Here is a 40,542-nt window from a genome sequence, read left to right as displayed (position 1 = left end):
CCAGCGCGCCTGTTTGTGCCGGCACACCGGCAACAGTAACTGCTACACCAACACCCGCAGGGACATACACTTATGCATGGACAGTCCCATCGGGAGCAACCAATCCCGGAAATGTAGCAACATTCACCACAACTACGGCGGGAGTTTACAGCGTTATCATTACCAATACCACTACAACCTGTCCAAGTTTACCGGGACAAACTACTGTAGTTATCAATCCCACACCAACAGTAGCTGTAACCAGCGCGCCTGTTTGTGCAGGCACACCAGCCACAGTAACTGCCACACCAACACCGGCAGGAACATACACTTATGCATGGACAGTCCCATCGGGAGCAACGAATCCCGGAAATGTGGCTACATTCACAACAACTACGGCAGGAGTTTATAGTGTTATCATTACCAATACCACTACAAGCTGTCCAAGCCAACCGGGACAAACCACATTGGTTATCAATCCTTTAGCAGATGCTGGAAATGATGGAACATTGAATATCTGTTCTAATCAAAATTCAGTAGATTTATTTAATTCATTATCGGGAACACCACAAACAGGAGGAACGTGGTCGCCAGCTTTAACAAGTGGGACAGGTACATTTAACCCTGCAGTAGATGCTTCGGGAGTTTATACTTATACAATTACAGGCACTGCACCTTGTGTTGATGATACTGCCACCGTAACAGTTGTAGTTACTCCGGGTCCAGAAGCAGGGACTGATAATACATTAGTGATTTGTGTTAATAATCCACCCCAGGATTTATTTTTATTATTAGGTCCAAATGCACAAACTGGAGGAACATGGGTACCAGCAATGGCGAGTGGAACAGGGGTTTTTGACCCGGCAGTTGATCCACAAGGAAATTATACCTATACTTTGTCAGGAACCGCACCTTGTTCAAATGACTCTGCTACAATTTCGGTAACAGTAAATCCAATTCCTGATGCCGGAACAGATGGAACTAAAACATTTTGTTCGAATGGAGCTCCAACGGATTTGTTTCTTTCACTTGGAGGAACGCCACAAGCTGGAGGAATTTGGTCACCTGCTTTAACAAGCGGAACAGGCGTTTTTGACCCAGCTGTTGATACTGCAGGAATTTATACTTACACAGTTGGTAGTACCTGTATTACACCTTCAACCGCAACGGTAACAGTTTCTATAACTCAAGCGCCAAATTCAGGTGGCATTGGACAAACTTTGAATTCTTGTCCGAATATAACTTCTCTTGATTTATTTACTGGATTAGATGGAACTCAAGATGCCGGAAACTGGAGCGATGATGATGCTACCGGCGCATTGGTAAACAATATTTTCAATCCATCAACCGTTGGAGTTGGAACCTATCATTTTACATATACAGTAGTAGGAACTTCTCCTTGTGCTAATGGAACTTCAACCGTAACAGTGATTGTAAATCCTTTGCCAAATGCCGGTAATGCAGTTACGATTGCCCCAGTTTGTACTTCGGTTGGAACAATAGATTTGAATACTCTATTAACCGGCCAAGATGCTGGCGGTACATGGTCAGTAACTACACCTGTTGATATTAGTGCTTTTGCTGCAGGTACATATACTTATACTTATTCGATAACAAATTCATGTGGCACAGATACACAAGATGTACAGTTTACAGTGCTTCCAAATCCAATAGTAGCTTCTTCAAATATTAGTATTTCTCCGACTTGTATTGGTTTAGATGTACCGGTTAGTTTATCCGGAATGGTAGATGGAACCTATACATTAAATTATGATTTAAGCGGAAGCAATACACTTACGAATCAAAATGTAGCGGTAGTGATTTCAGGAAGTAACGGAAGCTTTACTATTCCAACTGCTAGCGTTCCTAATGTTGGTACAACAACTATTACTTTCAATACTATTCAGGATACAACGACTACTTGTCAGGTTACTTTGAACAATGTTAGCGGAACAATTGTTATTAATCCGATAGTTCAAATTGATAATACAAATATTGCTGTTTCTACCATTTGCCTTGGAAGTGTAGCAACCGTTGTTATTTCAAATGCAACAAATCTTCCGGATGGTGTTTATCAATTTAATTACAGTATTCCGACAGGAACTCCAACAACTGGAAATTCCGGAGATGTTACAATAACCGGAGGTAGCGGTCAGTTCACTGTTCCGGCTTCTGTTTTTGCAACAGTTGGAAGTTATACGATTACCATTAACAGTATTACTACCACAACAGGCTGTTCTAATACAACAGAAGATGCAAATGCAACTTTTGCTGTCGTTGCCCCTTTATCAGCAGGAACATTTACAGGTCTGACTTCGGTTTGTCCATCAACAGGTATAATGGATTTAGCAGGACTTTTAACAGGTGAAAGTGCTGGTGGAGTTTGGACAGATAATACTTCGCAAGTCGTAACATCTCCAATAAATATTACCGGTTTCTCCGCCGCAACTTATAGTTATACTTATACTGTAACAAACACCTGTGGCACAGATACTGAAGTGGTGCAATTTACAGTGTATGCCAATCCACAATTAACAACACTGAACATTTCGACATCTCCAACATGTATTGGAACCAATGCCGTAGTGAATCTTAACGGAATGGTTGATGGAACCTATACATTAAATTATGATTTAAGCGGAAGCAACACTTTACCCGCTCAATCCGTTGTGGTTATAATTGCTGCAACTATTGGAAGTTTTACCATTCCAACAGCCTCGATTCCTAATGTTGGAACAACTGTAATTACATTTACCAGCATTGTAAATAATACAACAACTTGCGCTAGTACATTAACAAATGTTGCTGCACAACTAATCATAAGGCCTTTGGCAGATATTGATAATGCAAATTTAAGCATTGCCAATGTTTGTTTTGGAAGTAATGTAGCTGTAAATATTGCCGGTGCCGTAAATCTACCGGACGGAGTTTGTCAATTTAATTATTCTATTCCAGGCGCTACTCCGGTAGCAGGAAATTCAGGAAATGTAACTATAACTTCAGGAGTTGGGCAATTTACCATTCCGTCAACATCATTCACTACTGCTGCGAATTATACATTGACAATTACCGGAATAATTGCGGCGACAGGTTGTACGAATACAAGTGAAAATGCTACAGCAACTTTCACAATTAATCCAATTCCGAATACGACCGGAGCTACTGTTTTGGCGGAAGCCACTTGTATCAATATAGGTAGTTTGGTAACGATTTCAGGAGCTAACAGTTTAGCTGATGGTACATATTCTATAACGTATCAATTATCGGGAGCTAATAGTGGAACGGCAACTATTTCTGCGACTTTTGCGTCAGGTGTTGCAACGTTCACAATTCTTGGAACAGATATAGTAAATAATGGAGACACTACAATAACAATTACAAACCTGATTTCCACAGCGACAACTTGTGGAATTACAGGAACTGTTTTCCCTACAACAACTTTCAACGTGGCATCATTAGCTGAACCAGTATTAACTGACCAAGGAAACCTTTTCTGCGGATTAGATGTGCCGGCACCAACAATTGCCGATTTATCTGCGAATATTGTTGGGACTCCAAATATGATTTGGTATAATGCTTCAACAGGAGGAATTGCATACAGTGCAACCGATTTATTAGTTGATGCGACAACTTATTATGGAGCTGTTGTTTCTGCTAACGGTTGTGAGAGTTCCCGTCTTCAGGTTACGGTTGACTTAACCTTCTGTGATGTCGTAATACCTGATGGATTCTCTCCAAACAACGACGGAATCAATGACACATTTGAAATTCCGGACCTTGCTATACATTATCCTAATTTTAAATTAGAAATATACAATCGTTACGGAAGTTTAGTTTATACCGGAAACAGGAACAAAGAAAATTGGGGTGGAACAACAACGGAAAGTGGACTGAAGTTAGGTGACAAGTTACTTCCAACCGGAGTTTATTTCTACATACTGAATTTCAACGACGGAACAAGAAAAGCTATTCAAGGTAGAGTATATCTAAACAGATAAAGGACAAATGAGTGCAACTATGAAACATAAAATTATTAAATATCTCCTAGTACTACTTGTTGTTTTTTTGACATCAAAATTACACGCGCAACAAGATCCGCAGTTTACTCATTATATGTATAATATGAGTGTGATAAATCCGGCTTACGCAACAGACAATGCTGATGTGATAAACTTTGGCGGATTGTATCGTGCACAATGGGTCGGAATAGAAGGCGCACCAACAACACAAACATTTTTCGCACACAAGCCGGTATCCAAAAGAGTGGAAGTTGGACTTTCTGTTGTTCATGATGAAATAGGCGATGTGGTTAAAGAGAATAATATTTTTGCTGACTTTGCGTATGTTCTACCATTAAACGAAACTACCAAATTATCATTTGGACTAAAAGCTGGAGTTACCTTATTTGACACTAATTTCAATGGCTTTGTGCTTACCGATCCTGCTCCGGATCCTGCATTTCAGAATAATATCAGCCAGACGTTTCCTAATTTTGGAGCAGGAACTTATTTGTTTGGATCCAATTATTATCTTGGTTTGTCAGCGCCAAATTTAATGACTTCAAGACATATAGAAACCATAAACGGACATGCCGGAAGTGGTGTAGAATCCATCCACTTTTTTATGACGGGTGGTTATGTCTTTACTTTTAACGGAAACGATAACTTCAAACTAAAACCTGCCTTTATGGCTAAAGGAGTCGAAGGTGCACCAGTTTCATTGGATTTGACAACCAATGTTTTAATCAACAATAAATTTGAAGCCGGAGTTGGTTACCGCATGGGCGATTCGGTGAGCGGTTTAGCGAGTTTTTATATTACACCGGAACTTCGAATAGGGTATTCTTACGATTATACGCTTTCCAATTTGAGGGATTTCAACTCAGGTTCGCACGAGGTATTTTTACTATGGGATTTGGATTTAGGTAAACTTTCAGGTAAAGGATATGATAAATCACCCCGATTCTTTTAAAATGAAAATGATGAAAAAATTCTACTACATACTTTTTGTTTTTTGCAGTATCACCACTCTTTTTGCCCAAAAAAAAGTCAGTGTTAACCAAGCCAACACTTTGTTTGCAAGTAAGTCATATGTCAAAGCTGCTGAAGCTTATGAACAAGTAATTCAGACAAAACAATCAAAACAAGTGTTGCAAAATTTGGGAGATTGTTACTATTACAATTTCCAGATGGCCAATGCAGTACGTGCTTACGGACAATTATTTTTCACTTATAAAGACAGTGTGAAAAAAGAAGTGCTTTTCAGATACGCTAACGCATTGAAAGGAACAAAGGATTTTGATAAAGGCGACGCCATAATGTCGGAGTATATAGGTTTTGACCAAAATACCCCAAAATTCATGAAGAACATTACCCGAAACACGCCCAATAGTTTTAAATTGCAAATCATGTCAAAAAACAAAACCAATGGCGATTTTGGAATTTCTTTCTATGGCGATAAAGTAACTTTTTCCTCCACCCGAAATGCCGAAAAAAAAGCCTATGGTTGGAACGACAAACCTTATCTCGACTTGTTTTTTGCGTCGGTTGACAAAGACGGTCAATTGATAAGTGTCGAGCCATTTCCTCCTATTATTAATACCAAAAAACACGAAAGTTCTGCCACATTCAGCGCCGATGGAAAAACAATGTATTTTAACAGAAGCAGTGAGAAAAGGGTTAAAATTGGCGAAGAAAAAGTGGCAATGATTAAAATCTATAAAGCAGAATTTGTAGATGGCAAATGGACAAATATAACAATGTTGCCTTTCTCCAGCGATTCGTATTCGGTTGAACATCCGTTCCTGACGAAAGACGGAAAGAAACTTTATTTCGCGAGTGATATGCCGGGCACATTAGGCTCAATGGATATTTTTGTAGTTGATGTAAATGATGATGGAACCTACAGCCAGCCAAGAAATTTGGGAGAAACAATTAACACAATTCACAGGGAACAATTTCCTTTTTTAACCGAAGACGGAACACTTTATTTCGCTTCTGACGGACATCAGGGTAATGGGAATTTAGATGTTTTCATGAGTTTGAAACTTAGCGACACCGAATTTGACAAACCACTCAATTTGGGTTCAAGTATTAACAGCGAAATGGATGACTTCAATTTCATTTTGGATGAGAAAAACAATAAAGGCTATTTTGCTTCTAACAGAACAGGAGATGATAATTTATACACTTTCATTCAGGAAGATAATAAATTGCAATACCTTGTTGAAGGTGAAGTTAGAGATATAAAATCAACGGAACTTTTGCCTGGTGCAACAGTAAAATTATATGATGACAAGGGCAATCTTCTCGAAGAAATATTGGTAGGTAAAGATGGTACTTTCACTTTCAATACGGAGCCAAACAAGAAATACAAAATCATGGCTTTTAAAGATTTTTATATTCCGGCTGAAGCCGAATTTGACACCAGCCAAAAAGGAAAAGTATACATAGACCTGCAAATGAAAGTCGAGTCGTATTATGATGCGGAAGATATTATCAATAAAAAAGATGACGGAACTGTTCTTATTGAATTGGAAAACATTTATTTCGATTTGGATAAATGGGATATTAAACCGCAGGCGGCGCAAGTTCTCGATGTGTTGGTTGGACTGTTGAAAAAATATCCATACATGGAAATTCTAATCGGTTCGCACACCGATTCACGTGCATCGACAGTATATAATTTGAGGCTGTCAAATAAACGTGCCGCTTCTGCATTGGGATATTTGGTACAAAACGGAATAATGAGAAACAGGCTTCGTTCCATAGGCTATGGCGAAACCAAACCATTAATTATTTGCCCTAAAAATGATTGTACCGAAGCAGAGCATGCCACAAATCGTAGATGTACGTTTATGATTTTAAAATTATGAGTAAAAAGTTTCTTCCTTTTGTATGCTTATTCGTTATTGCAAATCTGACAGCACAGCAACGACCAAAACTTGTAGTTGGTATTGTTGTCGACCAAATGAAGATGGAATACCTCTATCGTTTTCAAAATGATTTTTCCGAAAACGGTTTTAAACGATTGATGAATAAAGGTTATACGTTTTACAACATGCATTATAACTATATGCCAACGTATACCGCGCCTGGTCACGCTTCAATTTATACAGGAACTACACCGGCAATGCACGGAATTGTGAGTAATGAATGGTACAGCAGAAGTGCAGGAAAAGAAGTATATTGTACAGACGATGCTTCGGTAAAAACGCTTGGAGACGGCACCAAAGAAGAAGGTGAAATGTCTCCCAAAAATTTGCAGACTACAACAATTACAGATGAACTCCGCTTGTCAACTAACTTTAAAGGAAAGGTAATAGGCATTAGTATGAAAGACAGGGGCGCAATTCTTCCTGCCGGGCATTTTGCCAATTGGGCATTTTGGTATAGCAAAACGGGAAGCTTTATTTCGAGTACTTTTTATGGTGAAAAACTACCAGATTGGGTAACCGATTTCAATGCACAAAAAGGCTATATGAAATATATTAATCAAGGCTGGAACTTATTAAAACCAATCGCAACTTATGATGAAAGTCTGGCGGATGATAATCCATACGAAGGCAAACTATACAAAGTAGATAAACCTGTTTTTCCGTATGATTTAAAAGCAATGCTCGAAAAAAACAATCCAAGCATTTTGAGGGCAACGCCTTTTGGAAATGATTATGTTGCCGACTTTGCCAAGGCTGCCATCGAAAAGGAAGCTTTAGGAAAAGACGATGTTACCGATTTTCTTGCCGTTAGTTTTTCCTCTACGGATTATGTTGGACATATTCTTGGACCGCGTTCTATGGAGTTACAGGACACGTATTTGCGTCTGGATTTGACTATTGCGGATTTCCTTATTTATTTGGATAAAACAGTTGGAAAAGGAAATTATTTGGTTTTCCTGACAGCTGACCATGCCGGAGCAGAAAACGCCCGTTTTTTAAACGATAACAAATACGATGTAACTAATATTGATATTAAGGAAGCAACCAAAAATCTGAAGAAATTCTCTACTGATACTTTTGGGGACGATTTGGTCTTGAACTATGATAGTTTTAATTTGTTTTTTGATAAGAATAAAATTAAAACCAAAGGGTTGGATTTAGTTAAGGTAAAACAAGCGTTTAAAGACTTTTTAATGACGCAAAACTATGTAAAAAGGGTTTATACCGAAGAAGAAATTTTAGCCAATTCAGGAGCTGATTATCATTTAAATTGCATTGCTAAAGGCTATGACGCAACCCAAAACGGAGATATGGTTGTTCTTGATAAGCCGGGCTATATTGAATACGGGCCAACAGGAACTTCTCACGGAACGACTTATAGTTATGATACGAATGTGCCGTTATTGTTTTATGGCTGGAAAATTCCAAAAGGAGAATCTCACGAGAAAAAAGTAATCACCCAAATTGCACCAACTTTATCCCAAAAACTAAAAATTACACTTCCTAACGGAACGGAATCAGAAGTATTGAGCGAGATTTTGGATAAATAAAAGACGCTTGGATGTATCTTTTCAATAATTTCTCCTTCAGTATTCTTATGGCTTAAGTAGTTTTCAAAGCACGTTTCTCAATAAGATGCCAGGAGAAATAACCAAGAAACATGGTAATTAATAAACTGGTGAGCATTAACTCATAAGTTCCTAAATCGAAAAAGTAAAGTAATGTCTGCTGAACCAAAAAGCCATAAATATAAACGCCATAGGAGATATCACCTATCTTTTGACCAATACTTTTTATATATAAAGTCTTTAAAAGTCCGAAACCCAATATGATTAAAGGAAGAAGTAAGTACCCAAAAAATTGAAACCGTCCCATTTTTGTGGCAACTATCAAAAGAATTATGCCCAATAACAATAAGGGCTTTTTGTGTTTGAATTTTTCAAAATTAATCGAAGCCAAAAATGAGCCTGCAATAAAATAACAACCCAAGTCATATAAATCTTGTGAATCAAGATAGAACTTTGAAATGATTTCATCAAGAAAATGCTGCGCAAAATTGGCTAAAGAAAAGAGTATAATAAATGCTGCTGCCAACAATAAAATCTGGGGTAATTTTCTTTTAAAGTAAAAAAAGAGCAATAATGATAAATACATAGTGAACTCATAGCTTATCGTCCACAAACTGCCATTTATTGCTCGTGGATATGGATTTTTTTCAAACACTCCACCAACGAAAAATTTTACATGGTACAAACCTAAATTTCTATAAAGATACCGCCAGAAATCATCATGGTTTAAGATGTTTCCTTCGCCAGTGTAAAGTAACGCCATGAGCAATAGTGTAAGCAATAAAGCCACCATTAATGCAGGGAAAATACGGATCATTCTTTTCCAGATATATTCCCGCAAATTTTCACTTCGCTTTAGGCTTGAAAATACCAAGTAGCCGCTTATTATAAAAAAACATTTTACGGAAAACGTCCCCAAGGAAATCTGATTGTCGGTAATTACGAGGAAAATTTCCTTGTTGTTATTGTTGGTAAGTGCAAATGAATGGGAAACAATAACCAATGTTGAAAAGAGCAACCTTAAAAAATCGAAATTATTTTCTTTATTAATCATTTTATTTGGAAGTTATAAATCAACCATAATCTGATTCTGAAGTAAATCATTAAAGGTTTCGCGTTCGCGTATCAAATGCCCTTTGCCATTTTTCCATAAAACTTCGGCGGGCTTAAAGCGCGAATTATAGTTGGATGCCATCGAAAAGCAATACGCTCCCGCATTCCTGAAACATAGCGTGTCGCCTTCATGAATTTCAGCAATCCTGCGGTTGTTGGCAAACGTATCGGTTTCGCATATGTAACCTACAACAGTGTAAAAACGCTCTTTGCCTTTTGGATGGGAAATATTTTCAATGCTGTGCTGCGAGCCATAAAACATCGGACGAATCAAGTGGTTAAAACCACTATCAATACCTGCAAAAACGGTTGATGTTGTTTGTTTTACCACATTTACTTTTGCCAAAAAATAACCTGCTTCACTTACCAGGAATTTTCCAGGTTCAAAAGCCAACGTCAATTCGCGGCCATATTCTTTTTCAAAAGCCAGAAATCGTTTGGTTAGTTTTTTACCCAATTCTTCTATGTCGGTTTCGATATCATCTTTTTTATAAGGCACTTTAAATCCGGAACCAAAATCAAGAAATTCCAAATCCTTAAATTGTTTGGCCGTATCAAAAAGGATTTCTGATGCATACAAAAACACTTCAATATCCAGAATGTCGGAACCCGTATGCATGTGAATTCCGTTGATGTTCATTTTGGTATTTTCAACAATACGCAACACATGTGGAATCTGATAAATTGAAATGCCAAACTTACTATCAATATGCCCTACGGAAATGTTCTCATTGCCACCTGCCATAACATGCGGATTGATACGGATACAAACCGGAACTTTGGGATATTTGGCACCAAAATGCTCTAAAATTGAAAGGTTGTCAATATTGATTTGGACACCCATTTTTGCAACTTCTTCAATCTCTTCAAAGGAAACTCCGTTTGGGGTAAAAATAATCCTGTCCGGAGTGAAACCTGCATGTAAGCCAAGCTGTACTTCCTGAATTGAAACTGTATCCAATCCCGAACCCATATTTTTCAGCAATTTTAGGATAGAAATATTCGACAAGGCTTTCATCGCATAGTTGATTCGTAACTTTTCTACTTTGGCGAAAGCCGTAGTTAAGCGCTTATATTGTGACGCAATTTTTTCGGCATCATAGACATATAAAGGACTTCCGAATGTTTCGGTTAAGTCAAGTAGTTCTTTGGGCTGCATGATAATATTTTTTGCAAAGATAATCAACAATTGCGGAATTGCCATCATTAGTACTTTTGAAGGTCTCCGAAGTGAGCCTGAAGTCGTCCGCAATGTGGTTGAAGACGTCAGAAGTCCCGTTGAAGGATTCAGAAATAGTATTGAAGGTCTCCGAAGAGAAAATGAATTCCTCAGAAGCATCTATGAAGGATTCCGAAGCGCTGTTGAATGAGTCCGAAGCCTCGTTGAAGGTTGCAAGGGCTTGGAAATGCTGGAAAGTTGGTTTTTGGGGTTTACAGTTGAAAGGTTTTAGAATCTGTCAGGTGTACTATTGAAAGTTTCTAATACAAACTCGGAAACTTATCCGGTTTTGCCTCGTGCATTATGGCATATACTTTTTCAAAAACATTTTCAACAGAAGGTTTTGAGAAATAATCTCCATCGGTTCCATAGGCGGGACGGTGCGCTTTAGAAGTCAGCGTTTGCGGCGCACTGTCTAAATGGTTGTATGCTTTTTGTTCGTCAATGATTTGCTGTAAAATAAAAGCACTAGCTCCACCGGGAACATCTTCATCTATAACCAACAAACGGTTTGTTTTCATAACCGATTTTACACAATCCTGATTGATATCAAATGGCAATAACGATTGTGCATCAATGATTTCTACATCAATGCCGGCTTCCAATAATTCTTTTGCGGCTTGCTCTATAATACGAAGTGTTGAACCATAGGAAACAATCGTAATATCACTTCCTGTTTTTATGGTTTCCACAACGCCAATCGGTGTTTTGAATTCGCCTAAATTGGTTGGCATTTTTTCTTTCAGACGATAGCCGTTCAAACATTCAATCACCAATGCCGGCTCATCTGTTTCTAACAACGTATTGTAAAAACCAGCCGCTTTCGTCATGTTTCTAGGCACTAAAACGTGAATCCCACGAATAGCGTTGATAATCATTCCCATTGGCGAACCCGAATGCCAGATTCCTTCCAATCTATGTCCACGCGTTCTGATAATCAAAGGCGCTTTTTGCCTGCCTTGTGTTCTGTATTGTAAAGTCGCCAAATCATCGCTCATGATCTGAATGGCATATAATAAATAATCTAAATACTGAATTTCGGCAATTGGTCGCAGGCCACGCATTGCCATTCCAATTCCTTGTCCGAGAATGGTTGCTTCACGGATTCCGACATCAGCTACGCGAAGTTCACCATATTTCTCCTGCATACCTTCTAAACCTTGGTTCACATCACCAATATTTCCGGCATCTTCCCCAAAAACCAACGCCTCAGGATATTTATTGAATATCGCGTCAAAATTGTCACGCAATACCAAACGAGCGTCAACTTCCTCGGCTGAATCATCGTAAGTGGCCGCAGTTTCAGTAGCTTTCAATACATTTTTATCCGATTGCGAAAATAAATGCGAACTAAATTTCGGCTGGATTTTATTTATGTAATCTGTTATCCAATTAGCCAATTCTTGTCTGCAATTTTCATTGACAACCATTCGAAGTACTTTTCGGGCAATCGTTAAAATTTCTTTGCGGATTGGTTCTTTTATAGAAGCTAAATCAGTGGCTTCTTTCTCGATAAAAATTTTGTTAGCGCTTAATGTGGCAATTGAATTCAATACCGAAACCAATTCCTGCTGCTCCTCTTTCATTGGGGAAACAAAGGCTGTCCAGGCAGCTTTCTTGCCTTCTAGAACTTCTTTTTTAGAGTTGGTCTCGATGGTTTCTAATTCATCGGCTGTAGCCAAATCATTTTGAAGTAACCATGTTCTCATTTGGGTCACACAATCAAACTCAGTTTCCCAGGCTAAACGGTCTGCATTTTTATAGCGTTCGTGTGAACCCGAAGTAGAATGGCCTTGTGGCTGCGTTAATTCCTGTACGTGAATTAAAATCGGGACATGTTCTTCTCGGGCAATTTCGGCAGCTTTTTCATATGTCGCTACTAAAGTCGGATAATCCCAACCTTTAACGGTTAAGATTTCGTAGCCATTGGCATTATCATCACGCTGAAAACCCTTAAGGATTTCAGAGATGCTTTCTTTTGTTGTCTGATGTTTGGCATGCACGGAAATTCCGTATTCGTCATCCCAAACACTGATAATCATTGGTACTTGTAAAACACCGGCGGCATTGATGGTTTCAAAAAACAATCCTTCTGAAGTAGAAGCGTTACCAATGGTTCCCCATGCTATCTCATTTCCGTTGTTTGAGAAATTGGTAAAATTTTCCAATCCGCGTACGTTTCTGTATATTTTTGATGCTTGCGCCAATCCCAATAATCGCGGCATTTGACCGGCGGTTGGAGAAATATCAGCACTTGAATTTTTTTGTTGCGTCAGGTTATTCCAATTGCCATTTTCATCAATGGAATGTGTTGTAAAATGCCCGCCCATTTGTCTTCCGGCGCTCATTGGATCGTGCGCTAAATCGGAATGACCATATAAACCCGCAAAAAATTGTTGGATTGATAAAGCACCAATTGCCATCATAAACGTTTGGTCACGATAATAACCCGAACGAAAATCACCGTTTTGGAATGCTTTAGCCATAGCCAATTGAGGCACTTCTTTTCCGTCACCAAAAATTCCGAATTTTGCCTTTCCGGTTAGTACTTCCTTTCGTCCCAGCAGACTACATTCTCTGCTGATAGTGGCAATTTTATAATCATTTAAAACTTCTTGTTTGAAGTCTTCAAATGTGATTTCGGTTTTGGATGTTGCTTCGGACATAGACGGGAAATATTTTGAAATAACAAATTTAAATAAAAAGAAGTAACAAATTATATTCTGAGCCGAAAATATAATTTAACTATCTGTAATTTATTTGTCTTAAAAAGGAATTGTACTGATGAATATTCAATAAAAGCTAGAATATTCAGTAAAATATTTAAAATAAGGAAGTTTTAAGTTCGTTTTAAAACCATTTTCTGGTGAAAAGATTGATCAGGGTTTCGGGTTTAAATGTCATTATAAATCGAATTTTTTCACGGTAGTTTTTATCTCCAATTTCCCAACCATTATTAGAGTAAACGGGAAAAAACAACTCAAAATAATCAGTAACTAAGTTCAATCGAATTCCGCTATCATAAACAAATTTTGGGTTGATGTCTTTGTTTTTTATAAAACCAATATCACCATAACCTTCAATCCAACTCCAAATACTATAACTGGCATTAATGGTCGCCATCCAACGATTGGCGGTTCGTGTTTCTAATTTTGATTTAAAAAAACCATCGGTAACAATAGATTGCTGGCTGAACAATCCTGTGGTTTCAGAACGACCTAAATAATCGCTTTCAAAAAGATAATCGGATGGTCTGTCGAGGCCAAAATCAAAATAGCTTGAAGTTGTTTTATTGTGCAGAAAGGTTCCTGCAAACAGGCGGAGATTTAGAGATCGGTTGTTGTCAAAAAGTTTTCGATATTGTATTTCGGTAGCCAGTTTGCCAAAAACATTTGAATATTGAAAATCTCCCAAAAACGAAAAATGATTCGTTACTTCGGTTTTGGTGTTAAAATATTTGGCATTAAAAATTTGATAGTTTTCGCTGCTTTCACTAGCCGTAAATGCAGTTTTTTGTTTATCAACAATAATTTCTTTCACGATTATTGTTTGTTTTCGGTTGTCCCTAAAATCATCAGGCCTGAAATTCAGAAAAACAATTGGTGTTAATTTTTTATAATAAGCATCGGGTGCATAATGCAAATAATGTCCGCTAAGCATGTAACGAATATGATACAGATTACTGTCGCGGTTGAATTGACTTACATAAACAAATCCTTTTCCCGAAAAACTACTGGTTTTGGTGGAAATAGTTGGATTTACATCAAAAATGAAAGGCTTGTCTAAAATGGTTTTGTTGTGAAAGCGAAAGCCGGGGAGCAAACCATCGTACAAATTGTATTCTAATGTTGGAACATACAATATCTGATTATAAGACGGATCTTCCAAATCCTTCAAAAAATTGAATTTTATCGGGCGATTAAAATGGAGACTGCGTAATGAATACCAATTATTCCTTCTGTTAAACTCGGGAACTTCATTATTGTAATTAATTACAATTTTGCCAGCCTCATTTCTCGGAATGGTATAAATGCTGTCAGAAGTTATGTTGTCGAACCATTTTTTATAGACAATTTTTTTATCTTTTACACCATAAACAGATATTGGAACATTGGTTTTGGTTTTGTTCTTAAACGAAAAGCTAACGCTGTCTTTGGTTCGGGTAACCTTGTCAAATTTAAAATCGATAATGTCTCGGGAATCGATAATTTTATTGAAAAACCATTCTATTTTTTTAGGTGAATTTGTGGTTAAAATGTTTTCGAAATCCTTTCGGTTTGTTTGCTGAGCAGTATTTAAAACAAGAAATTGTTTGATACTGTTTGAAACAACATCGTTTTCGAGATAACTGTCTAAATACCTAAAACTTAATCCCGCTTTGTATTTTAAGGCAATTTTTTCGTTGAATTTGATTAAGGTGTTTTTTGGATTTGCTAAAGGTTGGTCTAAGTTTTTTCTAGCCATCAGCATGTATAAATAGCTGTATTGCCCATTGAAATTCAATGAAACTAAGTTATAGCCTTTCAACAATTTTAGTTTGGCAACACTTCCCATCATCTTACTGTCAGGATGGTATTCTTCTATATATTTCATCATAATATACACTTGAATTCCATCATAAATCCAGTTATCTTTTCTTGGGTCTAATTGTAAAGTGTTGTGCAGGTAATTGTTTACATAGGTTTTCAGGAACTTGATTTCGTATAAAAACTCATCGCGAAACGGACTTATAAAAAAAGGCAATTGGTTTAACCCGTAAAATGGATTTCTGTCATAATCGGCTTGGGCAACCGTTATTTTTGACTGTGGATATTTACCCATATTTTCGGCAACATAATTCACAATTCTATCAATGACAATGGCTCTTTGGATATCGTTTAGTCTACTGTCTTTTAAATTGGAAACTACTTCAAGGTTGCTGTTTTTATAGATTTCAAAATCCTTTTTGTTATCGAGAAACAGAGTAAAATCCAAACGGTTCTTGCCAGATAATCGGTAAAAGTAGGAACCCTCAGAAACAGTATCTTTCGGGATTTCATTCAAATCTGAAAACAAGTCAAAATTTTGAGGGATTTTGATTTCGATATCATAATCAGAAAGCGCATTGGCACAATCGTCTAAATTTAAATTTTCATATTTGACAAAGGCTTTATTCTCGTATCGTGCCGGAATAAGAAAGCAGTTTTTGAGGTACATTTTGCCGTTTTCTCCAAAACCATATTTTGTGAATTTATCGCTGGGAATTTTCACAGTATAGTTGAGGATAAAAGTTACTTTTTGATTGGGCAACAATTTTTCCTTAAGTTCAATTTGAATAACGTCAGGATGGTTGGTATCTCTTTCCCAGGTTAACGAAGTTTTATTTTCATCAACGATACTAATGTTACTTGTTCTGCCTCTTTCTTTTTCTTTGGCCAAATGAAAACCTCTTTCAAATTCATCGGAAAACCTTGCTGCCAAGGGCGTGTTTTTTGAAGAATATCCGTTCATCCAATCGTTCAAAACAATATTGCTTAGGGTATCATCCGTCTGGTTGAAAAATATAAGTTCCTGATTAACGGTCAATTCTTTCTTTTCATTGTCAATATTCACATTCATTTTGGAATGATGCTGTGCCAATAATTTTATCGGAAATGATAAAAATAACCCAAGAAAAAATATTTTAAAAATTGATTTCAAAGAAAGTTGATTACATGATTCAGTACAAGTTATGTTAGAAGTTTGGACTCAGATTGTATTTTTTGTAGAAATTATCCAGGGCTTCAACCACTTCATCTTCGGTGTCTACAATTTTAATTAGGTTCATATCTTCCGAATTAGCGTTGCCTTCTTTGGCAATCATCACCGTTTTTATCCATTCAAATAATCCTGCCCAAAACTCTGAACCCACTAAAATGATTGGGAATTTCCCAATTTTCTTGGTTTGGATAAGCGTCACGGCTTCAAATAATTCATCTAAAGTTCCAAATCCGCCCGGCATTACTACAAATCCTTGTGAGTATTTTACAAACATTACTTTACGAACAAAGAAATAGTCAAAGTTTAGGTTTTTATCCTTATCAATATACGGATTATAATGTTGCTCAAAAGGCAATTCGATGTTCAAACCTACCGATGTTCCCGCGCCATTATGCGCTCCTTTGTTTCCCGCTTCCATGATGCCGGGTCCGCCGCCAGTGATAACTCCGTAGCCCGCTTTACTGATTTTATAAGCGATTTTTTCGGCTAATAAATAATATTTGGTATCAGGTTTTGTTCGGGCAGACCCAAAAATGGAAACACACGGACCAATTCTCGCCATGGTTTCGTATCCATTTACAAACTCGGACATAATTTTAAAAATAGCCCATGAGTCGTTTGTTCTTATTTCATTCCAGGGTTTTTGTTTTAGTTTATCATGGATCTTATCATCGTCATCCAGGAATTCTTCTTTCCTCATAATTGGTTCTTAGGTTTTTAATAGTAAATCAAACGCGCAAAAGTAATTCTTTTTTTAAATTTTAGAGTATAATTTTTAGCCTTGATTTTTCTCCCATTCCCATTTTAGCAGGGAATAACAATCGGAGTCTTCGTTTTTTCCATCCACAACATAATCTTCTCTTACAGTGCCTTCTTTTGAAAATCCATAACGAAGTAATAATCGTAACGATGGTTCATTTTCTGCGGCAATCAATGCTTCGATTCTGTGTAGATTTAACTCGGTAAATCCATATTTCAAAACAGCTTCCAAAGATTCCGTCATATAGCCTTTTCGCTTTTGGCTTTCATCCCTCATATTGTAAAATACTTCGGCTCGTCTATGCAATGAATTCCAGGTGTGAAACCCGCATTCGCCAATGGGCAATACGCTTTCTTTCTCTATCAGCAAAAAAACAAAAATCGAAATCCGATGTGTTTCCATACCTTTTTCGTGCATGTCTTTATAATGTTCAAAAGCAGCATCATCAAACCCGAAATAGCTGATAATTTCTTCTTTGGATCTTGTTTTGAAAAGCTCATTTATAATACTTGGAGTGATGCTTTTCAGAATTAGCCTTGGGGTCGTAATTTCAATTTGGTTATTCATTCTGAATATCTTAAGATTCTAATTCTTTTTTCAAAAACGGAGCAGTGTAGCTTTTTTTGTTTTTCGCTATTTCTTCGGGAGTTCCTTTGGCAACTACTTCACCACCGGCTTTTCCGCCTTCGGGACCAATATCGATAATGTAATCAGCCAATTTAATGACATCCATATTGTGTTCGATAATTAAAATGGTGTTGCCTTTATCCACTAATGTATTTATCACATCCATCAACACCCGAATATCCTCAAAATGCAGGCCTGTTGTAGGCTCGTCCATAATGTAAAAAGTGTTTCCGGTATCTTTTTTGGATAATTCAGTAGCCAATTTGATACGTTGCGCTTCACCGCCGGAAAGCGTTGTGCTTTGTTGTCCCAAGGTAATGTAACCTAAGCCAACATCCTGAATAGTTTTGACCTTGCGATAAATTTTCGGAATGTTTTCAAAAAATGGAACCGCTTCGTCAACAGTCATATTCAACACATCCGAAATGGATTTTCCTTTGTATCGAATTTCCAGTGTTTCCCTGTTGAAACGCTTGCCCTGGCAGGTTTCACATTCCACATATACATCAGGAAGGAAACTCATTTCAATTGTTCTGACTCCGGAACCTTCACAGGTTTCGCATCTTCCGCCGGAAACATTGAAACTAAACCGACCCGCTTTATAGCCACGAATCATGGCTTCAGGGGTCATGGTGTACAAGCTTCTGATTTCGGAAAAGACATCAGTATAGGTAGCCGGATTACTTCGTGGGGTTCTGCCAATCGGACTTTGGTCAATATCAATAACTTTATCAATATGCTCTAAGCCTTCAATTTTTTTATATGGTTGTGGTTTTTTAACACCATTAAAATAATAGGCATTTAGGATTGGATACAGTGTTTCATTAATTAGCGTAGACTTTCCGCTTCCTGAAACGCCGGTTACGCAAATCAGTTTTCCTAATGGCAATTCGATAGAAACGTTTTTTAAATTATTTCCTGTTGCGCCGGTCAGTTTCATGAATTTGCCGTTGCCTTTGCGGCGTATTTTTGGAACCTCAATTTTCATTTCGCCATTGAGGTACATCGCCGTCATGGTGTGCTCTTTGCGTAATTCTGCGGGTGTTCCTTTGCTGATGATTTGGCCACCAAATTTTCCCGCTTTTGGGCCGATATCAATCACATAATCGGCACGCTCTATCATGTCTTTATCGTGTTCTACGACTAGAATAGAATTTCCGATATCTCGTAATTGCTCTAGTGAATGGATTAATTTTTCATTGTCTCTTTGGTGTAAACCAATGCTTGGTTCATCCAGAATATAGAGTACGCCAACCAACTGTGAACCAATTTGTGTTGCCAAACGGATGCGTTGTGCTTCACCGCCCGAAAGAGATTTGGAACTTCGATTTATGGATAAATAATTAAGACCAACATTTACCAAAAAACGCAAACGGTCTTTGATTTCCTTGATAATTTCGGTCGCGATAATTTTTTGTTTTTCATTCAGATGACTGTCCAGATTCTCAAACCAATCCGAAAGTTCTGAAATATCCATCGCTGACAATTCGAAAATGTTTTTCGAATGAATTCGGAAATACATTGCTTCTTTTTTTAATCGAGAACCTTTGCATTCCGGGCATTCCACTTCATCCATAAATTCCTTAGCCCATCGTTTTATAGATGTCGAGGTACTTTCGTCAAATTGGTTTTTGATGAAATGTGAAATTCCTTCAAACTCAATTTTATATTCTTTTGTAATGCCTAATGTTTTTGATTCGACTGAAAATTTATCCTTTCCGCCATACAGGATAATCTGCATCGCTTCTTCGGGAATGGTGCTGATGGCTTCAGTGAGGCTAAAGCCAAATTTTTCACCAATGATTTCCAATTGTTTAAAAATCCAGGAACTCTTATATTCGCCAAGCGGCGCAAAACCACCATTTCTTATAGACAATTTTGGATTAGGAATAATTTTTTTCAGATTGATTTCGTGAACGGTTCCTAAACCTTTACAGATTTCGCAGGCACCTTTTGGAGAATTGAACGAGAATAAATTCGGTTCCGGATTTTGATATGAAATCCCGGAAGTGGGGCACATCAAGTTTCGACTGAAATAACGCACTTCATTGGTATCCTGATCCAAAATCATCAGCACATTTTCGCCGTGATACATAGCAGTTTTGATGCTTTCCGCCAAACGCTTTTGATTTTCTTCGTTGTCTTCAATCGCCATTCTGTCAATGACGATTTCGATATCGTGGGTTTTATAACGGTCTAGTTTCATCCCGGGCAGTAAATCCTGAACTTCGCCATTTACGCGCACTTTGAGGAAACCTTGTTTTGTAATTTGTTGGAATAATTCGGCGTAGTGTCCTTTTCTTGCACGAATAATTGGTGCCAGAATATTAATGCGCTTGCCCGCAAAATCTTTAGTAATCAATTCCTTGATTTGATCATCCGAATAGGACACCATTTTTTCTCCGGTAACATAGCTGTAAGCTTCGCCCGCACGAGCATACAACAAACGCAGAAAATCATAGATTTCGGTAATTGTTCCAACCGTTGAACGAGGACTTTTACTTGTAGTTTTTTGCTCAATGGCAATTACCGGAGAAAGCCCGTCAATTTTATCAACATCAGGACGTTCCAAGCCACCAAGGAACTGACGTGCATAAGCCGAGAATGTTTCGATGTAACGCCGCTGACCTTCCGCATAAATGGTATCGAATGCCAAAGACGATTTCCCCGAACCCGAAAGCCCGGTAATAACAACCAGTTTTTCCCTTGGAATTGTGATGTCTATATTCTTCAGATTGTGCACGCGGGCACCAAGAACTTCAATCGAATTTTCAGTCTCTAACATAGCATTTTGCAAAACGCAAAGGTAATGTTTTGGCTTGAAATTTCTAGCAATGCATTAAGAAGATATTGTTAAAAAACTAATCGATTACCATCTCTTTTAAACGGTGCCGATAATTTTCCAAAACATCAATTTTAGAAAGGAAACCGAAGTATTTTCCTTTTTGGATTACAGGCAGTATATCCGTATCGGAAGCTTCAAAGTGTTTCATTACTTTTTCTACTTTGTCTTCCAACAAAATAATAGCTTTTGGTTGCGTAATGACTTCACTCATCGAAGTAAATTTTACATGGTAAGGATTGAAAATAAAGGATTTAACTTCGTCAAAATCCACAATTCCAACCAGTGATTTATCTTCGGCTAAAACCGGAATAATTTTTTGATTCGTTGTAGAGAAAATTTCCACAGCCTTTTCCACACCGTTTCCGAGCGTTAAGGTTTTAAAATTTTTGTCAACAAGATTATAAAGGTCGATGCTTTGCAAAATATTTTTGTCTTTATCGCTGGTGAAAACATCACCTTTATCTGCCAACGCTTTTACATCCATTGAATGTTTCTCAAATTGTTTAGAAACGGCATAACTTACGGAAGAAACAATCATCAATGGAACCATTAAATCATAACCGCCGGTGATTTCTCCAATAAGGAAAATAGCAGTCAACGGCGCATGAAACAAACCACTCAGAATTCCGGCCATGCCTACAATGGTAAAATTGGCAATCGGTAAATGGTGTGTGATATTTAGCAGATTTACTGTTTTGGCCACAAAAAAACCAAGATAGGAACCCACAAAAAGCGAAGGCGCAAAGTTACCACCATTACCGCCGCTACCCAAAGTTAGTCCTGTAGCAAAGGCTTTCAGCAACATCGTTACACCAACAAAGGCCAGTAAAATCCATTCGCTGCTCTTGAATGGTTCTAGAATAGTGTTGTCAAGTAAAATGTTTGGGTTTTTAGAAGCTAATGTTTTGATGCTTTCATAACCTTCTCCAAACAATGTTGGGAAAAAGAAAATTAATACCGCCAAAATGGAAGCGCCAAACAATGCCTTGCGGTATCCTTTGTTTTTAAAAGCCCCAAAAAATTTTTCAACTCTCTGAAAATTCCGGGCATGATAAATAGAAGCGAAGCCTGCCAAAACGCCTAATAAAATATAGAAAGGTGTATTGTGATAGTCAAATTTAAGGGATTGTTCAAAATTTAATAAAGTATCCGGACTCAAGGTAACTTTAGAAATCAGCGCGCCTGTAGCTGCGGAAATAATAATTGGAATAAATGCCGAAATGGAAACATCGGTCAACACCACTTCAATGGCGAATAAAACACCAGCAATTGGTGCATTAAAAGCCGCACCAATTCCGGCCGCGACACCACAAGCCAAAAGGAGAATTCTGTCTTTTTGGGATAAATGATATTTCTGTGCAAAGTTGGAACCAAACGCTGCGCCTGTAATCACAATAGGGCTTTCCAATCCTGCCGAACCACCAAGTCCAACGGTTAACGAACTCGTTACAATTTGGGCATACATTTGTTTTTTGGCAACGATGCCTCCTTTTCGGGCAACAGCATATAATATTTTGGAACTTCCTTTTTCTATGTGATTGTTTAAAAAATTCCGAACCACAAAAACAGTTAATACAATCCCGACTATTGGCAGCAAACTATTTATATATGGAAGTTTTAAAAAATCGTTGATGTCATTCGCCCAAAGGAAAATATTGTGGGCAAAACTTTTAAGGATAATTACCGCAAAAGAACATGTGATTGCTACAAGAACACTCGCAAAATAGATAAAATTCCGCTCGCTTAATTTCTCTTTCAAAAGGAAAATTAAGTTCTCGGCTCTTCTGAAAATACTTCTGAAAACAATTTTAAAATTAGAAGCTTTAGTCTTCGACATGTGTTCAAATCTTTGAAATGCTAAAATACTATTTTAAATTAAAACCCTGCCGCTTTATCATCGCCACGATAATCGGCTCCGCCTTCCAGTTTTCCATCGGGTTGGACTAAGATAGCATCTACTTTTCCTATAACAGGCGCGAATTTTTCATTGATATTGTATCCTTTAGACATAAGATTTTACAAAGTGATTTTATCAAATTTATTAGGTTCCACCATGATGTCGTCAGGTAGCCATTGGTTGTGAAATCTGGGCGCATTAACTGCTTGTTGTATTGTCATTTTAAATTCATATACATTCAATATCGTCTGCAATACCGAAGTTATAATTGTGGAACCGCCAGGCGAACCTAGTAGCATTAAAAGGTTCCCGTTTTTTTCGACAATAGTTGGCGTCATCGAACTCAGCATCCTCTTTTTTGGAGCGATGCTGTTGGCTTCAGCTCCAACCAAACCGTAAAGATTAGGAACACCTGGTTTTGCGGAAAAATCATCCATTTGGTCGTTTAAAAAAAAACCCAATTCGTCGCAATACAATTTGGACCCATAAGCATCGTTTAGGGTTGTTGTAACTGCAATAGCGTTGCCTTCGCTGTCAACAATTGAGTAATGTGTGGTTTCCATACTTTCATAAACGGAAACATTTCCATGACTGACATCAGCAGAAGAAGTCGCTTTGTCAAAAGAAAAACTCTTCATTCGGTCATTCAAGTAGGTTTCATTCAGTAATTGTTTTTGCGGAATTTTGACAAAATCGGGATCGCCAAGAAAATAGTTTCTGTCGGCAAAAGCCCGTCGTTCCGCTTCTGCTAATAGCTGGATGTATTGCGGTGAATTTTGACCCAGATTTGAAACATCATAAGATTCAATCATTTTCATAATTTGCGCCAAAGTAATTCCTCCGCTTGACGGTGGAGCCATCGAGATAATATTTAATTCTTTGTATCGAAAAGATATTGGTTTGCGCCAAACAACTTTATAATCGGATAGATCTTTTAGAGTAATAATTCCGCCTTTTTGTTTTAGAAAGGAGACTAATTTTTTAGCGATGTCTCCTTTATAGAACTCGTTTTTTCCATTTTTCAAAATTTGTTTCAGTGTATTGGCTAAAGCCAAATATTTGATAGTATCGCCAACTTGAAATGTTTTATTGTATAACGTTTTGTCTCCGCTAATTTTCACGATAGCCACACGATATTGATCTAGTTTAGCTTTCTCTTTTTGGGTAACGATTATTCCTTTTTCTGCCAAATCAATTGCCGGTTGAAACAAAGCTTCCAATGGAAGTTTGCCTAGCTTTTTATGAACTTCAAAGATGCCGGCGACACTTCCGGGAATGCCCACGGATAAAGCGCCATCGGTACTCAAATTTGGAATCACATTTCCGTTTTTGTCCAGGTACATATTTTTGCTGGCTTTCTTTGGTGCTTTTTCGCGAAAGTCTAACGAACCAACATCGCCGTTAGCTTTTCGGCACACCATAAATCCACCACCGGAAATGTTTCCGGCATAAGGATAAGCCACGGCTAAAGCCAACTGTGTCGCAATCATGGCATCAAAAGCGTTGCCACCTTTTTTGATAATATCGAGACCAATTTTGGAAGCTTCTTCCCGTGCCGAAACGACCATAGCTTTATCGGCAATAAGCCCTTTTTGTTGGGGATAAATCGAGGCCGAAATCAGTAGAAATAAAAGAAAACACTTTTTCATATTAGCCATTCAGTTCTTTTAATTTTTCAATGCAATGCTGACGCAATTCTTCAAAAAACAAAGTGAATTCTGTTTCAAATTCGTTGTAGTATTGTTGCAGTTCAACTATTGATTCGTGCATATCGACACGGTTTTTGGTACGATGATCCATATGAAACATTATCATTTGCAAACCCTCGATAGTTTCATAGCTAACCAACCAGTTTCTTGCAAACATATATGGAATCATAGCTTTGACTTTCTCTGTAAGGATTTCATAATTGTCTTTAAGAAGATGATAAAAAGTATCTGCATAGACTTCCAGTTTTTCATTGGAATAAATGTTCCAGTTTTTTGCTAAAAAATGATCATAGAAAATATCCATAATCACACCTGAATAATGCCCGTATTTTTCGTGTAAACGGTGTTTGCTTTGCCTGTAAATGGGATGCATATCAGTAAAACTATCTATGGAACGGTGCAATAATATTCCTTTTCTAACCTCACCCTTATACTCTTCATAACTATTCCCACGAATGCTATCAGCCATAAAATTTCCGATTTTTAAAAAATCGTTATTACCAGAAAGATAAATGTGCGCCAGGAAGTTCATGTGCCTAATTTAGGAATTTTAAATTATAAATTTTAAATTATAAATAGAAAATCGCAATTCAATATATTTGTAACTCATAACTCATAATTCATAATTCATAACTCAAAAATGACTTTAATAAAATCTATATCGGGAATTCGTGGCACCATTGGCGGAAAAGTGGGTGACAATTTAACGCCTGTTGATGCCGTAAAATTTGCTTCGGCTTATGGAACGTTCCTGCAAAAAGGAAGAGATTCCTCGTTGCCTCGGAATGATAAAAAGCTAAAAGTAGTTATCGGTCGTGATGCGCGTATTTCGGGACCAATGATTCACAATTTGGTGATGAATACCTTACTTGGATTAGGCATTGATGTTATTGATTTGGGACTTTCAACTACGCCCACAGTGGAGATTGCCGTTCCTATGGAAAAAGCGGATGGTGGAATTATTCTTACCGCATCCCACAATCCAAAACAATGGAATGCGCTGAAATTACTGAATGCCAAAGGCGAATTTTTAAGTGGAAAAGAAGGCGAATTGATTTTGGAAATTGCAGAATCTGAAGCTTTTGATTTCTCGGATGTGGATTCGTTGGGAGAAATTACGATAAATGACGCTTATATGGATATCCATATTGATGAGGTTTTGGATCTGCCGTTGGTTGATGCCGAAGCTGTTGCCAAAAGAAAATTCAAGGTGGTTGTTGATGGAGTGAATTCTTCGGGGGGAATTATTATCCCGAAACTATTGGAGCAAATGGGAGTGGAGTGCGTGAAATTATACTGCGAACCAAATGGGCATTTTCCACACAATCCTGAACCATTGAAAGAACATTTGGGCGATATCTGTAAGTTGGTTGTAGCAGAAAAAGCCGATTTCGGAATTGTTGTTGATCCTGATGTTGACCGTTTGGCTTTTATTTCTAACGATGGCGAAATGTTTGGTGAAGAATATACTTTGGTGGCTTGCGCCGATTATGTATTGAGTAAAACTCCGGGGAATACGGTTTCCAATATGTCTTCTTCTCGTGCGTTGCGTGACATTACCAATAAACACAGTGGAAGCTATCAGGCAAGTGCTGTTGGTGAAGTAAATGTGGTTGAGTTGATGAAGAAAACCAATGCCATAATTGGAGGCGAAGGAAACGGCGGAATCATTTACCCTGAATCACATTACGGAAGAGATAGTTTGGTTGGAGTGGCTTTGTTTCTGACGCATTTAGCAAATCTTGATATGTCAGTTGCCGAATTACGTGCGTCTTATCCGCAGTATTATATGAGCAAAAATAAGATTGAACTAACACCGCAGATTGATGTCGATGCGATTTTGGTAGCGATGGCCGAGAAATATAAAAACGAAGAAATCAATACAATTGATGGTGTGAAAATTGACTTTGCTGAAAGTTGGGTGCATTTAAGGAAATCGAATACGGAGCCAATTATCAGGATTTATACGGAAGCTCAAACTCAGGAATTAGCGGATGGATTAGCAATTCGAATTATTGCCGAGATAAAAGCTGTTGCTGGAATTTAAAAAACAAAACCCTTTCCAATTGGAAGGGGTTTTGTTTTTTTACTCTACTCGTTTGACTTGTATTTTCTGCAAATCCTTTATATACCGACGACATTGATAATTATTTCTGTGGCGCTTCATCAAAGTTTACCATCCAGTGAATACCAAATTTATCAACGAACATACCAAAGTAAGCGCCCCAAAAAGTATTGTTCATAGGCATAAAGGCATTACCTTCTGCTGACAATCCTTTGAAAAGTTTATCCGCTTCTGCACGGCTTTCTGTATTGATGGAAATAGAAACATTCGCCCCGATAATTACATCGCCACTTTGTGAATTGCTGTCGCTTCCCATTAAGATGCTTCCGTTGCCAATTGGTAAAGAAACGTGCATGATTCGGTTAGCATCTTCTGTTGAAGGTGGCGGACAATTTTCATCGTCTGAAGGCGGCATGTCTTTGAATTTTCCCATGTATGGAAATTCACCACCAAAAACGGATTGATAAAATAGAAACGCTTCTTCGCAATTTCCGTTGAAGATTAAATAAGGATTAATTGATGCCATTTTTTATATTTATATTATTTTAAAATTAGCTGCCAACAGTCTGCGGAATATTGAACACTATTCTAACATTCGCTCCCGAATATACTTTACCGGTGAACTGCCAAAACTCAGGAATTTTTCGTGGAAATCCTTTAGGCTGTACTTGTTGCCCATTTTCTTTTTATACTCTTCCCTAAGTTGCATAATTGCTGTTGAACCACTATAGTAAGAGCAAAGTTGCACTTGCGAAACGGTTGCTCGGTGGTACTTTTCTTCTACCTGCTGGTCGGTTTGGAAACACTCTTTTGATAATAAGTTGAAGATGTCTTCTTTTGGCTTGTTTAAGCATTGAATATCGTAATCAATGATAACATTAGCCAACTCACGAAGTTTCCATACACCTAACGCCAATTCAATTTCCGGTTCGTGATTTCCCCAACCGTTATCTACCATCATGCCTTCGCAATACACTGCCCAACCTTCAATCATAGCGCCATTTTGGAAAACAGAACGCAACACATCCGGCGATTTTTTGTTGTTGTAAATCCCTTGAACGCAATGTCCCGGAACGGCTTCATGGATGGATAGAATTTGTGATGAATAAAAATTAGTTTCGCGTAAAGCACTTTCTGCTTTGGCTGCAGGATATTGGGTTACATCATCAATGTTGTAATAGGTTGTTCCCTTTTTTTGATACGGCGGAATAAATTCAGCACTTGCCAATGCAAATCCTCTGGCATATTCCGGCATGTAACGAACTTTTATTGGAGTTGAGGTTGTATCAAAATCGAATAAGTCTTTTTCGATGATGAACTTTTTCAATTCAGTTACCTGTTTTTTTAGTGTTGGATAAAATTCTGCAGGTGTCGGATGATTGCCTTGCATCTTGCTCAACACCATTCTTATTACTTCCAAACTGTCTTTTGGCTTGGCTTGCGTCGGATAGTATTTTGTCCAAACTTTATCTGCTGTAACATACATTTTATTGTGCCACATTTTCTTATCGGCAACAGCCTTGTCATAAATCTGTTCCGGAGTAAAATCAGTTGCTAAGTCGTATTTGAATTTTTCGGCAAAGAGTTTTTTTCCTATTCTGTAATCTTTGAATTTGAAGTTTTTATCAGCGTCAATTTTTTCCAAACCTTTCACATAATCATTCATCGCAGTAACTGCTTTGCTGATGTTTTTTTGCAAAGTTTCCTTATCTGCTGCGTTTAAATGTGAAGCGGTAATCGAATCAGTAAGCGATTTTCCAAACAACTGCATTCCGCCTTTGTTTTGATTGATAGCCATTTCCAAATGTTCTTTGGTTGGTTGTTTTAAATTCTCTAAAGCTGCTTTATAATAAGCATCCGAATTCTCAAGGTATTTGGTTAGGATTTTCAATCGCTCATCCAAAGGCGCATAAGGCTGATTGATGATATAATCGCAAGCGCTACTGATGTTGTACACCGAAGCATCCCATTCCTGTTGCTTGAAAACGGTTGTATACCAAATATCGCTTTCCAATTGGTTTTTGATGATGTTGCTGCTGATTTTATTGTTGTCGCTTAGTTGGTCATAATCCAAAGCGTTTAAATCGGCTAACCATTTTTTAGAAAAGGTGACATTGTCTGCAAAAGCGGCTGCGTTTGGCACGACCATTTTGTCATAATATTTACCATAACCTTGAGCTATAGAACCAGAAGGATATTGCTTCCAATAGGCATCTAAAAATTTTGTTTCAAAAGACGCGAAGGTTTTGTCGGTATCGGCGTTGTTTTCTTTTTTATCAGATTTACAACTAACAAATGTAATGGCTAGCAAAACAAAAAGCGAAGCAAATAATTTTTTCATGAGTTTGGTTTATTAATTTTGGAATACGAATTTATGAAAATATATTCAATATTTTATTTGTCAATTGTTACATCAACTTTACTTTCTTCAGATTATCAATAATTATACTATTGATGTCTTCAGAAATTTTTAACTGGAAGTTCAAATAGACGTACAAAACACCAACTAAAACAGATTTAAATCCGATATTGATAATAGTATGAAACGGGAAATCCCAGAAGTAAAATAACAAAAAACAAACAGCTAAGATGCCAAGCGATTCGAGTGTTTTAATGGTGAATGGATACAATTTCATTTTCTTTACCACAAACAAAAGTTTGATTGTATTGTAAATCATCACCGTAATTAAAGTCGCAAAAGCCGAACCTTCAATTCCGTAAAGTGGAATAAAAATCATGTTCAGAACAATCATCAATGCGACAGTAAAAACGCCAAATAATAAAACGGTTCGGTAGTGCTTCGTATTGACAATAATTGAATTGTTATTTCCCAATAAAACATCATAAAATTTGGATAAACCAATTAGGAACACCACGAGAATTCCTCCGCTGTAATCTTTTGGAATCAGATGATACATTTCTTTGATGTTTACAAAAATGAGTATCATAATAAATCCGCCAATAACCTGCAGATTTATGGCGCTTTTTTTATACAAATCGTTGAGTTCGTCGTATTTGTTTTCGACCATCAATTTGGCTGTAATCGGCGCAATGATTTGTGTCATGGCCCGACTTGGTACAGCAATTACGGTTGAAATAAAAATCGCCACAGCGTACAATGCATTTTGGCTAATGTCTTTGTACTGTGGTATCATCACTTTATCAAAATCGACAAGCATTACGGCAACACCGCCGGAAACAATAATGAAAAACGAATACTGGATTATTTCCTTTATATTTTCGGGAATAACGAATCGCAATACAGGCATTTTTACAGAAATGGCATACAATTTCATTCCGACAAATTGCGCAAAATAGGCAAGAGCCACACAATAGACAAAAGTGTCTTTGGTCAGCCATTCAAAATGGACAGCAATAAGTAAAACCATTACCACCAAACGCACCAAAACTTCGCTGATGAAATTCCCAATTACTGATTGCATATGCACTTTGGCCCAGGCATAAAACACTTCGAAATACGCCATGAATAAACCAATAACAGGAATTAACCAAAAGAACGGTTCGAGCGTTGGGTTTTCTTTTATCCAGCTGTGTGAAATGGCATCGTAGAAAAAATAGAATCCCAATCCAAGCAGAATTATTAGAGCTAATGGCAGAAACAACATAAAGGTTAAAAATTCATCACGTTCTTTCTGATTTTTATACGAAGAAAAGAATCTGATTAAAGTATTCTGTGCTCCAAAAGCCATTAAAGGCATCATAATATTAGCGCCCGAAAGTATGGTTGCTACGATTCCGTAATGCAGTTTCCCAAGGAAGTTGGTATACAAAAACAATGCATTAACGGCACCAATCCCGAACCCGAGGAACGTGATGATGGTGTTTTTAATAGATTGACTTTGGACGATTCCCATAATGGAATTACGAATTACGAATTACGAATTACGAATGTATCATTTTTTTCTTTGTGAACTTCGTGTCTTCTTCGTGTCTTTGTGGTTAAGAAATTAATTTCGCAAGTTGTTCAGTCAAGCTTTTTCTGGAATATTGCAGCAAACCAACGGCGTGAACTTTCAAGTTTTGGTTTTGATATTCCTGATAGTATTTCAAAAGTAATGCTTTTAGTTTTTGGTTGGAGTCGTAAGTAAAGAAAACGCCGGTATTTGTTGCCGTGATAATTTCGGCAAAATCAGAATCCTTTGGACCGATTGCTATAATTGGTCTTTCGGAAACCATGTATTCAAAAAGTTTCCCGGGAATGATGCTTTTAGTTTCTTCGGAATTGATTTCTACTAGTAATAAAATTTGAGATTTTCTTTGATGCTCCACAGCTTCTTTGTGTGAAACGTATCCTAAATTCTGCAGATAATCATTCAATTGAAATTTAGCAATCGTATCTAAAACTTCCTGACTTGTGGCACCAATTAGTTTCAGTCGGAAATCGTTTTTGAAATCTGTATTTTCCGAAATCAATTCCTGTAAAGCCTGCCAAAGTAGTATTGGATTTCTATCCGATAAAAAGGAACCAATGTGTGCGAGAGTGAACTTACCGTCAAGCGGATGCTTTTCAATTTTTTCTACATCATAACCGTTTGTAATGACTTCAATAGGTTTAGAAGTGATGGCCTGAAATTCGGTTTTGGTGGTTTTACTGGTTACAATAATTGTATCAGCAGAATTCAAAACTTCTTTCTCTAAAGCTTTGTGTTTTTTTTCTGCGTAAGCAGATAATTTCAGTGCTTTTTGGTAACCAATGGTTGTCCACGGATCACGGAAATCGGCAAACCATTTTATATTTAAATCCTTTTTTAACTGTAACCCGATAAGGTGCAAACTATGCGGCGGACCGGAAGTTACAATAGTATCGATATTGTTTTCCTTAATATATTTTTTCAGGTATTTTACCGAAGGATTTACCCAAAGACAACGCGCATCGGGAATAAAAAGATTACCACGAACCCAAAGTAAAGTTTTCTCTAAAAAGGATTGTTTCCTTTGATTTGGAATGATTCCCGAACTGATTTTTTGTGTTTTGTTTTTCGAAAAAACCGAAGCGAAACCATAAGGTTCAAAGATTTTATTTTTCAGGATAATTGCTTTCTCGGAAACTTCGCTTTCCAAACCATTATCTATAATTGGATATGTTGGATTTTTGGGAATGTAGACAATTGGCTGAATGTTGAACTCGGGCAAATACTTCACAAACTTTAACCAACGCTGTACTCCGGGCCCACCGGCTGGCGGCCAATAATAGGTGATGATTAAAAGTTTTTTTGGTTCTGACATTACGTCTTTTTTCGATTATCAAGATAAACGCCACCAATAATCACAATAAACATTAGAATAGAACTGAACAACGCAATCGTGCTTCCGGTTTTTACAACCTGCGGCTCAAACTTGAATTCGATAGTGTGTTTCCCTTTCGGGATTTGCATTCCGCGTAAAGTGTAATCAACTCTAAAAACAGCACTTTCATTTCCGTCAATTGTAGCTTTCCAACCATCTTTATAATAGATTTCTGAGAAGACTGCAAAACCATCATTTGTATTATTGGAAGTGTAGATTAAATGGTTTGGTTTGTATAAATCAATTTTGATTGAAGCTAAACTATCAGTTTTGAAAATGTTGGTTGATTTGAATACCATAGGGAATTCATTTATATCTATAGTTGCAACATCTTTGGTTTCAATTTTCCCAAATGTTTTAATGTTTTCATCAGCCGAATTTACTTCTTTCAATTCTTTGATAAACCAGGCATTTCCATTATGAAACGGATTTACAATCGGGATATCGCCTTTTTCGGTACCAACAATCAGGTATTTAATATTAAAAGCATTGATAACCGGAAGGCTTTTGGTAATTGAAAGTGTTTTTGGGTCGATGATGCTTCCTAAATCCGACATACTTTTTTCTAATTGATACTCGTAAACTTCCTTAAATCGTCTTGGCATAACGGCGCTATAACCACCGATAGATTTATGGAAATAAGACGAACGCGGACTGTAAATTCCACCAGCAACTTCGTACACTCTATAGTTTGTTGTATCCTGAAGAATCAAAGAATCAGCTTGTGTTGGTTGGTATGGAATAGCAACTTCCTGTGCGCTTCTGAATTGCTGTCCATCGTTACTTAAATAATTTTTATCTACAAAGAATAAATCGCCAACCATAAATACGCCAACCAAAATCACGGCTGTATTGGCTGCCAATTTATTTTTGATATATAAATAAAGTGCGCCAAACGTAATGGCAATTAAAAATCCGGAACGCAATAAATCGGCTGAATATAAATCTCGTCTGTCGTCTTTAAGTGCCTCTATAAATTGTGGGCCGAATGATTTGTCAGGATGTTGCTTTAAAGCTTCAATTAACTGACTGTCGATTTCACCAACAAAGTGGAACATGCTTTTGCATAAAAACAGTAAGATGATAATCCCTAAAGTTGTAGCTCCGGTTTTCCATAAACTTTTCCAACGATTCGCTTCATCTGTAAAGAAAGATTGTAAACCCATAATAGCCAGAACAGGAATACATAATTCAAGTAAAACCTGAATAGAGGAAACTGCCCTGAACTTGTCATACATCGGAACATAATCAATAAAGAAATCTGTCAGGATTGATAAATTTTTCCCCCAGGAAAGTAATAAAGAGAATATAGCTCCGGCAAGGAAAGCGTATTTTATTTTGCGTTTATCATGGTATAATGCCAATACAAAAAGGAAGAAAACTACAGCGCCAATATAAGCCGGAGCAGCTACCTGTGGCTGGTCGCCCCAATAGGTCACAGCATAATTATCCGTAAGCTGATGTGCTTCTTCCGGTGAAGCGCCATAATTGAGCATAAAATTATAAACATGGGAATCTTCGGTTAGCTTTTCATTGTTTCCACCACCGAATAATCTTGGTGCAAACAAATTTAAACTTTCTACAATGCCATAGCTATATTCAGTGATATAGCTTCTATCCATGGCGATGTTAGCTTCTTTTTTAGTGCCATCTGTATTAAAAGTCAATTCGCTTTTTCCACGCGTACTAAAATCGGTATATTCTTTTGTTGCCATCAAACTTGTGGCATTGACACCAACTGCCAAAATTATGGCAACAGCAAATGTTCCGATGATTTTTGGCAATGATTTCAAATCCTTTTCCTGATAAAGCTGGTACACAAAAAAGAATCCCATCACTATCAAAAGCAGTAACAAATAGTATGTCATTTGAAAGTGATTGGCAGTAATTTCAAGCGCAACGGCAAGCATAGTTAGAATTCCGCCATGTAAATATTTCTTTCTGAAAACTAAAATAAAACCAGCAACTACAAGCGGCATATACCCAATAGCATGTGCTTTAGCATTGTGACCAACGCCAAGAATGACAATCAGATAAGTTGATAATCCAAAAGCTAATGCTCCGAAAAATGCTTTCAAAGGATCAATCTTAAAGACCAGCATTAAAGCATAAAATCCTAAAAAGTAAAGAAATAAATAATCCGCAGGACGAGGTAGAAAACGAATAGCATTATCCAGCATTCCAATGTAATCATTAGGATAATTAGCGCCCGATTGGTAGGTTGGCATTCCACCAAAAGAGGAATTTGTCCAATACGGTTCAGTATGATTTTCGGCTCTGAAATCAATTTGTTCTTTCGCCATACCGGTATATTTCGCAATATCGGACTGGTAGATTTTTTTGCCTTGAATGACGGGATAGAAGTAAACTAATGAGATAACGATAAAACCAATGATGGCTAATAGATGAGGATAGAGCTTTTGAAGTTGCTTCATTTAAATTTGGTTGATGGTTGTCGGTTGTCAGTGTCTGTTGTTTAAAACAGCGTCACGAAGTTATTCTATTTCTTCAAAATCAACATAATCACCAATGATTTTTTTCTCTTTTGGCTTTTCGGCAGTTTGATTTTCAGTAGTATTTTGGTTTTGATTTTGTTGCTGTTGCTGAAATTGCTGCGATGCTTTTTCAACTACTTTTTTGGCGATGACAGGCAGGAACAAACGCGCTAAAAATTTCACTACATAATAGAAAATGATAATGAATAAAATTGTGTCTATAATTCCCTGAAAGGATGCAGTTTCCATTGAACAAATAATTTTTGTCAAAAATACTAAATTCCACAATTTAAAATTGGCTTTGACTTCTTAAATAAATAATAAATTATAGTACTTTTGAAAGACCAAGTTGTAATGCTTAAATTCCAGAACGCATGATGAATATAAAAAGATTTCTTTCCATTAGTTTTTTGCTGATTTCGGCCACTCAATACGCACAATATACAGACATTATTAATTCTAACAGACCCGGAGAATCAATGTCGGCCTTTTCAGTTGGAAAAACAGTAATTCAGGCGGAAGCCGGTTTGTATGGTATTAAGGAAAATCACAATTTATTGCGTTATGAAGCGACTGGTTTTGGGACAGAATTGGATGTGCGATATGGTGCTTTTTTCGACCAATTTGAATTCACTTTAAACACGCAATACCAATATGACTGGTACAAAGCGCCATTGGTTGATGATACACGCGGTGGATTTAAGCAAATCACCATTGGAGCAAAATACTTGGTTTATGACCCATTTATCAAACAAGACAAACCAAATGTTTATAGTTGGAAAGCCAATCACAAGTTCAGCTTTAAACAATTTATTCCAGCTGTTGCGGTTTATGCAGGAGTTAATTTTAATTTCGGAAATAATCCGTATACGTTTCCTACCGATAGAACTGTAAGTCCAAAAGTGATGGTAATAACCCAGCACCATTTTGGCAGTAAATGGGTTTGGGTTAACAACATCATTGCTGATAAGTATATGACAGATTATCCTACTTTGGGAATTATATCTACCATGACAAGAGGATTTAATATGCGTTGGTCGGGATTTATCGAATTTCAAGGATATAAAAGTGACTATTATGCTGATACTGTCTTTAGGCTTGGTGCTGCTTATCTGGTTCGCGAAAACATTCAGTTGGATGCGTCCTTTAGTAAAAATGTGAAAGAAACGCCATCGTTACTTTTGGCAAATATTGGAATGGCTTGGCGTTTTGACAGCAATTATGAAACTAATTATAAAAGAATAAAAGGAGACAATAAGAAAGACAAGAAAGATAAAAAATCTAAAAAAGATAAAGGCAAAAAACGTAAAGACGAAGTAGAATTAGAAAAGACTAAATAATGATTACTATAGTTGAAGCCAATTCAAAAAGACTGCTCCGCGCGTTTGTTAATTTTCCGTTTGCCTTATATAAAAACCACCCCTATTGGGTGCCGCCGTTAATCAATGATGAGTTGGACACCTTTGATAAAACCAAAAATCCCGTATTTACATCTGCGGAAGCAAATTTTTATTTAGCCTATCAGGACGATAAAGTGGTGGGCCGGATTGCCGCTATCATTAATTGGGATGAGGTCAATGACCAACAAAAAAGGAAAGTGCGTTTTGGATGGTGGGATGTTATCGACGATATTGAAGTGACCAAGGCCTTATTGGGTAAAGTCTATGAATTAGGCAGAAAAAACAATTTGGAATACGTTGAAGGTCCTATGGGTTTTTCAAATCTGGATAAAGTGGGCGTACTTACCGAAGGCTTCGACGAAATAGGTTCAATGATTACCTGGTATAACTATCCATACTACGCAGCACATTTGGAACAATTGGGATATGTAAAAGAGAAAGAATACCTCGAAAATAAATTCCCTTTTTCAAATGTAAAAACCGAACTTTTTTTAAAAGCAAACGAATTAGTCAAAAAGCGCTACGAATTAAAACCCTTAAATTTCACTAATAATAAGGACATCATGCCTTATGTGGACAAGATGTTTGATTTGTTCAATGCCTCTTATGCGAGTTTGTCTTCTTTTGTTGCAATTACTGAGGTTCAAAAAGAATATTTCAAAAAAAAATACATCAGCTTTATCAATCCGGAATATATCAAATTTGTGATGGATAAAGACAATAATATGGTCGCCTTTAGTATTGTCATGCCTAGTTTTTCGGAAGCATTGCAAAAATCAAAAGGGAGATTGTTTCCTTTTGGATTTTATCATTTGCTTAAGGCGAAAAAAGAAAGTAAGGAAGTGCTTTTTTATTTGATAGGTATTGACCCTGAATATCAAAGCAAAGGGGTTACCGCTATTATCTTTAATGAATATTACAATACTTTTTCAGAAAAAGGAATTCAAAACTGCATCCGAACTCCCGAATTGGAAAATAACTACGCTATCCATAACATGTGGAAACATTTTGAGCCGGTTACTTTTAGAAGAAGAAGGACTTATAAAAAGGATATAAGGTAAAGATCAGAGGATAACCAACTTTTGAGCATTACCAAGGCTTCTAGCCCTCGAATGCTCTTTCGTCTCACTCAATTATCCTTCCGTAACACTCGATTGTACTCCGTTAATTGACTTAGCAAATCGTGCTTTAAGTAATGCGGATGGTATTAATGGTGCTGAAGGAGGAGTTAGTCTTTCAGCGATTAGTGGTGCTGTAGATGCAATCAATAATGTTTTCGACGAATGTAAAATATTCGTTGGTTGGGATGTGGCTACATGCCCTGCGCACCCTGCTGTTCCTACTAAAAACCAATCTGTATTAAGTGGTTTATCAATGATTGCTTATCCAAACCCATTTGCAGCCAACTTTAAAATTGATGTTAAAACAACCAATAATGAAGACTTGCAGCTGAAAGTTTACGATGCGCTAGGAAGATTGTTGCAAACTATTAATGTTAAAGTTACTAATGTTGAAACATTCGAGATAGTGATAATTACCCATCGGGAGTTTACAATGTGATTGTTATACAAGGAATGGAAGTAAAAAATCAACGAGTAATTAAGAGATAAAATAGTAATTAAATTTAAGAAAACCCTTTTCATACGGAAAGGTTTTTTTTTATTTTAAAAATATATGTGTTTGATTATGATGTGTAAATTTATATTATATAAGAATATACTGCATTTAAAATTAAAATCATGTATTTAATCGATTTTATTTTAATTTTAATCGACAAAATTAATAATATTGTTTGGTTGATTTTGCTTAAAACGTTCTTTCGAAATTATAGATTTAAACTTTACCGTAGAATAAATTTCAATGGTAGAATGATGAAATATTTTATTTAACGGTAAAATACTTATTAATGTTAATATAATGTAATTCAACGATTTTTTCTACACTTTATAGATAAATAGCTTATTTCGATGAATTTTCTTTGGTATGATATTTTCAGTTTTTATCTTAAAAATCTATGTTTATTTAATTTAAAAACTTAAAAAAACCATTTATTATTAAAAAAAATGTTAAAAAAATATATTAAATTAAAAATATTTATATTGTTAATAATTATTGATAAATTATTTTTAGTAAAAAACCTACTTTTTTAAAATGTTAAAATTTGTCAATCTTTTGATTCAAAAGCATTTGAAAGCTAAAAATTGTTATCATTGCAAAACCAAATCGAAAAATGGAAAAAATTATACAAACATATTTTTATTTAGTTGAAATGATAAATGTAACTATTGATTGTTACATTTCATTAAAACTAAAACTACCAAATATTGGACGCTTAAACACGAAAAGTAGTTTCTCTCTGTTTCTCGTAATATTATGTAGCTCATTTATTTTTGGACAAGTTCCAAGTATTTCTTATACTGGAGTGCAAAGCACCTACAATACAAACAGCGCAATATCTCCATTAACGCCAAATAATACCGGTGGATTACCAATTGTTAGAACTATTGTTTCTACAATTGCCGGTAACGGAACTTCGGGTTATATGGATGGTAGTGCAATTTCACCTAAATTTAACAGTCCGACGGGAATTGCTATAGCACCTTCCGGAAATATCTATATTGCTGATAGCCAAAACCATTGTATCCGAAAAATAACTACTTCCGGTTATGTCACTACTTTTGCGGGTACTGGAATAGTAGGATTTTTTAATGGTGCAGCTAATGTCGCTCAATTTAATACGCCGTATTCGATAGCGGTCGACGCTTCAGAAAATGTATATATCACAGAATTAAATTCCTATGCTGTTAGAAAGATTACTCCAGCGGGTTTGGTATCAACTTTAGCCGGCAGAGAAAACACCGCTGGTTTTATGGATGGGCAAGGTGCAAATGCACTATTTGTAGCTCCTAAAGGATTAGCAGTTGACAGTTCAGGAAATATTTATGTAGCTGATTCGAGCGGCAACAGAATTAGAAAAATAACTAGTGCCGGTTTAGTTACTACATTTGCAGGAGATGGAACCGCAGGATATCTTGATGGTCAGGGAACAGCCGCAAAATTTAATAACCCAATTGGTGTTACTGTCACAAGTTCAGGTACTCTTTATATAACCGATACTTCTAATAATCGAATCCGTGCAATATCTAATACAGGTTTGGTAACAACTTTTGCAGGCAACGGATCACCGGGGATGTTAAACGGACAGGGAACTGCAGCCCAATTTAATACTCCTCGTGCAATAACATCAGATGTTTCTGGAAATCTTTATGTTGTAGATTATACCAACAACTGCATTCGAAAAATAACAAATACAGGTTCAGTAACTACGTTATCAGGAACTGGCGCTTATGGTGCCGTAAACGGTGCAGGTTCAGTGGCTACTTTCAAATATCCGGAAGGACTTGGAGTAGATTCTTCCGGGAATGTTTTTGTAACTGACGGGACTAATAACTGTATCCGAAAAATAACAAGTGTCGGAGATACTTCTACTTATGCGGGTTCAGCGACTCGTGGAGTAGATAATGGTCAAAACGGTACAATGGCAATGTTTAACAGCCCAGTTGCTGTTGCAGTAGCGTCAGGTGGAATAACATTTGTTATTGATGATTTCAATTCATGTATACGAAAAGTAACTTCTAATGGAATCGTTTCTACCTTTGTAGGTAATTCAGGCACCGGTTATGCCGATGGTCAGGGAACAGCCGCATACTTTAATAATCCAAAAGGGATGGTTGTTGATGCAGTTGGAAATATATATGTTGCCGATACATTCAACAACCGTATTCGTAAAGTTACAAGCACAGGAGTTGTGACCACAATTGCCGGCGATGGAACTGCGGGTTATCTTGATGGACAAGGTACAGCTGCAAAATTTAATAATCCGTATGGTTTAACAATTGATACTTTCGGAAATATTTATGTTGCCGATACAAAAAACAACCGTATAAGAAAAATTAGTAGCAGCGGTACAGTAACCACTGTAGCAGGATATATTCTATCCGGTTATGCGGATGGAGCATCAACGTTAGCAAGATTCAAGAATCCGCAGGGAATAACTATTGATAATGCCACCGGAATTTTATACATTGCAGATACTACAAACAACAGAATTCGTAAAATTGCCACAGACGGGACAGTAAGTACATTTGCAGGTAGTTTTGCTGGATATCAGGATGAACAGGGAACGGCAGCTTATTTTAATAACCCAATTGGAATTGCCATCGATGCTGCAGGTAATTTCTACATAGGAGATTACTATAATTCTGTTATTAGAAAAATTACAAATGCAGGATTAGTAAGCACTTATGCGGGAAGTGGTTTAAGCGAATACAATGACGGAATTGGGAATGTTGCTTCATTCTATTTTCCGGTAGGTGTAACCACTGATGCTTCCGGAAGTGTTTACGTTGCGGATTCATATACCCAACGAATTCGTAAAATTACCTCTGTAGAACCTTATACAATTTCACCAGTTTTGCCAATGGGGATGAGTTTTAATTTCTCAACGGGTGTAATATCGGGTACTCCAACAGAAGTGAGAACCACTACAACATACACAATTGGGGCTTCTAATTATAGTGGTACTGGAACAACAACAATTGCTTTTGCAACTGGCACTGGTACTTCTGCCCCTGCTGCCCCAACGGCATCAAATCAAACTTTTTGTAATTCGGCTACCGTGGCTAATTTAGTTGCAACGGGAACTGCTTTAAAGTGGTATTCTGTTGCTACAGGTGGAACTGCTTTGACATCGACTACAGCTTTATCTACAGGTAATTATTATGTATCACAAACGGTAAATTCCATTGAGAGTGCGAGAACTACTGTTGCAGTAACTGTAAATGTAACAGTTGCACCAACGGCATCAAATCAGGTATTTTGT

At 37.0% G+C, this 40,542-nt stretch carries 26 protein-coding genes and 2 pseudogenes; 11 read left to right on the top strand and 17 right to left on the bottom strand.

The features are described 5' to 3' along the window. The 4 genes from Q0Q99_RS11325 to pafA form a co-directional block, all read left to right on the top strand. On the top strand, positions 1-3,977 hold a 3,977-nt coding region (locus tag Q0Q99_RS11325), incomplete at its 5' end, for a gliding motility-associated C-terminal domain-containing protein (RefSeq protein ID WP_293895890.1). Positions 3,978-3,996: 19 nt separating this feature from the next. After that, positions 3,997-4,950 (top strand): type IX secretion system membrane protein PorP/SprF, encoded by a 954-nt coding sequence (locus tag Q0Q99_RS11320; RefSeq protein WP_293895887.1) that lies wholly within the window; start codon positions 3,997-3,999, stop codon positions 4,948-4,950. Between the two features lie 10 nt (positions 4,951-4,960). Then, positions 4,961-6,853 carry an OmpA family protein gene (locus tag Q0Q99_RS11315; RefSeq protein ID WP_293895884.1) on the top strand — a complete coding sequence of 631 codons (1,893 nt, stop codon included), beginning with the start codon at positions 4,961-4,963 and terminating at the stop codon, positions 6,851-6,853. Continuing rightward, a complete protein-coding gene (gene pafA / locus Q0Q99_RS11310) occupies positions 6,850-8,466 on the top strand; it encodes an alkaline phosphatase PafA (RefSeq protein WP_293895881.1) in 1,617 nt (538 codons plus the stop codon). Before Q0Q99_RS11315 ends, pafA begins: the two co-directional genes overlap by 4 nt. Before the next feature lie 52 nt (positions 8,467-8,518). On the opposite strand, the gene Q0Q99_RS11305 is transcribed toward pafA, so the two are convergent. Together Q0Q99_RS11305 and lysA are read right to left on the bottom strand one after the other, a co-directional pair. Continuing rightward, positions 8,519-9,538 (bottom strand): acyltransferase, encoded by a 1,020-nt coding sequence (locus tag Q0Q99_RS11305; RefSeq protein ID WP_293895878.1) that lies wholly within the window; start codon positions 9,536-9,538, stop codon positions 8,519-8,521. A 12-nt stretch (positions 9,539-9,550) separates the two neighbouring features. Next, positions 9,551-10,756, bottom strand: a complete 1,206-nt coding sequence (gene lysA, locus Q0Q99_RS11300; RefSeq protein ID WP_293895875.1) for a diaminopimelate decarboxylase — start codon at positions 10,754-10,756, stop codon at positions 9,551-9,553. Here lysA and Q0Q99_RS11295 point away from each other — a divergent pair. Then, complete coding sequence (locus tag Q0Q99_RS11295) at positions 10,755-10,967, top strand: hypothetical protein (protein WP_293895872.1); 213 nt, start codon at positions 10,755-10,757, stop codon at positions 10,965-10,967. The two genes, lysA and Q0Q99_RS11295, sit on opposite strands and share 2 nt — an antisense overlap. A 109-nt stretch (positions 10,968-11,076) precedes the next feature. Here Q0Q99_RS11295 and Q0Q99_RS11290 read toward each other — a convergent pair whose 3' ends face one another. The 8 genes and pseudogenes from Q0Q99_RS11290 to Q0Q99_RS11255 form a co-directional block, all read right to left on the bottom strand. Next, entirely contained in the window at positions 11,077-13,482 is a 2,406-nt protein-coding gene (locus Q0Q99_RS11290) for a thiamine pyrophosphate-dependent enzyme (protein ID WP_293895869.1), read from the bottom strand. Between the two features lie 184 nt (positions 13,483-13,666). Further along, the gene (locus tag Q0Q99_RS11285) at positions 13,667-16,495 is read right to left on the bottom strand and encodes an aminopeptidase (RefSeq protein ID WP_367175039.1); all 2,829 of its coding nucleotides are present in this window, start codon (positions 16,493-16,495) and stop codon (positions 13,667-13,669) included. A 34-nt stretch (positions 16,496-16,529) separates the two neighbouring features. Then, the gene (locus tag Q0Q99_RS11280; RefSeq protein ID WP_293895866.1) at positions 16,530-17,255 is read right to left on the bottom strand and encodes a TIGR00730 family Rossman fold protein; all 726 of its coding nucleotides are present in this window, start codon (positions 17,253-17,255) and stop codon (positions 16,530-16,532) included. Positions 17,256-17,330: 75 nt separating this feature from the next. Beyond that, positions 17,331-17,882, bottom strand: coding sequence for a GNAT family protein (locus Q0Q99_RS11275; protein WP_293895863.1), 552 nt, complete (start codon positions 17,880-17,882; stop codon positions 17,331-17,333). A gap of 10 nt (positions 17,883-17,892) precedes the next feature. Then, positions 17,893-20,727 carry an excinuclease ABC subunit UvrA gene (gene uvrA, locus Q0Q99_RS11270; protein WP_293895860.1) on the bottom strand — a complete coding sequence of 945 codons (2,835 nt, stop codon included), beginning with the start codon at positions 20,725-20,727 and terminating at the stop codon, positions 17,893-17,895. A 76-nt stretch (positions 20,728-20,803) separates the two neighbouring features. Next, entirely contained in the window at positions 20,804-22,624 is a 1,821-nt protein-coding gene (locus Q0Q99_RS11265; RefSeq protein ID WP_293895857.1) for a chloride channel protein, read from the bottom strand. 38 nt (positions 22,625-22,662) lie between these two features. Then, positions 22,663-24,333 (bottom strand): annotated as a pseudogene (gene ggt / locus Q0Q99_RS11260) (gamma-glutamyltransferase). Between the two features lies 1 nt (position 24,334). Beyond that, entirely contained in the window at positions 24,335-24,925 is a 591-nt protein-coding gene (locus Q0Q99_RS11255; RefSeq protein WP_293895854.1) for an acyl carrier protein phosphodiesterase, read from the bottom strand. Positions 24,926-25,033: 108 nt separating this feature from the next. Between Q0Q99_RS11255 and glmM the strand changes: the two genes are divergently transcribed. Further along, positions 25,034-26,440: a phosphoglucosamine mutase gene (gene glmM, locus Q0Q99_RS11250; RefSeq protein ID WP_293895852.1), complete on the top strand. Its 1,407-nt coding sequence runs from the start codon at positions 25,034-25,036 to the stop codon at positions 26,438-26,440. 100 nt (positions 26,441-26,540) lie between these two features. Here the strand turns inward: glmM and Q0Q99_RS11245 are convergent, their stop codons facing one another. The 6 genes from Q0Q99_RS11245 to Q0Q99_RS11220 form a co-directional block, all read right to left on the bottom strand. Beyond that, positions 26,541-26,984 (bottom strand): VOC family protein, encoded by a 444-nt coding sequence (locus Q0Q99_RS11245; protein WP_293895850.1) that lies wholly within the window; start codon positions 26,982-26,984, stop codon positions 26,541-26,543. 57 nt (positions 26,985-27,041) lie between these two features. Beyond that, positions 27,042-28,799 carry a DUF885 domain-containing protein gene (locus tag Q0Q99_RS11240; RefSeq protein WP_293895847.1) on the bottom strand — a complete coding sequence of 586 codons (1,758 nt, stop codon included), beginning with the start codon at positions 28,797-28,799 and terminating at the stop codon, positions 27,042-27,044. A gap of 67 nt (positions 28,800-28,866) precedes the next feature. Then, positions 28,867-30,333 carry an oligosaccharide flippase family protein gene (locus tag Q0Q99_RS11235; RefSeq protein WP_293895844.1) on the bottom strand — a complete coding sequence of 489 codons (1,467 nt, stop codon included), beginning with the start codon at positions 30,331-30,333 and terminating at the stop codon, positions 28,867-28,869. A gap of 85 nt (positions 30,334-30,418) precedes the next feature. Then, positions 30,419-31,705 carry a glycosyltransferase family 4 protein gene (locus Q0Q99_RS11230; RefSeq protein WP_293895841.1) on the bottom strand — a complete coding sequence of 429 codons (1,287 nt, stop codon included), beginning with the start codon at positions 31,703-31,705 and terminating at the stop codon, positions 30,419-30,421. Further along, positions 31,705-34,200: a YfhO family protein gene (locus Q0Q99_RS11225; protein WP_293895838.1), complete on the bottom strand. Its 2,496-nt coding sequence runs from the start codon at positions 34,198-34,200 to the stop codon at positions 31,705-31,707. Before Q0Q99_RS11225 ends, Q0Q99_RS11230 begins: the two co-directional genes overlap by 1 nt. A gap of 60 nt (positions 34,201-34,260) precedes the next feature. Further along, positions 34,261-34,509 (bottom strand): DUF4834 domain-containing protein, encoded by a 249-nt coding sequence (locus Q0Q99_RS11220; RefSeq protein ID WP_293895835.1) that lies wholly within the window; start codon positions 34,507-34,509, stop codon positions 34,261-34,263. Positions 34,510-34,634: 125 nt separating this feature from the next. Between Q0Q99_RS11220 and Q0Q99_RS11215 the strand changes: the two genes are divergently transcribed. From Q0Q99_RS11215 to Q0Q99_RS11200, 4 genes and pseudogenes are all read left to right on the top strand, one after another. Then, on the top strand, positions 34,635-35,600 hold the full coding sequence (locus tag Q0Q99_RS11215; RefSeq protein WP_293895832.1) for a transporter: 966 nt from the start codon (positions 34,635-34,637) through the stop codon (positions 35,598-35,600). Next, entirely contained in the window at positions 35,600-36,721 is a 1,122-nt protein-coding gene (locus tag Q0Q99_RS11210; RefSeq protein WP_293895829.1) for a GTP cyclohydrolase, read from the top strand. The genes Q0Q99_RS11215 and Q0Q99_RS11210 overlap by 1 nt, the downstream gene beginning before the upstream one ends. Positions 36,722-36,968: 247 nt before the next feature. Next, positions 36,969-37,220: a T9SS type A sorting domain-containing protein gene (locus Q0Q99_RS11205; RefSeq protein ID WP_293895826.1), complete on the top strand. Its 252-nt coding sequence runs from the start codon at positions 36,969-36,971 to the stop codon at positions 37,218-37,220. Between the two features lie 670 nt (positions 37,221-37,890). After that, a pseudogene (locus tag Q0Q99_RS11200) lies at positions 37,891-39,765 on the top strand (NHL repeat-containing protein); the annotation flags it as partial. Here the strand turns inward: Q0Q99_RS11200 and Q0Q99_RS12925 are convergent. Continuing rightward, complete coding sequence (locus tag Q0Q99_RS12925) at positions 39,739-39,828, bottom strand: hypothetical protein (RefSeq protein WP_367175041.1); 90 nt, start codon at positions 39,826-39,828, stop codon at positions 39,739-39,741. The pseudogene Q0Q99_RS11200 and the gene Q0Q99_RS12925 sit on opposite strands and share 27 nt — an antisense overlap. A 39-nt stretch (positions 39,829-39,867) precedes the next feature. Between Q0Q99_RS12925 and Q0Q99_RS12920 the strand changes: the two genes are divergently transcribed. Next, the coding region (locus Q0Q99_RS12920; protein ID WP_367175040.1) for a putative Ig domain-containing protein at positions 39,868-40,542 on the top strand (675 nt) is incomplete at its 3' end.

Source organism: Flavobacterium sp. (genome assembly GCF_025352425.1).
Taxonomy (GTDB): Bacteria; Bacteroidota; Bacteroidia; order Flavobacteriales; family Flavobacteriaceae; genus Flavobacterium.
The sequence above is the reverse complement of the archived record's forward strand: the minus strand, read 5'-3'. Positions and strand labels throughout refer to the sequence as shown.

Excerpts from the sequence above, each read along its gene's own strand:
- glmM (WP_293895852.1), top strand. The coding sequence starts at position 25,034 with ATGACTTTAATAAAATCTATATCGGGAATTCGTGGCACCATTGGCGGA.
- Q0Q99_RS11245 (WP_293895850.1), bottom strand. The coding sequence starts at position 26,984 with ATGGCATCAATTAATCCTTATTTAATCTTCAACGGAAATTGCGAAGAA.
- uvrA (WP_293895860.1), bottom strand. The coding sequence starts at position 20,727 with ATGTTAGAGACTGAAAATTCGATTGAAGTTCTTGGTGCCCGCGTGCAC.
- Q0Q99_RS11220 (WP_293895835.1), bottom strand. The coding sequence starts at position 34,509 with ATGGAAACTGCATCCTTTCAGGGAATTATAGACACAATTTTATTCATT.
- Q0Q99_RS11215 (WP_293895832.1), top strand. The coding sequence starts at position 34,635 with ATGATGAATATAAAAAGATTTCTTTCCATTAGTTTTTTGCTGATTTCG.
- Q0Q99_RS11265 (WP_293895857.1), bottom strand. The coding sequence starts at position 22,624 with ATGTCGAAGACTAAAGCTTCTAATTTTAAAATTGTTTTCAGAAGTATT.
- Q0Q99_RS11290 (WP_293895869.1), bottom strand. The coding sequence starts at position 13,482 with ATGTCCGAAGCAACATCCAAAACCGAAATCACATTTGAAGACTTCAAA.
- Q0Q99_RS11275 (WP_293895863.1), bottom strand. The coding sequence starts at position 17,882 with ATGAATAACCAAATTGAAATTACGACCCCAAGGCTAATTCTGAAAAGC.
- Q0Q99_RS11255 (WP_293895854.1), bottom strand. The coding sequence starts at position 24,925 with ATGAACTTCCTGGCGCACATTTATCTTTCTGGTAATAACGATTTTTTA.
- Q0Q99_RS11280 (WP_293895866.1), bottom strand. The coding sequence starts at position 17,255 with ATGAGGAAAGAAGAATTCCTGGATGACGATGATAAGATCCATGATAAA.
- Q0Q99_RS11235 (WP_293895844.1), bottom strand. The coding sequence starts at position 30,333 with ATGGGAATCGTCCAAAGTCAATCTATTAAAAACACCATCATCACGTTC.
- Q0Q99_RS11225 (WP_293895838.1), bottom strand. The coding sequence starts at position 34,200 with ATGAAGCAACTTCAAAAGCTCTATCCTCATCTATTAGCCATCATTGGT.
- pafA (WP_293895881.1), top strand. The coding sequence starts at position 6,850 with ATGAGTAAAAAGTTTCTTCCTTTTGTATGCTTATTCGTTATTGCAAAT.
- Q0Q99_RS11240 (WP_293895847.1), bottom strand. The coding sequence starts at position 28,799 with ATGAAAAAATTATTTGCTTCGCTTTTTGTTTTGCTAGCCATTACATTT.
- Q0Q99_RS11230 (WP_293895841.1), bottom strand. The coding sequence starts at position 31,705 with ATGTCAGAACCAAAAAAACTTTTAATCATCACCTATTATTGGCCGCCA.
- lysA (WP_293895875.1), bottom strand. The coding sequence starts at position 10,756 with ATGCAGCCCAAAGAACTACTTGACTTAACCGAAACATTCGGAAGTCCT.
- Q0Q99_RS11210 (WP_293895829.1), top strand. The coding sequence starts at position 35,600 with ATGATTACTATAGTTGAAGCCAATTCAAAAAGACTGCTCCGCGCGTTT.
- Q0Q99_RS11315 (WP_293895884.1), top strand. The coding sequence starts at position 4,961 with ATGAAAAAATTCTACTACATACTTTTTGTTTTTTGCAGTATCACCACT.
- Q0Q99_RS11320 (WP_293895887.1), top strand. The coding sequence starts at position 3,997 with ATGAAACATAAAATTATTAAATATCTCCTAGTACTACTTGTTGTTTTT.
- Q0Q99_RS11305 (WP_293895878.1), bottom strand. The coding sequence starts at position 9,538 with ATGATTAATAAAGAAAATAATTTCGATTTTTTAAGGTTGCTCTTTTCA.
- Q0Q99_RS11295 (WP_293895872.1), top strand. The coding sequence starts at position 10,755 with ATGATAATATTTTTTGCAAAGATAATCAACAATTGCGGAATTGCCATC.